The following is a 56,793-nucleotide window of genomic DNA, read 5'->3' as shown; positions in this document are numbered from 1 at the left end:
TGCCCAATGCCCAATGCCCAATGCCCAATGCCCAATGCCCAATGCCCAATGCCCACTTCACTCTTGGCCTGAACAATCAAATAGATGTAAACCTAACCGTTGAGAAAGTTCTTCACACACCTTTACCCCCCGCACACTGTTACCACGCACATCCAACAGGGGCGAAAAAACTCCAATGCCCATCTTATTTGGTACAACGGCAATAATCCCACCACAAATACCACTTTTCGCTGGAATCCCAATTTTATAAGCCCACTCACCTGCAAAGTTGTACATGCCGCAGGTATACATCACACTCAAAATATCTTTGATGTAACGCTTATCCACCGCCCGTTCTTTTGTAATCGGGTTAATACCTCTGTTAGCAAGAGTAGCCGCCATCACCGCTAAGTCTTGGCAATTCACCATCACAGCACACTGCTGGAAATAAAGATCCAGCGACTCTTCAATGTTCCGGTCAATCATGCCAAAGTTGAGCATCAGATGCGCCATTGCGCGGTTGCGATGCCCTGTACTGCGTTCTGAGGTAAAAACGGAAATGTCAACGAATACGTCGCGGCCAATATATCGCCGAAACATATCCAGCATTCGGTTAAGGCGTTCAGTTGGCCCGGAACCTTTAATTAAGCTGGTGGTGGCGATCGCACCTGCATTTACCATTGGATTATAAGGTCGCTTCGATTGCTCATCCAAAACAATCGCGTTGAATGCATCCCCCGTCGGTTCCACGCCAACTCTAGTTAAAACGTAATCCAGTCCATGATCTTCTAAGGCAAGTCCATAAGCAAACACCTTGGAAATTGACTGAATGGTAAAGAGTTGTTCCCAGTCCCCAACTTTGTAAACCTGACCATCTACTGTCACAATGCAAATGCTGAACAAGTCCGGGTTTACCTTTGCCAGTTCGGGAATATATTTCGCTACTGCACCCTCCCGCACTGACTTGTACTGCGAATGCAACTCATTGAGAAAAGCTTTTAATGGCGATGGATTTATTTCTAAATCTCCTTGATGTGCTTGGTCTGTCATCAGGCTGATAGCATTTCCCAAAATACCTACTATATATAGTAAGGGTCTACAGCCGCACATCCCTACAGTTGCAAAAATTTTTGAACAGGCAGCAAGCTGTAAAAAATCATCCTTGAGCAACTACTTAGGGCTAAAAACACCCACCGTGCTTGTTAATACACTTATACTTGTATCTCTAAGCGATCGCGAAGGTTTACTAATTTTTTGATCATTAATCACAAAAAATATTAAGTTGAGTATCGCCCTTTATTTTATACTCAGCAATACTTGGATTAGAAGTTACATTTATCACTAATTTTCGTCTAGTCATCGAGAATAAAAGTCATGATTAATCTAAGTAGAAAAAACTTGGAAAAAAGATATAAATCTTAAACGAATTTGGATAATTATCTCAGATGTAATTCATATCACGACTTATTCATAGGGAAATCTAAATATTTAATTAAATAAGTGATTTTAAGCATTTATGCCGATGTTATTTAATAAAAGTTATATTATGTCTTTAGAGGAAATGCCAAAATAGATGTTATCTAGAATACATGGGTAGTCAAGAACTTTTAGAACTGATGTCAATAGGGTATCGTCACTTTGGAGTGCAATCAGCATAAAGTTTTTTTCAGAAATTTAGGACTTGCCGAAAAAAGCGTTACATAGCCAAAGTCCCCATTTGAGAAAGGTTTCGCCCTTAAAATTGGAATTGGAATTTGATCTGGTTGCCTAAAATTACGCTAAAACCCTGATCCCCAACCCAAAAGGTTCATGTTAATGTGTTGCAGTTATGAATAACAAAGTGAAAGCGGAACGGGTTCGAGTTTTTCAGGAGGGAAATCACTTTCACAAGTGAAAAATTCCGCGAATCATAAAACTTAAGTTCTACAGTCGCTTTAAAAACGGACGCATGAATCAAAGACATTTGTGGACTATTGTTGCCCTGTTTATGACTGTTTTGGGGATACCCACAGTCGGTTGCACTCAAACCATCAAGGGAAATGCGCTAGCATCCCAAAAATCACCCGCCCCTGACGTAGTGAAGGTGGGAGAGTATCAGTCAACAGCAGGGAAACAAACCTTGGATGCTGTGATTACAGAAATTCATCCTCACAACATCGGAGGACGTAAGGCAGCAACCCTTTTTATCAAAAATATTCCCGTTCTCACATTTTTAAGTTCTGTATCAAATACGAATCTTGAAAGTAAAAAAGTTGGTGTAATTGGAGATGCTGGGGGCGTACAATCGTACGCCCTTATTGCTAGCAATTCACTAAAGGGAGTGAGTACTGGGAACGTAACGGGTGTGAGTGACCAGATTAGCTCTGTTGACAATGACCCGGTTCAGATAGCTGGTGTAATCGCAGCTAAAATAAACCAGTTGAATCGGGAAAATGTGGATGGGAGTAAGATTACCGTAAGTTGGAAAGCAGGGGAAAAATCCACTGCCAATCAAGCGCCAAACAAAAGCGCCCCCCTCCAGCAAGATGGCGATCGCTATATAATCAAAATTAATGACGAAGAATTGGTCGAAATCAACGAAGGTACGCGATTAGCCGGTACCACCAACAATCTCGCTCAAGATGCATTGCAAGTAACCAATCGCCTGCGGAGACTTTTAGGCAATGCATCTCCCTTAAAAGAAATTGCGAATTTACCAGTGCGTCTGCCAGTATCAATGCCAAAGCTGCCCCAAGAGCTTTCCATTGGCCCAGTGCGAATCTCCTTCAGAGGCATAGCTTCCTATTATGGCTATGATGGTTGTGGTAATAGTACTGCTAGCGGTCAGAGGTTCAATCCCGAAGGAATGACTGCCGCCCATCGCAGCTTACCCTTTGGTACAAAAGTTCGTGTAACCAACACCCACAATGGTCGTTCTGTAGTGGTGCGAATTAATGACCGGGGTCCATACGTTCGCGGTCGAGTCATAGACCTGTCTGCTGGCGCGGCTCGGATTTTGGGAATGATGGGCAGTGGCGTGGCACCAGTACATATTGAAGTCTTAGGGAAATAATTATTAGGGAGTAGGAAGTTGGGAGTTAGGAGTTAGGAGAGAGGCGATTAATCGCGTCTGTACAGGAGTTATGAGTTAGGAGTTATCCATCTCCCTCATCTCCCCCATCTCCCACTCCCCACTCCCCATAACAATTCCCCTAGCTCAATCTTCTCTTCCCTCTATTTCAGATATAAACTAACGGGGGAGGGATCGATAAGAACTAGGGGTATTTTTGTGCGCCTGCTGACAACAGTCGCAGCTTTACGCTGCTATTTAACTAAACGCTGCTCAGAAAACAAGCTGATTGCAGTTAGTGACGATCTGAGACTAGATGAGATGACTGGCTGGTATCAGACGGCAGTCGGTCTTGTGCCAACGATGGGAAATTTGCATCAAGGTCATTTAAGCTTGATTCAACGGGCGCGACAAGAAAATTCTACGCTGATTGTGAGTATTTTCGTCAATCCCCTGCAATTTGCTCCCAATGAAGATTATCAACGCTACCCCCGCACCTTAGAGCTAGATCAACAACTTTGCGAACAAGCTGGGGTAGATGCCATTTTTGCACCGACTCCTGAAGAAATGGCAGTTTCGCAAAAAAGTATAGAAGAATCAAAGGCTACACAAGTTATCCCCCCATCTGCTATGATCACAGGCTTGTGTGGCCGTTCTCGGCTAGGTCACTTTCAGGGTGTTGCGACGATTGTTACCAAACTTTTCAACTTGGTACAGCCTGACCGTGCCTACTTTGGTCAAAAGGATGGTCAGCAAGTGGCAATTATTAAACGCTTAGTAGCTGACTTAAATTTGCCAGTAGAAATTGTTGCTTGTCCAATAGTACGGGAAGCGTCGGGTCTTGCCTTCAGTTCTCGTAATCAATATTTGACGGTGACGGCAAAAGAGCAAGCATCGGTATTATATCGCGGCTTACGACGGGCTGAAGCTGCGTTTCGATCTGGCGATCGCAATAGCAGCAAGTTGATCGCAATAGTACAGCAAGAAGTGGCAATGGTCAGCACGGTTTTAGTGGAATATATTGAATTGGTTGAACCGACTACGTTGATGTCTTTAGAAAAAATTGAGGAGGAAGGAATGTTGGCGATCGCAGCTCGTCTTGGTGCTACACGTTTGATTGACAATATTATATTGCGCGATCGCCAACCGATCATCGCCATTGATGGCCCAGCCGGTGCGGGAAAATCTACAGTGGCGCGTCAAGTGGCAGCAAGTCTGAACTTAGTGTATTTAGATACAGGAGCGATGTACCGGGCTGTGACTTGGTTAGTATTGCAAAAGGGGATTGCTATTGATGATGAGTGTGCGATCGCCGAATTAACTAACCAGTGTAAAATTGAACTTACTCCTACCCAAGATTTACAATCGAGCGTGCGGGTTTGGATTGACGGTATCGATGTTACGCAGGCAATTCGCACGATCGAGGTAACATCTCTAGTATCAGCGATCGCGGCACAAAGCGCTGTACGTCAAGCACTGGTTAAACAACAGCAAAACTGGGGTAAAAGAGGTGGATTAGTAGCTGAAGGCAGGGATATCGGTACTCATGTCTTCCCCGATGCCGAAGTGAAAATTTTCTTAACCGCTTCTGTAACTGAACGCGCCCGTCGCCGTCAGCAAGACTTTAATAAACAAGGTCAACCCCAAGTAAGTTTAGAGCAGCTGGAACGGGATATTGCCGAACGTGATTGGAAAGATAGTACACGCAAAGTTTCTCCTTTGCAAAAAGCAGCGGATGCGATCGAAGTGCAAACCGATGGTTTGGATGTGTCTGAAGTGACCGCACAAATTGTTAACTATTACCGAGAGCGTTTATCTCAGTGGTAATCATCACAATTTGCTGTTAGTTTTTTAGTTTCAAAGGGTGGTGGGTGATTATTCACTTACCATCCTCAAAACTGCATTTAAAAATAAAATAGATAATTTTAGTATTGGCTATCTTTATTGACAATCAATCATTCTACTATAAATATTAGATTATTTAAATATTAAATAATCTTGCTTTCGACTGATTTTTCACATGGCAATTAATCCTACTAAAGGTAGAAGTATGAAAGCTTTAATTGTTAAATGCTAATTAATTATCAGTCTTTGGCTCTGAAATATTAGCCATTTTTATTTATAGTCATCAATTCATAGCGATTTGATTTATCATTTAAGTACTTTTTTCCATCTTCACTTGATCTTCACTTTAGTAGTAGAATGACGATGCTAAGTTTTATCCTCCATAATTGAGGACATAAAACTGCCAGAAACAAAAGCTGTTAATTTCCTAAGCTTCTGCAATAGTTTAAGACTGGAAACCGATCAAGAGAGGATTTCACACAATGGTATTTGTACAAGAACCACTCCCCTTTGATAAGAATGCTCTAGAGCAATATGGGATGAAAGCTGAGACTTTCGAGTATCACTATGGCAAACATCACAAAGCTTATGTAGACAACCTTAACAAGCTGACTGAAGGTACGGAACTTGCAGATAAGTCTCTGGAAGAGGTGATCAAAATTTCCTTCAAAGACTCTTCTAAGGCGGGAATCTTTAACAACGCTGCTCAAGTTTGGAACCACACCTTCTTTTGGAATTCCTTGAAGCCAGCAGGTGGCGGTACACCCACTGGTGAACTTGCAGCCAAGATTGATAAAGACTTCGGTAGCTTTGACAAATTCAAGGAAGAATTCTCTAACGCTGCCACAACTCAATTCGGTAGCGGATGGTCTTGGCTGATTGATGATGGTGGTACGCTGAAGGTGATTAAGACACCAAATGCAGAAAATCCGCTAGCTCATGGACAGAAGGCACTCCTAACCTTGGATGTTTGGGAACACGCCTACTACATTGACTACAAAAATGCGCGTCCAGCGTTCATCAAGAACTTCCTAGAACATTTGGCGAACTGGGACTTTGCTGCTAAAAACTTGGCTAAAGCTTAATCACTTGCCAGTTTTGAAGTGGCTTGGGATGCCTTTTAACAAGCTACTTCTCTACCAGAGGCTTTGCGTAGCTTGCTTCTCCGTAGGAGTATGCGTCTATGTGGCTTCTACTAGATATGTAAAGTAGAAACAATCAGTTAATTGACCAATCTTGTAAGCAGTCACGACTATCGTGACTGTTTTTGGTTGACCCTTCAGAGGATGATGGGGATAATGCTATTGGTTTTGTGTCACGAATCGTAAAAGAGCATTGCGATCGCAACTGGGACATACTCTATTTGTCCCAAGTTATATCTTAAAATTTTTAAAACTGGACTTAGGAGTAAAAACAATGGTGCAAGCTGTACAACAAGAACTGACACTAGAACAGGTAAATAAAGCTATTGAGGCAATCCTCAATGTTTTGGATGTTCCCGAACCCGGAAATGATTTACACACCAAGGCTTTATCTGCCTTTAAAAATGGCGATTACCAAACTGTAAAGCGGTTAGCCTCGACCAATTTATCTGATTGTTATCTTAAGGCACTGGGTTATTTAGGTGGGGCTTTGAAGCTAACGCCAAACACTGACACAATTCTAGCAGAGTCGGCACGCGCGGCGGCTGATTTTGCACGAGAGAGAACATTACGTAAACTTGGGGATGCGTTGGCGAAAGCCTTGTCGTAGACATCGCATCTGCACTCAACTAATAATTTTTTGTATACATATAATCCAAAAAAAACCGCTATAGGATTACTATAGCGGCGAATAAATTAAAATTTTAGTCTGGAGTTAATCTCAGATCGAAAACTTAAGGGAACCATTCTAAAACAGCTTCTTCTTTGGTGTTAGTATTTCGGGATGGTGTCTCCCGATTGAATTTCATCTGAATTGACCGGCTTTGCTCACCATCAGCAGCTACAGCCAAAATCGGATACTCAATTAAACCATCTTGGAAGGACATCTGGAAGCGGAATGTCCCATCTGGATTTAGCTTAATTGCACGGCCGCCAATAGTTACAGTAGCATCGGGTTCGGTTGCACCGTAGACTATCAATTCAGCATCGGCAATTAACCAGAACTGGCGCGGACGCACTGGTACGGCGGAAGCCGAGAAGCCAACACCTGACATTCCTGCACCGGAAGCGGTTAAACCAGATACCGTGGGAGCTGCCCACAGACCGACACCAGATGGGAAAATATAGGAGCTAATGGTTTGTTCAGGACTCGCTAAAGCTTGCTGGGAGCCGAAGATAGAACCAGCAACCCGTTGTGCTTCGGTAGATTCCGCTAAACCAAATATTTCGTCGTAGATGGGGTTGCCATTGCCATTCACAACAGCATTACTAGCATTACCATTGGTGGTAGCTGCGGTTGCGATCTTCTTGGCAGGGGGAACTAGTTCGTATTGAGTCTTGCCACGCAAATCTTCTTCAAAATTTACAGTGACGAAGACATCCTCAATCCAATCAGAAGGATAGACGGGAGGAATGTGTACTCTAGCAGAACGAGCGAGTACCAACCAGCGGCCATCAGCAGCACGATAGCCGATATCGATCACATAATCGCGATCGCTTACTGGAACTGGTATATACCATTCTCTAGCTAGTTCATCAGCCGGATATTCTTGAATGCTGTGGGGGCTTTGGTATTCGATATTGATATCGCTGACATCATAAATCCGTAGTGCGAGTTGTTGTCCCCCTTGTCGGCGCAGTTCTTCTTTATGTTCATTGGGAATATCCCAGTAAGTGTAAGCCCACTGAGGATCGCGCGGTAAGAGTACAATCCGGCTCTCACCATACCCAGATGGCAAATCTGCGAGTCCTTCATCAACATCAGCCAAAGATCCACCAGTACGATCTTCCTGACCTAATTCAAACTTTGCAGCTTCCACGGTTTCCTGTGCCTCCAATGAACGAGATGGACTAAGTGAAAGTTTGGTGCGCTGGACTTCTTGTATTGATGCCAGCAGTTGTGATTTACGCATTCGGCTATAGCGAGAGATGCTATATTCACTAGCAACTTTGCGTAGTTGGCGTAAGGTCATCTCCTCTAGTGGCGGGCGTTCTTTTGCCATTAATTTGGCCTCCAGTAGTTTAAGTGGTAAATGATTTCCCCTGGTTAAAGAATGCTATATAAAATCTCATCCACTCCAGATGAATTTCTTATTCCTGACTCCTGGTTTTGGCCAGTTTTTAAGTTTTTTAGTCTGTTTTTAAATTGAGGTAACTTCCTTTCAATTCCTGGTTATGCCAAAATCAGCATTTCTTTGGGATCGGAGAAGTTCTATTTCTTAAGTCAATATTAACCACTAAGCATATCTAGGGATCAAGGGGTAATAGGTAGGGTTTTTGCCTGTTTCACGAATTTATCAGCCTTTCTGGGATCAAAATGTCATGTTTTCATAACATTAGCAGCTAGTTTCATGAGAGCGATCGCCATAATGTTAAATTTTCATTACATTTGTCGCTGTGGGTTAGCTAAAACCCACAATCCACAGCGACAAATGTATTTTAGTTTCTCGGTAGTAAGTAATATTTAGTTCATCATCACGGTACGCCAATTTTGCGGTAGATTAACTACTAACCAATCCCTAGCTATCTAATTGGTATGAAAGAGCTTGAAACTCAAGTAGCGATAGGTTTAGACTAAGCGAATCGCACCACTGATCTCGACAAGAGCCCAACTATACAAAGATTGAACTTTTTCTGGAGAAATATCAATGATCATTTCAATGTATCAAGCTTCAGTACCAGTGTTTATTCACACACTAAATAACCTTGTAGGTATTCTTGAAAAAGCTGCTACATATACAGAAACCAAAAAAATAGATCAGCATGTGTTGCTCAATAGTCGTCTATTCCCAGATATGTTTCCATTGTCAAGACAAGTACAAATTGCCTCTGACATAGCAAAGAGAGGTGCCGCACAATTAGCAGGGGCAGAAGCACCCAAGTTTGAGGACAATGAAACTACATTGCCTGAACTTATTGACCGCGTTCAGAAAACTATCTCTTATTTAGACACATTTAAACCCGAACAAATAGATGGTTCGGAAGATAAAACAATTACCATTACGCAGGGTGACAAGAGCCTATCTTTTGAAGGAATGCCATTTCTCCTATATTTTGTTTTGCCAAACGTTTATTTCCATATCACAACAACCTATGACATTCTCAGACACTGCGGTGTAGAGCTTGGCAAAAAAGACTTCTTAGGCAAGCGTTAACGCTCCACAATATAAGAGCGAACTGATTTCCATTCTCCGTATCGAGTGAGCGTATAGCGGCTAAATCCTTGCATCGCCCGATAATTCCTATTATTAGTGTAGCGATCGTAGTTAAGTTTTTGAGTAGAGAAATCGGAACTCCGACCTCTGAACTTGGTGTTCAGGACTCGAAACCCAAACCAGAAGCGCTATAGTTCAGCCTCCCAACTCCAAATGACTAATGACTAATGACTAATCAACTCCACTGCATCTCGTCCATCGCAATTTTGTAAGTAAACTTTGACAATTTCTTCTTTAGCAGTAGGCAACTGCTTGCCAATAAAATCTGGGTGAATTGGTAATTCTCGATGACCCCTATCTACCAATACAGCTAAACGAATCACCTCTGGTCTACCGTAATCGTTGACGGCATTCAAAGCAGCACGAATCGTCCGTCCTTTGAAAATCACATCATCCACGAGTACAACCGTTTTCCCTGTTAGGTCAAAAGCAATTTCGCTTTTCGTTGGAGTCCGCAATCCAATTTTGTCGAGGTCATCTCGATAAAATGTAATGTCCAAAGCGCCGACTGACACTGCTACACCTTCCAGCGTCTCAATTTGACGCGCCAACAATTCGGCTAATAAAACACCCCTGGTATAAATCCCAATAAGCACCAGTTGAGACAAATCACGCGTCCTTTCCACAATTTGAGAGGCAAGGCGAGTCAAGGTACGACGGATTTCTTCCGATGAGAGAATTTCAACTACTTTGGCAGACATAGGGAGTGATAAGTTAGGAGTGATGAGTTAAGAATTAGAAGTTTTTATTTTTAACTCCTGTACAGACGCGATTAATCGCGTCTTTATATTTATCATTATCTGTTTGGAAGTATTAAGAATATAGCGATCGCTATCCCTAACCATAGCAAAAAACAATATCGAGTCAGTTGCAAAGCATTCTGAATAGAAGTTGCAGTAATCGGATAAATAGCATCTCCTAGGAGTGGTTTGTACTTAGCTACGCCGCGATACCAATTTGTACCCCCCATCTGCACACCCAAAAAAGCAGCATAGGCGCACTCACTCCAGCCAGAATTGGGACTAGGATCGTTAATTGCATCCCGACGACAAATTCGCCAAAGGTGCATCGGTTTACCCGATAACAGCGCCAGAGTCACAACTGTTAACCGACAAGGTAGCCAAGTTAAACAATCTTCCAACCGCGCACAGAACCATCCCAAATAAGTATAGGGTGCTTCCCGATAGCCCACCATTGAATCAAGGGTACTACTGGCTTTGTATGCTAAAGCCAAGGGAGTTGGCCCCACAAATGGCATAAAAACACCAACAATTGCATAAAAAAGCGGAGCCATTACCCCATCAGTGGCATTTTCTGCGACTGTTTCTAAAACGGCTCGTGAAATTTCTGCTTGTGAGAGGTTTTGGGTATCTCGACCAACGTAATTACTTAAGATGTTACGAGCCTCACCCAAATTTCCTACTGTTAAAGGTTGTAAAACAGCCACCGCTGCTACTCGCAAACTTCTGCCAGCAAAACAACTAGCCAAAAGAATGCTATCTATTGCAATTCCCAACAACGGATGAATCCATCGGGCACTTTGAATCATCAAAAAGCCAACAAGACCGCTACCAATTATTAGGATAATCCCTAATACTATTCCAGCTAGGCGTTGTGTTAGAGAATTTTGACACAAGTGGAGAGAAAATTTGGTCAGATGAGAAATTACCCACCCCATAACTTGCACTGGATGGGGCCAATCCCAAGGATCGCCAATTAAGTAATCTAAAAGTGCAGCGATTATTAAGATATAGATGCTATTAATCATAAGTCACCAGTCAAGGGTCAAAAGTCAATGGTCAATAGTCCAAATATTGACTCTTGACTAAACCACAAAACTAGCCTCTTCCCCAAGGGAAGCTTGCCAGCTACGAGCATCGTAATAAAGGTCTGCCAGAGTAATACTGTACAAAGCTTCTTTGAGCTTTTGGTTGAGTCTCTGCCAGAGGCTAAATGTTACCCAATCTTCAGCTTGTGTCGGTGCTGGAGTGTGATGGGGTAAATGGCTAGTGTCGCCAACTGCTTCTAAAATTTGTCCTATAGATATTTGTGCAGGCTCTCTGGCCAATTGGTATCCGCCGATGCTACCACGAATTGATTTCACTAAAGACGCACGACGCATTTCTATTAGTAGTTTTTCGAGGTAAGGAGCTGGGATATCTTGGCGTTTGGCGATCGCTTTTACAGATACAGGGCCATATTTGGGCTGTAAACTTAAATCTAGCAACGCCTTCACGCTATAGTGTCCTCTGGTCGTTAGTTTCATTTTGGCAAGCTTTGTTGTTTGTCTGTTGTCCTCTTGACTTTGTAAATAACCAATCACCAATGACTAAGGATCAGTTTTCCTTATCATTCTGTGACTCAGTTATCATCCTCAGTAACTAGACAACCTTTTGAGCGTTAGTTTAGAAAACTTAAAACTTGTATAGTCTAGCAGTGATTCACAAAGTATATATATAGTTATCAGCATTGCCAGCATTCTCTAAAATAGATTGTCTTAGAAATATTGTTAATCAGATAACAATTGTGCCAATGAGTGTAATATACTTGGCTAGGTTGAGATAAAAACTAAAGGATTATGTTCCTATTAGCTCAACCTCAGCTAAAATAAAATCGATTCAAACAGTTCAAACATTCGTTTTCGACCTAAGTTGATGCCTAAACTGAAAAAAATTGAACCCCTACTCGGTGATGAACTGCTCAAAAAAGTCAAAGAGCTAGAGAGTGAGAGCAAGGAAGACAAAGCCAAAAAGTGCGGCTACTATACCATTACCAAAAACGGTATAGAGCGCGTCAATATGATGAAGTTCTTAAATGCCCTAATTGATGCCGAAGGCATTCAGTTGGACAGTACACCCAGTTCAAATGGGCGTGGTGGACGTAGTGCCAGCTATAGAATTAGTGTGCAATCGAATAATAACTTACTTATAGGTTCAGCTTACACAAAACAGATGAATCTTAAGCCAGGAGATGAGTTTCTGATCACTTTAGGCAAAAAGCACATTCGTCTGAGACAGGTAGATCCAGAAGATCGGGAAGATGATGAAGCCATAGAAGCCACGGCTTAATAAATGGTCTTTAGTCAATTGTCATTTGTCCTTTGTGAAAACCAATAACTAGAAATGGTCATTAGTCAATTGTCATTTGTCCTTTGTGAAAACCAATGACTAATGACCAATACTTCTCTACCAGAGGCTGCACTTCGGCAAGACTCAGTGACCACGCCAACGGCAAGGCTCAGTACAAGTGACCAATGACCAATGACCAATGACCAATGACCAATACTTCTCTACCAGAGGCTGCACCAACGACTACGCTCAGTACAAGTGACTAATGACTAATGATTATATCTGTGGTGGGTAAGACTGGTAAATAGTGGCGAAGTGCCTTGCGTGTAACTGCTAAATTGCAGGTGAATGCAATTTGCTCTTTTTCTAGTAAACCCAAAATGCGATCGGGTTTGTCTCGTGCTACCACTGGTAATTGATGCAAACCTCGAAGATTCATCCGGTCTAAAGCCTCAGATAATAGTTCATCCTGCCATGCGTAGAGGATTTCAGTAGTACAAATATCTATCAGGGTTTGACTCGATAAATTATCTGGAATTTCAGTTAGGGAATTTGGGTAAGTTTGCCAAAGAGCAAGGGCACGGTTAATATCTTCCAGAGAAAGTATACCAACTAATTGCTCTGCTTGATCAATTACTAAAGCACTGTGAACGCGATCGCGGGTCATTTCCACAGCTGCATCTAACACCCCAAGGGTTGCAGGTAGCTTTTTTGGACAGGGGTACATAGCATCCTCTACCAAAATTTGCTGCACAATTTCCGCTTGTTCATCTTTCAATTCCGAAAGACCAATTTGTTGTAGATTAGAGTTAGAGTTAAAAGTTGGTTTAATCCTTTCCACTAGCCAAACACTCAAACCCACAGCTGCCATCAAGGGTAAAACAATCCGATAGTCGCGGGTTAATTCAAACAGCATTAAAATAGCGGTTAACGGCGCTCTGACACTAGCAGCCAGCACTGCTGCCATTCCTACCATTGCGTAAGCTGGAGGAGCCGCCATCTGATCGCAAATTGCCGGGAATACCACAGCCAAAATTTTGGCGTAAACTGATCCAAAGGAAGCGCCTAAAAACATTGCTGGTGCAAACAAACCGCCAATGAAACCACTACCCGCACTAATTGCAGTCATCAATAATTTCACCACCAACAGCACCACCAACAGGTAGAGGGGAAACTCCACATCCTGAAGCATTTCTTCCACTGTTTCATAACCGACGCCCAGAATTTGCGGGAAGTGCAAAGCAACTGCGCCAATGATCACACCGCCAATAATTGGATGAATCGACTGAGGAATTCGTCCCAAAAAGGCAAAACCTGGAACCTGACCAGCAAAGCAGGCTTTTGCTAAACGAATTGATTCTGTATAAGTTAGAGAAACTAGGCTAGCCCCTAAACCCAATCCAAGATAAAGGGGTAATTCCAAAGGACTGCGGACTTGGTAAGCAGGTAAATCAAAAGCGGGTTGTGCCCCCAAACCAATTTGGGCAATTAATGCTGCTACCACCGCCGCTAGCAGCACCACACTCACCGCAGAAGTAGCGAAAGATGTAGCTCCCATCACCACCTCTAGGGCAAAAAATACTCCAGCGATGGGAGCATTAAATCCAGCAGCAAGTCCAGCCGCCGCGCCAGCACCCAAGAGCAAACGTTGTCGTTCTTGAGATACATTCAGGACTACAGACAACAACATCCCAAAATTCGCGCCAATTTCTACACTCGGACCCTCTGGCCCCAAAGAAGCACCGCTCCCCAAAGAAACAGCTGCGGCCAGCATCCTCGTAACTGGTCGTAGTGGTCGCCTAATTTCTGTTCCTTGGGAGGCGGCAATCAAAGATGAAAGTCCCGGGCCAAAATCTTGAGTGCGCCAGCGCATCAAGCCAACGATTAAGCCACCAAGGGTGGGAACGCAAGCTAAAGTCCAAGCACCCCAGACGCCGATTTGACCCATTAAATTTTCCAGCATCAGCTGGTGAATCATCTGGATTAAATAGTGAAAAGTGACTACACCCATACCAGTACCACCGCCAATGAGCATGGCTAAAAACAGCACAACTGTTTCTGGGGATGGTTGAAAACGATTAATTAAGTGAGCTAAAGGAGCGGAAGGTGTAGGAAAGTCAGGTTGTTCCGTTACCTTCCTCAGTTGAGTGGGAGGCAAGAGAGTCATTCAGAGGCGGGGTAAATGTAAGAAAAAATTTAAATTTTTATCTGTTACTTATCATTGTGAGCCATTATTTAGCAACCGGACAAGTAGACTTTATTTGCTTGATTTATAAAGCTTTAGTAAAAAATGTCATTGTGCAAAATTTTTGTGGGAACAATGGTTAAATAGGGAGACAATTATTATTTAAGGGTCAACGAGGGCTAATGGAGTGCGAGTGGGCGCGATCGCTATTTTTTTCTAGAGACAACAGAGTTTTTTGGGGGCTGGGTGGACGCACCCGTAAACATTAACTAGCCCTGCATCCTTGCCTAAATCTAGCTATACTCGTGTTGCGACCATTGAGCGAGCCTTGGTAGTAATACAATATATGTATGATTTATGCTTGATGTCAGACCATGCTTGGAAGTCTGCTAAGTATTGATCCCAATTCAATATAGCTATTGATTATAGAGCGAGTAAATGGACTAGGCGGACGAGGTAAATGAATATACACACCTTTGATAATCATTATGTTACTTGCCCAATTTGCCAAAGAAATGGTACGCCCAAACCAATTAAAACGCGGATGGGCTTATTTTGCTGTCCCTATTGTCAGGAACGGCTAGTAGTTTGCCAAAGCGGTCATTATGTCCGCGATCCGTTTACTTGGAGACAATTGATGATTTCTTCGGCGCTACGTCGTCAAAGCCGACCGTTAGCGAGGATTATCAGAGATTTTGTCTTGCTGAAACGTCCGATGATCGCTCTGGCTGTAGGAAGTGCTATTTTCTTTAGTGCGATCGCCTTAACTCAGGAAAGCACAAACTGCGATCGCCAAATCTTTCCCACAACAGAGAAAGTTAATGAACCAGGAAACAAATTTCAGTAAATGGATTACTTTGGTATAAATCAAATTTTACTTTGATTTTGGTAATATTATAAGTAAATACTCCTATAAAACCGTGTCTTATTGCCCCAAATAGGACACGGTTTTACATTACAGCTATTTTCAGCTAAATAGACCACGCGGTAGGGGCACAGCAATGCTGTGCCCGTACGATATATATGGTTGAAATACATGAAAACTGCTGTATGTCCCCATAAAGACCCGTCCTAAGCTGTTGGAGATAAAAGTTGCATATTACCTGGAAGTAAAACTCTTGTGGGGTGGGCATCTTGCCTGCCCTAGTTATGCAAATTAAAAGTACATTAGCTTAGAACACCAATTCACTAATCCTGGAAGAACCTCTCCCCCAACCCCTCTCCGTTTCGGAGAGGGGAGTTTGACGGGAGCAACGCTAGTAGGAAAGGGGGTTGGGGGGTTAGGCGTCGAATTCACGTTAAACCAATATAACGATATCTACTCAATGCTGACACAAATGGAATCTTTGTGTTAAAACTTGGCAGACCAATTTGATACATGGTGTTGGAGTGGGTGAATCAGATTTTGGGAATAATCCTCATAGTGTTTGAAAACATCGTTTTAGTTAGGTTCGCACTATGAGAGCGCGATTTCTCGGAAAACAGCAGATTTATTGCTGTTTATCTATTGCATTTTGCTGCATTTTGTGTATATGTTGGGGATTAATTCCAGCCCACGCAACCTCCGCAGGATCTATTGATACTCTGCGACAACAGCAGCAACAAATGAATCAGCAGCATCAGGGTGTAGTTAACGATCGCGATCGCTTAACAAATCTCCAACAAGAAGCCGAAAAACACCTCACTGGTTTAAAGCAAAATCTGCAAACTACAGATAGCTATCTTCAAGAGAGCGAATCACGATTACAACTGGCCACCCAACGCCAGAAGCAGTTAGAAACTGATTTAGCTGTAGCGGAGCGTGACTATCAGGAGCGGCAAATAGCAACAGTAGCACGATTGCGTTATCTTCAGCGATCGCCTGCATCTGTGGGATGGGCAGTTTTGCTCGAAAGTCAAAATATTAGCGACTTTATCAGCCGCCGTTATCAGTTGAAGTTAGTCTATCAGGCAGACCAGCAAATTTTGGTAAAACTCAACGCCCAAGCAAACCTGATCCATAAACAAAAAACGGAAGTAGAACAGCAAAAAAACGAAGTTGCCTTGATGCGTGAGCAACTGCTGGCAGAAAAAGCCGATTATCAAACTCAGGCGCAATCACAATCAGAATTAATTCAACGCCTGAATAGCGATCGCCTGGCCTTGGAAGCCGCGCAAAATCAGCTAGAGAGAGATTCCAAAAATTTGGAAGTCTTGATTCAACAAAAGGTAGCAGAAGCCAGAGCAACAGAAGCGGCGCAAGCAAAAACCAACAGCCGGACAAGTTTGATCATTCGCGGAACTGGTGTCATGACATATCCTAGCGATGCTCCTACTAGCAGTCCCTTCGGCTGGCGGATACACCCAATCCTCGGCTATCGTCGCTTTCATGCCGGGTTGGATTTTGCTGCTAGCTATGGTAGCACAATTCGGGCAGCCGATTCGGGAACAGTAATTTTTGCTGGGTGGTATGGTGGTTATGGCAGAGCGTTAATTATCGATCACGGCAATGGCATGACGACATTGTACGGACATACCAGCGAGTTGTATGTTACCGAAGGACAAGCAGTTGAACGCGGACAAGCGATCGCTGCTGTTGGTTCTACAGGTTTCTCAACTGGTCCCCATCTCCACTTTGAAGTTCGTCGAGATGGCACACCCGTAGACCCAGCTAATTATCTTTAACCCAGAAACCAAGTTTTTCTAGGTTGCAAATTTTATCACAGATATGCTATAATATGGAAGATTAAGGGCGCGTAGCTCAGTGGATAGAGCAACAGATTCCGGTTCTGTGGGTCGGGGGTTCAAATCCCTCCGCGCTCGTTACCTTTACAAGATTAACCACAAAATCGAGAGGTCATTTTCTCTCACGGGATAAAACCAATCTACCCTATGAGACAGAATTGCAACTGATAGGTGGAATAGAGAAAAATTATAGGTTATACTTTGTAATATAATTTTTGCTTATAACTCATTTATAAAACCTGTCTCTGATAATTCCTAAAAACTTGCTAGAAAATTTTTAATATAATTTATACCAAACTTGACTTGTTTAAAATTTTGTGCATCATGTTGATTTTACAGTGGTGCTGTCTCTGCGTTAGAGTGCTATCACGTATATTTATAGGTATGTACTTTCGTGTGCAAAAAGTTGCATACTTTACATACTTCAGTATATTTTCATCCAAATTTTTATGCTTGCTAGGGAATCCAAAGGAAACAGGACTCCAAGTCTTGATTGTTAAAAAATAGGTATATAAAGTGACTTAGCTTTTAAAACTATTTAATCAAGGGACTCAAGGGGAACTTGTTAAGCAAGTCAACAAAATTAATTACAGCCATTGCGACCGGAGCGAAGCAATCGCAAGGGCTAGGATTGCTTCATTTCACTTCACTACATTCGCAACCACATTGCGTAATTAATTATATTTACCAAATTAAGCACAAGTATTAAATAATACTAAAGATTTACTATCAAATTTTTTGATATGAGTTAGAGTTAGTATGATTTTTTAAATAATAAACAAAGCTACATCTAAATTATGAATCACCAAACAAAACCAATCCAAAAGATTATTTTTGGTAGTCCTGGTATCGGTAAAAGTTACCAGATTCGTTCAATTGCAATAAATGATTTAATAAATACATTTTGATTCCCTGAGTAATACGTTAGAAAATACAATAAAGACTGTATTTCATCCCGAATATACTTATTCTGATTTTGTGGGAAAGCTATTGCCACAAAGTCAAGGTAATTCTATTATGTACAAATTTTATTCGGGACACTTCATCCGTGCTTTAGGGCTAGCATACAGGGATTTAATAGATGGTAAAGGTCAAAATTATCTTTTAGTTATAGATGAACTTAATAGAGGAAATGCTGCTAAAAGTATAAACTTTTTAGTAACTTTTGATATAATAACAACGGTATTATGATATAAGTTGAATAATTGCCAAACTATACCTATGATTGCTAACCAAAACTTTACCTATGATTGCTAACCAAAACTTTTATGTCTTAAAAGAAGCTATCTTAACAAATGAGCAAGGGAACTTAACATTAGGAGAAACAGCTAAGGCAAAAGTTTACCGAGTATTAACTAATGATGCAGGGCAGATTTTACTAGACCCCATAGATTTAGAAAATATTCCTGAAAATCAAAGATGGTTGTGGCAAAATCCAGAAGCGCTAGCTATGGTGCTACAGGGTATACAAGAAGCAGCGAGGGGAGAAGTTCATGATTTAGGTTCATTTGCTCAATACGCAGACTTGGAGATTGATGATTAATGCAATTTCGTCTGCAATATTCAACTGAAGCCAGAGATGTATTGAAAAATTTAGAGCAAACTGACCCGAAAAAGTACCGAAAAGTCTCTAAAACATTAGCTTTGATAGAAACTAATCTCCGTCATCCTGGTTTGCAAACCCACAAATATGATGATTTATTTGGTTCCAATGGCGAAGAAGTATTTGAAGCATACGTAGAAAATAAAACACCTGCTGCGTTTAGAGTTTTTTGGTACTACGGCACTGGTCAAGGAGTGATAACAATTTTAGCAATTACCCCTCATCCCTAGTTAAATTGTTAAATGGACAAATAATTAGTTAATGTACATTTGGGCTTTTGTCTTCGCAGTTCCTAACAAGTAAGCATTTTTTGATAGAGTGATGCTTTGCCGATCGCTCCTGATCTCTATGTCCCAGGTATCGCTTCCCCAATCGCTCCATTCATACCTACCTCTCACCGCTCTTGCGCCCATGCAGGATGTGACAAACCTCTGGTTTATGAAGGTGATTGCCCACTACGGCAGTCCTGACTACTTCTTCACGGAGTATTTCCGCGTCAATGATACCTCACGGCTCAATCGTAGCATTCTGACAGCAATCACCGAAAACGACACGGGTCGCCCCGTTTTTGCTCAAATGATTGGCGAAAGCATTCCAGACTTAGTAAGAACAGCAAAGGAACTCTGCAACTATAATATCGCTGGAGTTGACTTGAACATGGGCTGTCCAGCACCTAGAATATATCGCAAAAATGTTGGGGGTGGATTGCTACTCTCACCAGAAAAAGTGGATCGGATTTTGGGAGAACTGCGTTCTGCTGTCAACGATCGACCTTTGACCGTGAAGATGCGCGTAGGATTTGAAAATACAGATAACTTTTACGAAATTCTAGATATAATCAATCGCCACAGCATTGATTTACTGAGTTTGCATGGTCGCACGGTGAAAGATATGTACCACGGGGCAGTAAAATATGATTTGATTGCGAAAGCGGTAAGACGAGTCGATTGTCCAGTGCTTGCCAATGGCAATATCGACTCGGCGACAACTGCTGTTGAAGTGCTTTCTCAAACGGGTGCGGCGGGTGTGATGGTGGGACGCTGGGCGATTGGGAATCCTTGGCTTTTTAATCAAATTCGCCAAGCTTTGCGCTTTGAGACGATCACGCCCGTTCCTTTAGTAGAGGTACGCAACTATATTGATCGTTTATGGCAAACCCCCGCAGCAGCAACTATGCCAGAGCGAGCCCGCGTAGGCTACCTCAAAATGTTCCTCAACTATATTGCCCTAAATGTTGATGCTGAAGGTGATTTCCTGCGGCTGATGCGACACACACAGACTGAGGTAGAACTGTTTAACCTCTGCGATCGCGTTTTCCTTGCTGATCAAAAGAAAACTTTAGCTCTAACACCCTCCTTCAGCATATAACTGTAGACAACAAATCTGATTCTGCCGCAGAAATTTAAGACTGATTACTAACTTTGGCTACTTTCATTATTTTTTCAATTGTTCTAAATAAACGGCAACGTATATCATAATGCTGTTACCTTTTTGTTAAGAATAGTTACAACTTCTTAACACAAGGAAATATTTATTATGGAAGTCTCACTTGAGAAAAATGCCCCACATCAGGTTGTGATCGTTGGTGGTGGCTTTGGTGGACTGTATACAGCAAAAGCTCTGAAGAGTGCAAATGTAAATGTTACTCTGATTGATAAACGTAACTTTCACCTATTTCAGCCGCTTTTATATCAAGTTGCCACAGGTACGCTATCACCTGCTGATATTTCCGCACCATTGCGATCTCTATTCAGCAAAAGCAAGAATACAAAAGTGTTGTTGGGAGAAGTAAATGATATTGATCCAAAAGCGCAACAAGTTATTCTGGGTGATGAAGTAGTACCTTATGATACATTGATTGTCGCCACAGGTGCTAACCATTCCTATTTTGGTAAGGATAACTGGAAAGAATTTGCTCCTGGCTTGAAAACTGTTGAAGATGCCATAGAAATGCGTCGCCAGATATTTTCGGCATTTGAAGCAGCAGAAAAAGAAACTGATCCAGAAAAACGCCGGGCTTTGTTGACTTTTGTGATTGTGGGGGGTGGACCTACCGGTGTAGAATTATCGGGGGCGATCGCGGAATTGACATACCAAACTCTCAAAGAAGATTTCCGCAGCATCAACATCTCAGAAGCGAAAATTTTACTATTGCAAGGGGGCGATCGCATCCTCCCACACATTGCGCCAGAGTTATCGAAAGTAGCAGCAGTATCTTTGCAAAAGTTGGGTGTAGCTGTCTACACTAACACCAGAGTGACAAATATTGAAAATAACATCGTTACTTTCAAGCAAGGCGATGAATTGACAGAAATTGCCTCAAAAACTATATTGTGGGCAGCAGGTGTTCAAGGTTCGCCTATGGGGAAAGCCCTAGCAGAAAGTACAGGTGTAGAGTGCGATCGCGACGGACGTGTGATTGTAGAACCAGACTTGACTATCAAGGGTTATAAAAACATTTTTGTAGTGGGAGATTTAAGCAACTTTTCCCATCAAAATAGTAAACCCTTACCTGGTGTTGCACCTGTAGCCAAACAACAAGGAGAGTATGTAGCTAAACTCATTAAACGCAGGCTTCAAGGTAATACTTTGCCACAATTTCGTTACAATGACGTGGGTACTTTGGCGATGATTGGGCAAAATTTAGCTGTTGTAGATTTAGGCTTACTCAAACTCCAAGGTTTCATTGCTTGGCTCTTTTGGCTAATAATTCACATCTACTTCTTAATCGAGTTTGACACTAAAATAGTAGTAGCAATTCAGTGGGCGTGGAATTATATCACTCGTAATCGTCGCTCTAGATTGATTACAGGTCGAGAAGCTTTTGTAGAAGCAAAAACTGTTAACAATAGGGTGCAACAGCCTTCTAATCCTGCAACGGCTGAATGCAAAAGTTGAACCGAAAAAAACATTCAGATTTGAAAATAATCCAAAGTTCACCAAACTGAAAGGTTATTGGCGGGAGTTGACCATCAAGCAAGGTAAATACTGTTTAGCTGCTGCCAATAATCTCCCAAATGTCTTGCTATCCATCAGTTCGCTTTGTTGCGAGTCTGCCGAAAGGTAGAGTCGAAGAGATGCGCCAGAGTCTTAAATCTGTTACTAATTACAACAATAATGTTGCACTAAGTGGGTAGATGCGATGGAAAAGTGATTTATACAATTAAATAGATCACCATAGGGGAGCAAGAGATGGCAAACGATCGATTGAAGATGCAAGATCCACGTCAGCAATATCCCGGGCCGCCCTTCCCCCGTCAGCCGCAGCCGGCACCCGGACTTGCTCAACAGATGAATCCTCAGCCGGATCACGGCGAGGAGAGCTATACAGGATCTGGAAAGCTTACAAACAGAAAGGCGTTGATCACCGGAGGAGATTCTGGTATCGGGCGTGCCGTAGCGATCGCGTTTGCGCGTGAAGGGGCGGATGTGGCAATCTCCTATCTTCCCAGTGAAGAGCCGGATGCACGAGAGGTTATAGAACTGATCGAACAAACGGGACGTAAAGCCGTCGCTCTTGGGGGTGACATAAAGGATGAGAATTTTTGCCGAAAACTCGTGGCGGACGCAGTAGAAGCGCTAGGCGGTTTAGATATTCTTGTCAACAATGCTGGCGCACAAGAGACTCAGCCCTCTCTTGGCGATATCAGCACCGAGCAGTTCGATAAGGTGCTTAAAACCAACCTATACGCGCTCTTTTGGATTACACAGTCGGCAGTCCCACACCTGAAACCGGGTGCAGCCATCATTAATACAACTTCTATTCAGGCGTATGAACCTTCAGAGAACATCATTGACTATGCGCTCACCAAAGCAGGCATTGTTGCTTTCACCAAAGCAGTTTCCAAACAAATGATTGAAAAAGGTGTGCGCGTCAATGCTGTAGCGCCCGGTCCTTTCTGGACACCGCTACAGCCTAGTGGCGGTCAGACTCAAGAAAAGATTGAGAAATTTGGCTCTACGGTTCCGATCGGACGACCCGGACAGCCGGTAGAGATCGCTCCAATATACGTTCTCCTTGCTTCACAGGAGGCAAGCTACATCACAGGAGAAGTTTATGGCATAACGGGTGGTGTCGGTATTGCGTAATGGAGTATGTCGTGGACTATAGAGACAAGGTTTGCTGACACACTGTGCTGTTTGCGAAAAGACATATACTAAATGACAAAAAACTTCGCTAAACTTATCTATAATTACGTATTTTAGATAAGTTTATGTGGAAAGTTTCAGAATTTGGAGGATTAATCGGCGTTTCTTCATCTACTCTAAGGCGTTGGGAGACAGAAGGAAAACTAACGCCGGAAAGGACGCTAGGCAATCAAAGGCTTTACACAGAATCGCACTTAGCGCTAGCTCGAAACCTCAAGTCCGGTAAATTTCCAACAAGAATAATTATCTACTGCCGTGTTTCATCACATGGACAAAAAGATGATTTGAAAGCCCAAGTTGAATCTATGGATAGGTTTTGTGTTGCCAACGGTGTAGTCGTGACTGACAGAATCGAAGAAATAGGTGGTGGACTTAACTTTAAACGTAAAAAGTTTCTCCAAATTATTCAATGGGCAATTCAGGGAGAAATCAAATGCGTGTACGTAGCGCACAAAGACAGACTGTGCCGATTTGGTTTTGACTTGGTACAACAAATTATTGTCTGGGGAGGGGGAACAGTCGTGGTGGCCAATAGCGAGGCATTGTCACCCCACGAAGAACTGGTTCAAGATTTGTTGTCAATCGTACATTGCTTTTCTAGTCGCTTGTATGGATTACGCAAATACAAGGAAAAAGTAAAGTTAATTGCTCAAGGTGTTGATCCTTGCTTAAAGTAGCGTATAGTTATTCAAGCAAGTAAGTTTGTAGAAGTTTAGCTATGTTTGCCATCAAGCGAGAGTTCAAACTAAATAACGTGGAAACCTCCTTGATGCATGGGCTAGCTGGTTTTAAGCGTTGGGTTTACAACTTCGGATTAGAACTGCTAACTGCATCTTGGAGTTTTGAGGATGTAAGAGCTTCTGACTCTAAACGGATTGATGCCATCAAAAAAGTATTTACTTCTTACACAATGTGCATACCTGAATATGCGTGGATGAAATTATATCCATCGACGGTGTATCAGCAAAGAACTTGGGGATAAACTCTCACAGAAATAGCACAGTTAGAGCAAGCTATCCATGACTGCAATTACAATGTTAGAAGTTAAGTTATTGAAGAGGTGAGTTATGACAAAAGAATATATGGATTCTTTAGAGGCAATTGTTGATCAATTAACATTAGCCGCAGTTCTAGAAATGTTAGAACGAATCAGTCATAAAAAAGCAGAAAATCTCAGAAGTCATTGGAAAGATGAGATTTCTGCAAAGCTTTGGGATAAAGCTGCTAGACAGATAGAACAGATAAATATTGATATCTAATTAATAATTAAAATTTTGGTTGTGTTGCAAAGCCGTAGCGATCGCGTGAAAGTTACTAACTGTAAGTCACACATTGTCTTGCTGATTTTCTGGCGAGTAAGGAACACCTAACGCTTGGGGCGGTATAGATTTACCGGCTAATCCTAGTAATGCAAATAAAGCGATCGCGTATGGTAACATAACTAAAAATTGATAAGGAATATTTGCACCAAAAGCTTGAATTCGTAACTGTAAAGCTTCTGTAGCACCAAATAAAAAACAAGCCAAAGTACTACCTAAAGGATGCCACCTACCAAAAATTAAGGCTGCGATCGCCATAAATCCTTTACCTGCACTCATCCCTTCGGTAAAAAATTTTATTTGCACCAAAGTCAGATCAGCCCCTCCTAAACTGGCAAGACAACCACTGACTACTACAGCCAAATATCGCACCCTTGATACTGAAAGCCCAGCCGTCGCAGCCGCTTGGGGATATTCCCCCACTGCCCGCAAAGTCAGCCCAAAGCTAGTATGAAAGAAAATATAGATAGTGACAGCAATTAGAGTTATCAGTAAATATACAAGAACATCTTGCTGGAACAACAGAGAGCCAAGTATAGGTATGTTTGCAAGACCAGGAATGACCATAGGCTCAATTCCTGGTAATCTTTGAGTACTACTGCCATTAAATACTAACCGCGCTAAAAACGATGTCAACCCCGCAGCTACTAGATTAATCGCTAACCCTGATACTAACTGATTAACATATAAAGTGACACACATAAAAGCGTGAAGTAAACCAACTAATCCCCCAGCAATCAACGCACAGAGAACACCAAGCCAAGGGTTGCCAGTATAAAAGGTAGCGGCAGCACTGGAAAAAGCACCAGTTATTAACATCCCTTCGAGGGCAATATTTAGCACTCCTGAGCGTTCCGAGTACATTCCACCAAGGGCAGCAAATGCTAGGGGTACTGCTAAGTTTAAGCTAGCAATTAAGTAATCAGAGAGGAAGTTAAGGTTATTCATAGTTTTTTTTTAACGCAGAGGGACGCTAAGGGAAGCGCAGAGTATCGCAGAGAAACTTTCGCGTTAAACTTCAGCGTTATTTTGCGTTTTTATTCGTCTTTCTATGGCGAGGCTGATGGCAATGAATAACACAGTTAATCCTTGAATTGCATAAATTATAGTCACTGGCACACCCGCACTACGTTGCATGACATTTGCACCACTACGCAAGGCGGCAAAAAATAAAGAAGTCAACACTACACCGCTAATACTACCGCGACTTAAAAAAGCGATCGCCACAGCATCAAACCCATAACCAGATGATACCTGTTCAAATAAGCGGTATTTCAACCCCATCACCTCAGATGCACCCGCTAACCCGGCTAAACCACCTGCTAACGCCATTACTAGCATGATCGTATTTTTCACCGAAATCCGCGCATAATGGGCTGCTGTGGGGTTAAAACCAACGGCGGCAATTTGGTATCCTAGAGGCGATCGCGCTAATAATACCCACAAGAGGACTGCCGCCATTAACGCCAGGATTATACCCCCATGGGCTAAACTTTGGGGTAAAATAATCGGCAACTGTGCTTCTTTAGCAATTAATGGCGAATAAGGACTAGGTGCGGTTGGTGCTTTTAAGGGGTTTTGCACTAAGTAGCTAACTAAATTCACCGCAATATAATTCAGTAATAGAGTAGTGATGACTTCATTGACTCCCCGCACAGCTTTGAGATAACCAGGAATCCAACCCCAAACAGCACCAAACCCAAACCCAGCCACAAGTGCTAAGGGAATGTGAATTACAGATGGTAATCCTTGCACATATAACCCGATTAAAGTGCTACCCAACGCACCGAGGTAAATTTGTCCTTCGCCACCGATATTAAATTGACCAGCCCGTAATGCTACTAATACCCCTAAACTGGTGAATAATAGGGGTGTCATTTTGGTGAGGGTGTTGCCAAACCCAAAGTAAGTAGTTAGGGATTCTTGAAATAAAGCTGTGTAGGCAGTGATCGGATTTGCCCCAGCGAGTAATATGAGCATGGCACCGACGATGAAAGCAGAGGCGATGGCAATGAGCGGTGATCGGATTGGTAGTAGGAGTTGAAAGCGTTTATTTGTGATCATGATGCAATGATTGCTACCTCGTAAGTCGGCTTTTGGTAATGACAAGCAAACGTCAATCTCGGTGTCTCCCCGTGCCACCTCATCTAAAACAACTTATGAAATGTAGACCGTGAATGCACTTTTGCGAAACTCCCACCACTCTCTTGTGATCTCTATGTTTGCTGCCAAAATCAGATTTCTGGTTGATCTGGCTGTAAGGTAGCCCAAAATACTAGTTTCGATGTAGACAGTTTCACTCATCCGAAATAGACTAGGAGCCTTCCTAATAAGACTTGATTTTAGATGAATTTCTGTGATACTCTGCCTTCATCCATAAACTACAGTTACTTGATAAGTTAACCGTATTTTCTGGCTACACAGTGTGCATCAAACGGAAATCACGCCTTATGCCAAAAGATTGGTATGAATGGCACGACCTCTACGACACTGAGCCAAAATTGCAGCAGCGTCTAGAAATCGTGCAAGAATATATTGCTTATAGCTTGAATGCCTCACCAGATGGCGCTATCCGAATAGTGAGTGTTTGCGCGGGTGATGGGCGAGATTTACTAGGAACTTTAAAAAATCACCCCCGTGTGAAGGATGTTTCTGCACGACTGGTTGAAATAAATTCAAATTTAGTTGAACGTGGACGGGCAACTATAGAGTCTTTGGGTTTAGCCAAGCAAATTGAGTTTATCAATGATGATGCAACTCTTGCCACTAACTATGTAGGAGCAGTACCAGCAGATATCGTGATTGTGTGTGGTGTCTTTGGCAATCTGGCACAGGAAGCTGAACTCAATCGCTTACTAGATAACCTGAGTTTTCTGAGTAAACCAGGTGCTTTTGTCATCTGGACTCGCGGGCACTCTAACGGTATTCCCTTGTCTGACAATGTGCGGAAAATTTTAAGTGCATCTGGATTTGAGGAAGTGAACTTCAAGCTTACGGACACGGGAGATATGGGTGTAGGACTTCATCGTTACCTTGGTGAAAACTTGGCTGCACCCAAAGAACAACAGTTATTTGTGTTTTCTGGCGTTCCTAGTAAAGCGAGGTAAAAAATGTCTATTCAAAACACAGTGTCAACTTGGGAAGAAGTTTTAGAGACTGCTAGAAAAAATACCCCTGCGCGTAGGGTGAAGAGGACAGGACAATCTCCTTCGACTGCACCAATACCCAGCAGCTTAGATAAACTTCCCCCAAACACAGAACCGCCAGTCTTGCTTTATCGAGATACTAATTCCTGGTGTCCTTTCTGCGAGAGAGTTTGGTTTGCTCTGGAAGAAAAGGAAATTCCCTTTGCAACGGAGTTTATTGATTTAAGTAATAAACCCAAATGGTACACTGACATAGTTCCCACAACCCTTGTCCCAGCAGCAAAAATTGAGGGTAACTTAGTATATGAATCCAAAGATATTCTCTTGGCTTTAGAAGAAAGGTTTCCTCATCCTGCATTATTGCCGGAAAATCCAAAGGAAAACGCTGTTGCTAGACAGTTGGTTGAAGAGACTGAGACTAACGGTTTTAGAGAGATTGCTTACAAATTCCTGAGAGAAGCACCTCTAGATGCTGATGAGTTGGCAAACTCACAAGCAGCATTTGAGGCGAAGTTAGATGAACTTGAGCAAGCTTTGGCTAAATATCCCGGCGCTTACTTTGTCAGTACATTTAGCTTAGTTGACATTTTGTATAGTCCCCATCTGGATAGATTGGCGGCTAATTTACCTGTATATCGGGGATATCACCTCAAAGGAAATCCTCGCTTTCCTCGAATTAATTCTTGGTTTGACGCACTTAATCAGCATCCTGCTTATCACAGAGTGAAGTCGGATAATATCACCAACAATTTACTGTTGCGTCGCCGATGGGGTGTAGAACCGATTGGAAATCCTTTACCTCTGGATGTGGCAGATAGTGAGAAAATTCAATATCGCGCCGAAGCAGCTGAGAGATTGAGCGATAATCGGGAAGTTGCGATCGCAGATATTATCAAAAACTCTGGAGTCCAAGCAATAGCCGCAGATGGTGATCTTACCACAATTAAGGACGCGGTTGATTTTCACCTGCGACAACTGGCTGATTATCTCATTCATGGCAATGGTGCAACTTTACCGGGTGGTCGGACGGGTGGTAAAAATAGCAGTGTTGATTCGATCTTCGCTGCTGTGGGGGCGATCGCTTTCGCATATTTGAGAAATCGCATCTGCGCCCCCCGTGATATGAGTGCTGGTGCAGCAACCGCGTTTCGGGCTGCGATCGATAAATTGTTGACATCTGTTTATTAATTTTGTGGGCGTTGCTGAATGTATGAATGAATTTGCCGGGCTACGCCCCGCTAACGCTAACATGCAACAGACGCAGCGAAAAGTCTGAGCGCTTCTGAATTCATACGTGTCAACTTAAGCCCTGGCGAATAGAATTCGCGGCTACACAAACGAAGTCCACCTCCGTGGACTAAGGTCAAATCAAGGTTTCTTAACCCACGGAGGCGGTCACTGAGCTTGCGTTGCCCTGAGCTTTGTGGTTCGCGTAGCGTCTCGTAGAGAAGGGTCAAAGTGTGGGTAAAGCCTCGTGTAGATGCGGTTTCTAACCGCCCTTTTAACGTTGAGTTGACTTTATTGAGGAAAGGAAATTGCTAACAGTGCATAGTGAAAATGAACTAAAATTAACTGCTGATGTAGTGGTAATTGGTGGTGGCCCTGCCGCAGCCTGGGCAGCCTGGGCAGCCGCATCCCAAGGTGCCAAAGTGATCATTGTTGATAAAGGTTTTCTGGGTACGAGTGGTGCTGCTGCTGCTAGTGGGAATGGCATCATGGCCCCTTCTCCAGAGAATTGGGACAAAGTTTTATGGGAGCGTTATCGCGCAGGAAAAAACCTCGCTAACTTACGTTGGATCGAGCGTGTTATCGAAAAAACTTGGCTAAGTTTGCCCCTAGTAGAAAGTTGGGGCTATCATTTCCCTAAAGAAGATGGGGAATCTGTGCGTCAGAGTTATTATGGCCCTGAATATATGCGGGTACTTCGCAAAAATCTTTTGCGTGTTGGTGTGCAGATTCTTGATCAAAGTCCGGCTCTAGAGCTTTTATTGGCTAACGACGGCTCAGTAGCTGGAGCAAAAGGTGTGCAGAGGCAGCATCATCGTACCTATATCGTTCGGGCTGGTGCAGTAGTCTTAGCGAATGGCGGTTGTGCATTCTTGAGTAAAGCATTAGGTTGCAATACCAATACAGGTGATGGACTGCTGATGGCAGTGGAAGCTGGTGGGGAACTTTCTAGTATGGAAGCTTCTAATCACTATGCCATTTCAACGGCTTTCAATGCCACTGTAACTAGGGGTGTTCCTTTCGGTTGGGCTAGTTATACTGATGAAGCAGGCAATGATCTTGGTGGCTATATCAATGGTCGTCGCGATCCATTTTTCCTCCCTAATGCCCTGATGAAAGGCCCCGTTTATGCTCGTTTGGATCGAGCCACACCGGAAGTTAAAGCAGTGATTGAAAAGTCTCATTTCATCAGTTTTCTACCTTATACAAAAGCTGGTATTGACCCCTATACAGAACGAGTGCCTGTGACACTTGTTTTAGAGGGTACAGTCCGTGGTACAGGTGGGATTCGGATTGTGAATGATAGTTGCGCTACAAAGGTTCCTGGCCTCTACGCTGCTGGTGATGCTGCATCGCGGGAGTTTTTAGCCGGTTTAGCTTCTGGGGGTGGTGGACCCAATGCTGCCTGGGCAATCTCCACAGGGCAATGGGCTGGAGTTGGGGCAGCCGACTTTGCCAAGAGTCTGGGCGCTCATGCAAATGAACGGGTTGCGCGTCCTGCTGGTCAAGTGGGATTGCGTTCGCCATCTTCACCCACTTCTGAATTCGATAGTGAGGCGATCGTACATGGTGTACAAGCCCAGATGTTGCCGTTAGAGAAGAATTACTTGCGTTCTGAGCAGGGACTTTTGGATTCTCTCGCCAAATTAGAAACGCTGTGGCAGCAAGTCCAAGGGAACCCGAAACAAGATACAGTGCGCGATGTGGAATTTTCTCGTCGAGCGGCTGCTCTGACGGCTGTAGCACGATGGGCATATTTTAGCGCGTTACATCGCACGGAAACGCGCAGCGAACATATTCGCATGGACTATCCCGAAACCGATCCAAATCAGCGTTATTACCAAGCGACAGGCGGCTTAGATAAGCTCTGGGTGAGGCGTGATTGGATTACGGATGCGATCGCTACACCACCAGTACAAACCACTCAAACCACACCTACTGTATCAAAGTCGTAACCGGAGCAGGATCATGATTGAGCTTGTCAGCCATAAACTCTGTATCAATTGCAATTTGTGCGTCCAAGTTTGTCCGACCAATGTCTTTGACTCCGTACCTAACCAACCACCTGCGATCGCCCGCAAGGAAGACTGTCAAACTTGTTTCATGTGTGAGGCTTATTGCCCTGCGGATGCACTCTATGTTGCACCTGAATCTCATACCGAGATTGAAGTCAATGAGGATGATTTAATTGAAAGTGACATCATGGGTGAATATCGTCGCCTCTTGGGTTGGGGATATGGTAGAAAAAACAATAGTGAATTGGATACGGCTCATAAACTGCGCCAATTACCGCGTCCTTATCAAAGTTAATTTGGACTCTCTAAAGCACTTTTTGTCGTAGTTCTGGAAATACTTTGGAGACTTTATTCAAAAGATAATCGCCATAAGTTCCGTCAAATTCGTGAACACTGGCTTTATCCGAGCGATCGCTTTGATCATCATTCACTACTATGTCGTTCAGTTCAATAGGTTTGACTTCAATGTTGAAATTGGGATCAAAGAAGAATGGAAATGATAGGCGATTACTTGTTGATAGGTTCTGAACGCGGTGGGGTGTTGAGCGATATAGTCCTTGTGTCATGCGATCGAGCATATCCCCAATGTTGCATACAAATGAACCAGGTATAGGAGGTGCATCTATCCAACCAGACTTTGATTTGACTTGTAATCCGCCGACGTTATCTTGCTTGAGTATAGTTAATACTCCGTAATCTGTATGTTCGCCAACACCCCATTCAGATTGAGATGATGAATTAGGAGGGTAATTGAAAATCCGAAATAATATCAATGGGTCTTTTGTATAACGGTCTGCAAAATATGATTCTTTTAATCCCAAACTAAGAGCAATACCAGCCATTAGGATATGTCCGAGTTTGGTCATTGAGTCTATATAATCCAGTACTGTTTCCCTAAAATGGGGAATGTTAGATGGAAAAAGATTGCGACCGTGCATTGGTGTACTAGCTTTCACAAGTGGATGGTTTTCTTCTAGTTCTGCACCGAAGTAAATACCTTCTTTTAAGTCCGGTCTACCTGATGTTAACTCGTTCCCAACTAGGAAATATCCTCGCCATGCTCTACCACCAAGAGCCATACGAATTTTGAGTTTAGTTTCTACATCCTGCGCGAAAAACTGTTGGCTGAGATGTTCTAGTTGCTTTTGTAGTTGTTGATCAACTCCATGTCCAACGATGTAGAAAAAACCGTAATCTTGGAGAGCTTGTCTAATTTGGTTTGCAATTACATCAGAATAGTTGCTAGTTTGAGAAACTAATGTACTAATATCAATGACGGGAACTTGTGAAAACTCTTTATCCACAACTTGTAAGATTGTCATACTCCGGTTCTCCTAGTCGTGCGTAGACTAATAACTAAACTACACAATAAATTATATCGATAACCATAATGTTGGGTATGGCGATCGCTAACCTCAGTCAAGTATTTAGACAAAGCATTTTGAGTATAAATTTGTAAATTTTATTTAACTCCGTTAATTTGATATAAATACCGTAGTATTATCTAAATAATTCTCATTCTTTCTGCAAACAATAATTTACTGAACAAGGAGTAATTTATTGTCTAATATCAAGTACGTAAAAATCTATCCAGAAATATGCGGTACAATCAGCTAGGTAATAGTGACCTAAAAGTTTCTGAAATTTGCCTTGGTACAATGACCTATGGGCAGCAAAATACTATAGAAGAAGCCCATCAGCAACTAGATTATGCGATTAAACAGGGAATTAACTTTATCGATGCGGCTGAGATGTATCCAGTACCAACCAGTGCTGAAACCTATGGCCTAACTGAAACTTACATTGGAGAATGGTTAAAACATCAGCAGCGAGATCAACTAATAGTTGCTACTAAAATTGCGGGGCCTGGTCGCGGCTTTAAATGGGTACGTGGTGGAGCTAAAGCCATTGATCGGGATAATATCAAACAAGCTGTAGATGATAGCCTGAAAAGATTGCAGACAGATTATATTGATTTATATCAAATCCATTGGCCAGATCGTTATGTACCACGTTTTGGGCAAACAGTTTTCGACCCTAATCAAGTAGAGGAAACAGTTTCCATTACTGAACAACTAGAAGTTTTTGCTGATGTCATCAATGCAGGCAAAATTCGTTATATCGGCTTAAGTAATGAAACTCCTTGGGGGATTGCACAATTTAGTCACGCAGCTAAACAATTAGGATTACCTAAAGTCGTCTCGATTCAAAATGCCTACAATTTACTTAATCGAGTTTTTGATGGCGCTCTTGCAGAAGCAGTTTATTACGAAAACCTTCCTTTACTAGCTTATAGTCCTTTGGGATTTGGCTATTTAACTGGTAAATACCTCAACGGTAAACCAGAGAAAGCAAGAGTTACCTTGTTTGAAAACTTTGGTCAGCGATATTTAAAACCAAATGTTAGCAAAGCAGTAGCAGCTTATGTAGAAATTGCCAAACGCCATCAACTAAGTCCTGCACAATTAGCGATCGCATTCGTGCGGAGTCGTTGGTTTGTCGCTAGTACGATTATTGGTGCTACTACACTAGAACAACTCAAAGAGAATATAGAAAGCATCAATGTAGTTCTTGATAAAGATATCTTGGCTGAATTGGATTCAGTTCATACTCAATATCCGAATCCAGCACCATAGGAGTGCTGTTAGCGGATAGCTAGGGTTTAGCCCGTGTTGAGAAGCTGCGAGATCCCGGACGTCTTCAAGAAGTCCGGGATCTGAACAAAATTCATCATAGCAACTTAAAATTATGGCGCTCGCAACAGCATCAGTAGACCAAAATACTATTCGTCGCCGTGGTACTGGTTTAAGAGCTTATAATCCTGACAAGGTATTCAAGGGTTATACACTTTTTACACCACTTACAAGTAACGGAGAAGTATATCTTCTGAATCTAGAAGGAGAAGTAGTACATCAATGGAATTTGCCATATCCACCGGGTTTATATGGCTATCTTTTACCCAATGGCAACCTTTTTTATAATGGTAAAACGCTAGATATTCCGCCACATTTTCCTTTGTGGGCTGCCTTTAAAAGTGGGGTTGTCTTAGAAGTAGATCCCAAGGGAAATATTATTTGGCAGTACAAACATCCAGATCATCATCACGATGGACGCAGACTACGCAACGGCAACACAATTTTATTAGCTATTGAAAAAATACCTCAGTCTTTGATTCCCCGGATCAAAGGCGGTGTGCCAGGAACAGAAGCAGACGGTAATATCTATGCTGATGTACTTTATGAAGTTACTCCTGGGGGTGAGATTGTTTGGACTTGGCACACCCACGAACACTTAGATCCAGATATTTTTACTATTACTCCTCAAGATCAACGACACGAATGGACTCATGGTAATACTGTAGGCGAACTCGCTGACGGCAATATTATAGTCAGCTTTCGTAATATCTCTACCGTCGTAATTATTGATCGCAAAACAGGAGAGATTATCTGGACACTCGGAGATGACGTATTAGCACAGCAGCACTTTCCTAACGAATTAGCTAACGGCAATATCCTAATTTTTGATAATGGCGCACATCGTCGTCACACTGCCCTCAATTTCTCTCGTGTGATTGAAGTAAGCCGTCAAACTAAAGAAATAGTTTGGGAGTACGCTGACAACCCACCCCAAAATTTCTTTAGTTCGTATATATCAGGCGCACAGCGTCTAGCGAATGGCAACACTTTAATTACAGAAGGTGCTTTCGGTCGCATATTCGAGGTGACACCTACAAAAGAAATTGTTTGGGAATATGTTAATCCCCACTTTGCAGTTCGGAATCTTGGTGAGAAATCAGCAGTAGCTAGTGGGGAGCAAAATTCAGTCTTCCGTGCCTTTCGTTATGCACCTGAAGAAGTGCCTTGGCTCTAGTTTAATTTGAGATTTTGGACTTCGACTACGCTCAGTCGAACGATTTTGGATTGAATTAAATTAATTGCCAAAGCTCATAAACCAATCCTATTTATACAGGAAGATCAACATGGCTGAAATCAAGATATATAGTGCGGTTGTTTGCCCTTATGCTCACCGTTCGCGCTTGGTATTGCAAGAAAAAGGCATTGACTTTGATTTGATTGAGATTGATTTGCAGAACAAGCCGGCGGGATTTACAGATATTTCTCCTTATGGAAAAGTGCCTGCGATCGCACATAATCATCACCGAGTTTGGGAATCGGCAGTAATTAACGAATATCTTAACGAGGTATTTCCAAATCCGCCGCTTTTACCCAGTAGTCCCATCGCTAAAGCCCAGGCTCGTATCTGGATTGATTTTGCTAATACTCGATTCGTTCCGGCTTTTTCTGCTCTCTTGCGTAGTCCCGATATTCAACAACAAGAAGCAGCTAAACAAGAACTATATAAACATCTGGAATTTATCGAGAATGAAGCTTTTGGGAAGTTATCAGAAGATGGCCCCTACTGGTTTGGTGAATCCATTAGTCTGGTTGATTTCACCTTTTACCCTTGGTTTGAGCGTTGGCCTGCACTCAAGCACTATCGAGGCTTGGCGATACCAGAACAATTTACTCGTCTACGTCAGTGGAAAAAGGCTTTAAAACAACGTGATTCTGTGGTGGCGATCGCTAATAGCAAGGAGTTCTACATAGAGCGATATGCTAGATTTGCTACTCCTGTTGCTGCCTAGCATTGCTTTTTGGTAGTCATATCATCTCCGGTTAATCAAGCTGAATAAAAAATGTTTGTAGTCAGGACTTTAGTCTTGGTTTTGGGGACTGAAGTCCCCACTACAAACTGTGCCATCCCAAATTTGGACACACAGACTACAGGTGTTTCCCATAAACTCATAGGACTTACGCAAAGACTCTCTAAAACTCTTATAATAAACTGGATAAATAAAGGACAAGGAAGAAAGAATTAATAACTAATAACTAAATCCTGATGGCAAACACTATTTTAATTCCCGATTCTCTAGTTCCTAATCCTGTACCAAAACCAATAATCATTCGACTAGAAAACACTTTCAAGATTTATGGGAGTGGCGAAACAGAAATCCGAGCGCTGAATGATGTCAACCTAATTGTGGAACAGGGCGAATATTGTGCAATCATGGGGCCATCAGGTTCTGGTAAATCCACAGCCATGAATATTATCGGTTGTCTAGATCGTCCCACAGGCGGACATTATTACTTAGATAATCTTGATGTAGCGCAGATGGACGATCGCTCGTTAGCACACATCCGTAATAAAAAGCTGGGGTTTGTTTTCCAACAATTCCACCTATTGCCCCAACTAACAGCATTAGAAAATGTGATGCTGCCGATGGTGTATGCTGATGTCAATCCAAAAGAAAGAAGCGATCGCGCCACAGTTGCATTGACGCGCGTCGGTTTAGCAAATCGCCTCAACAACAAACCAACTCAACTATCTGGTGGACAACAACAACGAGTAGCAATCGCGCGAGCGATCGTTAATCGTCCGGTAGTACTCCTAGCCGATGAACCCACAGGCGCACTTGATTCGCACACAACCGAAGAAGTCTTAGATATTTTTGGCGAACTCAATGCCAGTGGAATTACCGTTGTCATGGTAACTCATGAGCCAGAAGTTGCCCGTAAAACCCAGCGCATCGTTTGGTTCCGTGATGGTGAAGTAGTACACTCCAACCTCACCCCAGCCGACTTAAATCAGCTTGCTGTGTAGCCGCGACTTCTAGTCATTGGGGTAAAGAGAGGTTATCTATGTGGATTTAGTCCGCGTTCGCGTAGCGTCTCGTTGGCGCAGCCTCTCGTAGAGAAGAGAAGGCGGACTTTGTTTGTGTAGCCGCGACTTCTAGTCGCTAGGGCTAATTACAAACTTGGCGTTTTCCCAGTTTCTGCTTGCGTTGCGATCGGCTTGACATCGGTGTAACCCAGTTCACCAGCTATTGTCCGAAACACCGACATTTGCTCCTCAAAATCTACTCCTTCAATTTGAGAAAGCAAATCATTAATTGGCTTACTTGCCTGGTAGGTAGCTGGTAAATCAACCACCGTATCCCCCATAGCTACTGCCCAAGCATACCAAACTAACAACTGGTTGTTTTCTTTGATCGCCCCATAGGCACGAGAATATTCTGTATCTTTGCGGTTAACTATATCCCGCATAATATCTAATTGCTGCTCATCGGATAATTCAAAATAATCTCCTAGCAGAATTGGTGCTAATTCTGGTTCAGCCGCAGCCGGAGCAGCTGGAGTCACAGAGTCACCCATTTTTTGATAAACCAAATAGAACCAGGCTAGTTTGGCATCGGTGTCTAAAGCATTAAACGCGTCTACCAATTGTTGAGTTTCATTGCTCTGGGCTTGAGAAATGGTTTTATCGTAACTTGCAGTCATAATTTTGTTTCCAAGAAAATTTAATCCGCCAAACTAAGTCCTACCAGAGTTTGAGAATCACATTCTACTACCGATAGAAAGAGTTAAATTAATCAGAAATTCCAGCTTTAATCTATCTTTTAATAGAGGTAAAAGTCTCTCCCCAGGAAGCAAGAAAGTAGCACCTTAACTTGCTATAATCGCACCAGCAATAAAAAATTTACCTAAGGTTTTAATTATGCCTGATGAAGTAAAGCCCAATTTAAATGAAGCTACCACCCATGAAGCCCAATTAGCTGCCGAAAACATAGCTAGTGGTGAAGAGGAAGCGCCAAAGGTAGATTTTGATGCTGATTATGCAGCTGCACAGCAATTCAGCGTCAGTGAAGTTGATCGGACAGGTAAAGGTGCAGCAGCAGCCGAAGCAGCCACTGCACCTGAATATAAAACCTCTAAACCAGAAGAAACAAAAACCCAATCGCAGTCAACTGGTAATCCTAATGATTTTCTAGAGTTAGCAAACGAAGTTGGGAATTCTCCAACTCAGGGTGTAACTAATGTCAGTGATGATCTAGTAGAACAAGCTTTAGAAAAAGGTGAACGCAAAAATTAAGTTTTTCTGATATCTTGCTATTTTGTAGGCTAGGCAATGTCACAAATATTAAAGTTGAAGTTATCGGTATTGGTAGACATTGCCCATCCTAATGTTTGGGTGAATTGTCAATAGTTAAAATTTTAACTATTAACTATTAATTAACTCCGATTCATCACTTCTAGTAATTCGCTAGGTTGCTGAATTAAATAATCTGGATTTTGCTTGGCTAGTGCTTCCGGTGAGTTAAAGCCCCAAGTCACTGCAATCACTTGGATATTTGCTTTCTTTGATGCTTCTATATCTCTGGTTTCATCTCCGACATAAATAACTTCTTGAGGTTGGAGTTGATTTTGCCTCAATACGTTATTAATGATCGTTGTTTTGCCAAAAATTGTAATTCCTGAGTAGATAAAATCAAATAGATGATTTAAATCATTGATTGTGAGGAATTGCGTCACATTTTCTTTAGAATTAGAAGTGATAATGCCCAGCTTATATCCTTTAGCTTGGAGTTCCATTAATGCTTCTTTAATTCCCGGAATTGGCTTTAATTCTGGGATTTTGTTTTTTAACTCTCCTTTAACTTTTTTGACTAGAAAAGGGATCTTAAATAGAGAAACTCCTGAGTATTTAATAATTTCCCTAGATGTGAGGTTTTTAAGTAGGGTTAATTGTTCTGGGCTGATGTGCCTATAACCAAAGTCTACAGCTAGACGATTAGCAATACTTACAAGGGCATCTACTGTATCAGCAATTGTGCCATCAAAATCAAAAATAATTACTTTCGGGGTCATTCTTTCGCCTGGATGCGTCAAGATTAGCTAGGGCGTTGCGTCGTAACATTTCTGGCTTAATCCGCCGCAAGGCAGATGCTGGAAATCGTTTATCCCACTCCTGATCTGAGATTTGGGCTAATTCTAGCAGTTGGGGAGCAATATTCCCAGGATAAGGCTGAAACTCGCCAATATCAGTTGTGCTGGCAAAACGTTGATTCCAAGGACAAACATCTTGGCAAATATCACAACCCGCAACCCAGCCTTGCAAATGGGGTGTGATTGTCTCTGGCAATTCCTCGGCGCGATTTTCAATGGTATGATAAGCAATGCAACGATTAGCATCCACCACAAAAGGCTGAGTAATTGCACTTGTAGGACAAGCCTGAAGACAACGAGTACAGCTACCGCAGTGTTCTGTATGTGGGCGATCGCTCTCTAATTCCAAATTGGTCAACACTTCTCCTAAAAATACCCAAGATCCATATTCTCGTGTAATCACATTACCATTTTTAGCAATCCAACCAATTCCGGCTTGTTGTGCTAACACTTTATCTTGCACCGGGCCAGTGTCTGCATAATAACGAGCTAGTACGCCTTGATCAAGTGATTTTAGCCATATAGCTAGCTGCTTGAGTTTTTTATGCATCACCTTATGATAATCTCTTCCCCAACCATAACGGGAAATTTTGGCGTATTCTTCGCCTTCGGGACGTTGATCTGCTGTGTAGTAATTTAGCACCACACAAACTAGCGATCGCGCTTCTGGCATCACTAAGCGGATATCCTGACGCTTTGGATTAGCCATCCATTCCATATTGGCGTGATAACCCAGTTCAATCCATGCTTGTAACCTCTGGGCTTCTGTGGCATTTACCCTATCTACACCAGCAATTCCAACTTTGTGAAAGCCCAACTCCCTGGCTTTTTCTTTCACTACACTGCTGCTTGTTACAGAATACTCATTCATTTTTTTATTTGGATTTTGCCTAACCAAAGGCACATTGATTATACATTACATAGTCAATCCCTTTAATTAAGATTTGTTGCTTCCATAGATATAAACTTTATTTAACCAGAGGATTTCTGATCAATGAAGCGCTTGTGCGATCGCTGTGAATCAAATCACCAATGGTAGGGATGAAAACCTTCTTTCCTGAACTTGGTTGTGAGGATAGCACCTTACCGAAAAATTGGGTCTAAAGCTTCCCCCTCAAAGGGCAGGGCTGATTCATTCCACAAGAGCAAGGAGTTTGTCAATATCATGAGAGATAAATCTTTGGGCAATTGTGATGGAAGCATAACCATTTCGGCGAAGCAGATTCAGTGCAATCGCTCGCATAATTGAGAGATTTGCAGGAGCCTTACCCATACGTATAGTTGAATTATCTTCATTCAAAACTACATCCTTAACCCAATGGAGGCGATTTTCGATACCCCAATGTCCGCGAATACCATGAGCAAATTCTTTCGCTGTGGCAACTATACTATTGATATAACAGACAACCTGGCGATATGCTTTACCCGTGCGGGTTCCGACTCTTTCAACCCGGATTAAAGACTTAATACCCGTCCACTGGGAATTGATCGCAGTCAAATCATCAAAAACTTCCACGGTACGTGTTGTAAAGCGATTTCTAGTTTTTTCAGTTTCGATATGACGACTGACTGGCTTTCTGAGTGCAGCAATGCGTTTAATATGACGATGTAACGTTGGCTGGTTATCTTTAACAGCGATAAGCCTAACGGCATGGCTTCGCTTACCGCATAGTCGTTGTCACTACTTATAATTAGCTTGCAAGTTTTTTTTGACAATGCAACGAATCGAAGCTAAATACCGCACCTTTTATATCCAATGTTGTAATTAAATTTTGTACGATTGCAATTTCACTTTCTTTCTTGTTGTCAAATTTATCCATACCTAAAACTAGCCCTCTTTTACTAGTAAATACGGATACAATACTGACAAAATTTTGACTAGATGAATCATAGTCTTGGACTGTACCTTTAATACTTTTACCATCGATGCCACACCATTCTGATTCTTCTATTTCAACGTATTGGTTAGCCCACTGATTAAATATTGCAGCAAGTTTATCGAAGTCTACTCCCATAACTACACGTCGGATCGTTGAGTAAGAAGGAACACCATGTTTTTGTATTCTAAATGTCTCTATCAATACCTGACGATGCCGTTTGACGAAATCCCCCCATGCACGATACCCAACATATCCATTCATTGTGCCCATTATTACAAACAGTAATACCAACCACAGTGGATGTCTTCGACCATCTAGAGTCCTAAAATCTTCCACTTGCCGCAATTGCTCAATCAGATTCGCACCCATGATCTTTTATCCCCTCAACACTTGCTATTTTACCTGTTTTAGGGAATGAAACAGCCCTGCCTTAAAGGGGGAGATTTTCTGAGATATATGCTACAGTCTTATCGTAGTCTCAAAAGATAAGATGCTAGTCTACGAAGCAAAATTAGAAGGAACACAGAATCAGTTAAGACAACTCGATAGCGGGATTCGGACTGGTATTTTTGTGCGTAATTCTATAATTCGTGCTTGGTTAGATGGTCTAGTTAAAAGTCGTAATGATGCCTACAAACACTGCAAAACTTTAGTAGATAATGCTGAATTCCCTTTTTGCAAGTTGCTAAATTCTCAAGCTCGGCAAGCTCATGCTGAAAGAGCCTGGGCAAGCATTGAGAGATTTTATCAAAATTTTGTCACGTACATCAGGAAACACAGTAGGAGTCTCTCTAATTGGGGCAGTATTTGGAGCCTTAATCGCTAGTATGTCTGCGGGTGCAGATGTCTCTGTTGACCCTCCTGAGGCGATCGTTGCGGGGTTTCAAGGAACTTTTCGCTTTGCAGCCTTAATACTATGTGGGGCAGCAGTTGCATCCGTTTTGAGGATCAGTAAGAGGCAGGGGAGCAGAGGAGTAGGGGAGCAGGGGGAGCAGGGGGAGGAGGGGAACAGAGGAGTAGGGGGGACAAGGGGGACAAGGGGAATAATCAATGCCCAATAGTTCTCTACCAGAGGCTGCGCCAACGCCTTCTGTACGAGACGCTGTTCGCGTTCGCTCAGTACAAGTGCCCAATTACAAAGGAGTTAGATAATCTATGACAGGTAAATTAGAGGGGAAAGTAGCAATTATCACTGGCGCTTCAGCTGGAATTGGAGAAGCAACTGCGATCGCCTTGGCTTCAGTTGGAGCAACAGTAGTACTCGCGGCTAGGCGTGGCGATCGCATTCAGGCATTAGCAGAACGCATCGAAGCTAGTGGTGGCAAGGCATTGTCCATTGTCACCGATGTAACTGATGAAATCCAGGTAAATAACTTGGTGGCAAAGGCAAATGCAGAATTGGGAAGAGTCGATATCCTTGTGAATAATGCCGGGATTGCCTTACTCGGCACCATTGAAGCTGGGAATAGCTCAGACTGGCGGCGATCGTTTGACCTCAATGTATTAGGACTGCTATATGCTACTCATGCTGTTTTGCCTTTGTTGAAGGCGCAAAAATCCGGGCATATAGTCAATATCTCCTCAGTGGCTGGCCGGACAGCGCGGGCGGGCATTGGTGTTTATAATGCTACTAAATGGGGTGTCAATGCCCTCTCCGAAGCATTGCGCCAAGAAGTCTATAAGGACAATATCCGCGTCACTATTATCGAACCAGGTTTGGTGGATACGGAAATTGACAACCAAATTACCGATCCCGTTGCCAAACAACGGATCGAAGAACGACGCAAGTCAATTCAACCTCTACAAAGCGAAGACATTGCTGCTGCGATCGTTTACGCTCTGACTCAACCGCCGCACGTTAATGTCAATGAAATTCTCATCCGACCAACGGGGCAAGAACTTTAAAATAATTCGTAATGACGCTCTCTACCAGACGCTAAAAGCGTAGCTTGCAACTCTTACAAAGTACGCGGACTCGCTTTGCGTGACGCTAACGTAATTCGTAATTAAGTTTTGTAACGGGAATTTAGACTCCGCCACAAAAGTTGTTGCTTGATAGTTGCGGGAGACTTACAGCTATTTTCAGGTAAATAGACCACGCGGTAGGGGCACAGCATTGCTGTGCCCCTACGACAGATATGGTTCAAATACATGAAAACTGGTGTAAACCCACGGAACTTGTTAAAGTTCAAGTGAAATTACTGAAGATTTACAGAAAAGAAAATAATTTATATTATGTCACTCAGTCGCAGCGACCTCGAAGCCGGAAATGACCAAACCAGACTATTAGAAGCATCACACTCTGGAATAAAGTTAACTCTGCTGAGTGAAGATGAGTTACAGCGATCGCTCGATCAAACACTACAACAACAACCACCAAATTCTGATATCTGGATATTTGCCTACGGTTCGCTAATTTGGAATCCCTTAATCACATACGTCGAGCGCCGTGCTGGGATCATTTATGATTGGCATCGGTGCTTCTGTACATGGATGATCCTGGGTCGTGGGACTCCAGAGAATCCCGGATTACTTTTAGGACTTGATCGGGGCGGTAGTTGTCGTGGTATTATTTATCGCATTGCTGCTGCCGATGTCGCATCGGAATTATTGCTGCTTTGGCGACGAGAGATGTTGCCTAGTATCTACGTTGCTCGTTGGGTAAGGGCGTTTGATGGTACGCAGGAATTCCTAGCGATCGCCTTTGTTGCCAATCGCCAACATCCCAGGTACGCTGATCAGATATCATTAACAACCACTGTTAATAGTATTGCCACCGCATCGGGAAAATTGGGTTCCTGCGCTGATTATCTCATGAAAACTGTCGATGGATTAATCGCAGAAGGCATAAAAGATAGACAATTACTCTTGTTACGCAAACAAGTGCTGGCAAAACAACAAGCGAATTTAATTAGTGGCGGCTCTACTTTACCGCCTATTTACGGGCAACAGCCATGATGTGAGCGCTCATCCCCAATATAGAGGGTTCGGTTTCTAACCAACGAATCGCTTCTAAAAGGCGATCGCGGCGAGCTAGCTCATTCCAGTGTTCCTGAAAGTTTTGTAGTAACCAGCCTGAACCTTCAATCGCTAAAGTCTTTTCAAAATGTAAACCCGCTTCTTCAATCTCTGCTCTGAGTTCTTCTGGATGATGAAAGAAGGTTTTTGTAAAGTACTTAGGATGGTTATTTGGGTTGCGGTGTTGACCATCAATCAGATCCTGTTTAACAATCTCTGCAAACTCTGGATCATCTAAATGTCCCCGAAATAATCCATCTAAGGTTGAAGCAAAGCGAGAAACTCCCACCGCGAAAGCAAAACCTCCAGTTTTTAAGATGCGATGAGCTTCACGCAAAGCAATAATACGATCTGTGCGCTCAGTCAGATGATACAAAGGCCCAAGTAAGAGAACAGCATCAACACTATTATCCGCCCGATTCAGTTGACGAGCATCTCCAACTGCCAAACTAGCTAAAGGAGATTCCGGTTGAGCTTGAGACAAATGTTGCGCTTGGTCTATGTGCAAAGTAACCGCATCAATGAGATGGACTTCATAGCCCTGTTGAGCCAGCCAAAAAGAATAGACGCCAGCACCACCGCCAACATCGAAAATCACTGCGGGTGGAGGTGGTAGGTAGCGGCTAATAAGTTCTTGGCTTCGGGCTAATTCCAGCAGACCTGCACCTTTTGATAATCGCTTTTCTTCCCGACCACTCGCGTAATGGATTAATGCTTCATCTGCAAGCAGATTGCTTAATTCAGATAAATCTGACATCGGAAATCTCAACTTCAATCAAATCATTATCTTTAAGATTATATAGTTCACGAAGCTTAACATCGCAAGCTATTTCAATAATTGTTTTCGGATGATCTCCAATCTCAGTATTGTTTTTGTCTGTTCTTAAGATAAAAGCATCTCTTCCAAATATCTGACAGGGAACAATGCTAACAGAAACAGTCCCTTCATATTCTTCCTTTTCCAGACGAATTACATTTTTCGGGAGATGGTAAGGTTGATCTAGCTGAATATTTAAAGTTCCAGGGAAAAATTTCATTCCCGTTTTTCTCAAGTAATATTCCTGGAGTTTCTCAATCCAGTAAGAAAAGTTTCCTAAACCACTGACAACTTTACCTTTCAAGATTTTCATATATCTTTATTTTTGTCTAATTTAGCTTCTAGCTTACAGCCGTATTGACAACTGAGATGGAAGTGATACTGATACCGCGCACAAAAATATCTACACAGGTTTCAATATAGTCCTCACAGCTATAGCTGCCTTGATTGAATTTTGCACTGCGGCATAGCATTCCAGCTAACAGCATTCCTGTAAACATATCGACTGCTGGAAATGGATCAAAGTCTGTTCTGACGGTGCCTCGTCTCTGACTCGATTGCAGGTAAGCTACCAGTTTTTCTCCTAAGGGCTTGGCAGCTTCTTGAATCACTTGTTTGGCTTCCTGTGGATGACGTTTAGCTTCTCCAATGAAGGTACGAATTAAATCTTCCTGTGCCTCTAGCATAGTATTATAAAGATGGGCATAATGTCTTAAATCAATTTTTAGATCCTGCGTCCACGCTTCGGGGTGTGCAAGGGCTTCTGTCTGGAGTGCAAAGGCATTTTCGATAACTGCTAAGAGAAGTTGTTCTTTGCTAGCAAAGTGGCGAAATAAAGTCACCTCATTCACACCAGCAACACGAGCTATTTCACGGGTAGTTGCTCCTTGAACACCTAAACTGGCAAATACCTGCGAGGCGGCTTCTATCAAACGTGTACGGGTGAGAGTTGATGAACGGATGGTTTTATTCATTTATGCTGGCAAGTGCTTACTTACATCATAGGTTATGTAGAAAAAGTGGCCATAACTTGGGGAAAATAATCTTGATACCAGCATTTTTAAAGTTATTGAAAATCTTTACTCTCTGAAATTTATTATGGTGCGGTAGCTAATGTTTTACTCATTTGAATAACTGGGACAACTAACCCACTTCCTAAATAATGAGGTGTTCTTTGGATGGCAGTAAATCCCAGTCGTAAATAAAACCCTTCAGCATAAAGGCTAGCAGTTGTAATTACCTTATCTATACCTTGCTCAGTTGCCTGATCACAAAAATATTGAACTAAAGCACGGCCAATTCCTTTACCTTGATATTTAGGATGGACATACAGTTCCATGAGTTCATCAACAATAAAACTAGCAAAACCTATAATAAAATCTCCCTCGATCGCAACCCAGAAACTTTCTACTTTCATACTCTTCAAGATATTTGCACCATCAGGTTTGTCGCGGTAATTACGCCAAGCTAAAAGTTCTTTTTGGGTGTATAAAGTTGCAGGCAGAGCTTTGATAGCAGCAATATGAATTGCACTCAGCACCCACGCATCTGTTTCTTGGGCAGATCGAAAAGATATTTCGTTAGCGCTCATAGGTTCAGGGCTAGTATTCAGATTATATACCTGTTTACTTTTTGGTATGTTAGGGATTTCCAAGAAATAAATTACTACTACTTGTGGGGTGGGCATCTTGCCCGCCTTTCGTTGCTGGGCGGGCGAGACGCCCACCCCACAATAAATAATTGGATATTTTTTTATTTGTCAGTCCCTTATGAAAAATTTTAGTTGCGTAGGTGTAGCCTGCACTTCGGCCCTTCTCTACGAGACGCTGCGCGAACGGCGCAAGCTCAGGGCAGGCAAGCTCAGTGACCATCGTAGACATCGCAACATATCAACTAGACAAATTCTCAATTGCTTTACTAGTATTAGCAGTTTGCAATTGAGTCACAACTCGCTGGACAATCTGCCGTCTGATTTCCTGAACATTTTGACTCGCAGCTGTAACGCAAGCAAGTACAGGCGCAGGGGCAGTTTGGGGAGAACCACTGTTAAAGGGTGGTTGGGGATTATATTCAATCCCTAGTTGAATTGCTTGGGCTATGGCATCCCCAAATAACTCAGCAGCTAGAGCCAGCCCAAAATCAATGCCAGCTGTCACACCAGAGCCTGTAATTCGATTGCGATCAATGACAACCCTTTCGGCAACTGTCTCAACTCCCAACATCTCAAGTAAATCTAACGATAGCCAGTGAGTAGTGGCGCGATAGCCCTGAAGTAAACCGGCCGCCGCCAGCAGCAGAGAACCAGTGCAGACAGCTGTAACGTAGCGGGCTTGTTTCCCTTGAATTTTGAGAAACTCAAGAAACTTTTCATCTTCCATTTTGCCATTGATGCCTGGTCCTCCTGGTACAAATAATATATCTAAGGCTGGGGCTTGAGTAAAGGTTGTGTCCGGTAGAAAGGTAAGGCCGCGTTAGCGAAGCTTACCGAAGGTATCGCTCCGAATTGGTTCGAGTGTTTGGGCTAGCAGATATAACTGCACGTTCGGCAATTTGGCAAAAACTTCGTAAGGCCCGGTGAAATCTAACTGTGTCACATTTGGGAACAATACTATCCCAATCGATAGAGAACAAACTTGTTCTTTTACACTCATTATTTATGTCCTTGTTAAAAATACAGAAGATGCCGATGCTTACAGCAGTTTTCATGTATTTGAACCACATCTGTCGTCGGGGCACAGAAAAAGCTCATAGGTGTCAACTTAACGTGAAAGTTAGTCTAGAACCAGCTTTTAGAGATTGTCTCGTTAAGAGTCTCTGACTGGAAATGCTCGTCCTTGAGGCGGAGCCTCAAGACTTGCGGCTCTGCCGCAACGAGCAGCATTTTTAGCCTCTGGCTGGAAACGAGGTTTTAAAAGGGTTTTGGCTTAAGTTGACACCAGTAAGCATTGCTGTGCCCTAGCGCGTGGTCTATTTACCTGAAAATAGCTGTAAGATAGCTTAGGCAAAATTATAATGTATCTAGTTATACTATTTACCGAAAATCTTGCTCCAATCTGCTCAATAGGATAACTCCCAAAATAAAAACACCTGTAAATCTATCGACAAAACGTAGAATAAGTTCTAAACTACGGTAAGTCCATCGGCAAAGTGTATATTGCAGATCAAGCAATAAAATAACCAACTTCAAAAGAAAAATTTTGAAGTAATCAAGCAATATCGTTTGATATTTAGCTAATTTTGCGGTGTTTACTTGAATATATTCTCAAAGCTTGCTCCCTGAGAGTATTTACCAAGCTGAAAGACATGAAAAAGTCAAAAGGAGTGAATGTGATCAACGCCATACAGATTAACGAAAATTTGACAACCACAGGACAAGTCATACCAAAACAGCTTGAGCAAGCTATCCAAGAAGGTTTTAAGTCCGTTCTAAATCTGCGATCGCCTGATGAATTAGGATTTTCTCAGGATGAGGAAAAAGTAGCACAAGCATTGGGGCTGTATTATACAAATGTTCCAATGAAGGTAGATTTAAAAAATTTGAATGAAGACCTGATTACCAAAATCCTCACGATACTAGAACAAATCCCGAAACCAGCAGTTGTGCATTGTGCAGCCGGGATGCGATCAACTGGAATTGCGCTGTTGAGTATCGCTATCCAGGAAGGATTAACACCAGAGGAAACCTTAGCAAGAGCGAGGAATCTGGGTTTTGGATTCTTTGAACATGTTGGGGTTAGTCCCCGGTTGAAGCAATTGTTTGTGGACTACGTTAACAAACACGCAAAAGTAGCTGTACATAATCGCTGAAAGCTGAAAAGAATAATTTTTAGGTAGGCGGTAATACCCTGCGGTCAGCTAAAGCTACATGAATTCCCCTAGAGTGCGTGTAGTTTTGTTTCGCTCGACTCAACATGACAATTTCAGCTGCGATCGCATTGACTATTTCAGATTTGACGATGTGCAATTCCTCAAAATACTTAAAGCCACCGCCTCCGCCACCTTAATACCATCGATACCAGCCGAGAGAATTCCCCCTGCATATCCCGCTCCTTCACCAGCCGGATAAAGACCGATTGTATTCAAACTCTGATAATCCTCTTGGCGTTTAATCCGAATCGGTGATGACGTGCGGGTTTCCACCCCAGTCAACACAGCATCATCCATCGCAAATCCTTTAATTTGTTTGTCAAAAGCCGGAAGTGCTTCACGGATGGCAGCGATCGCATAATCTGGTAAACTCTGGCTCAAATCAGTCAAATGTACCCCAGGTGTATAAGACGGCTTAACAGTGCCTAACGCTGTAGAGGGGCGATGCTTGAGAAAGTCACCCACCAACTGCCCTGGAGCTTCATAAGTCCCACCGCCCAACTCAAAAGCTCGTTCTTCTAAGTGCCGTTGCAAGTCAATTCCCGCCAAGGCATTTCCCGGATAATCTTCGGGGGTGATGCCAACAACGATCGCACTATTAGCATTGCGCTCATTGCGAGAGTATTGACTCATCCCATTGGTGACAAGTCGCCCCGGCTCTGATGCGGCTGCAACCACCAAGCCCCCCGGACACATACAGAAACTATAGACGGAGCGACCATTTTGGCAGTGGTGAACCAGTTTGTAATCGGCAGCACCTAAAAGCTTATGACCCGCCTGATTGCCGAAACGACATTGATCAATCAGCGACTGGGGATGTTCCACCCGAAAGCCGATGGAAAAAGGTTTAGCCTCAATGTAAACCCCGCGTTCAAATAGCATTTGGAAGGTATCGCGGGCGCTATGACCGACTGCCAGAATCACATGATCGGTGGCGATATATTCCCCAGTGGCGAGGGTGACTCCCCGCACCTGTCCATTTTCGATGTTAATATCTTCCACCCGACTTTCAAAGCGAATTTCGCCGCCGAGGGATTCGATTTGGCTGCGGATACTTTGGACGATTCCGACCAGTTTGAAGGTGCCGATATGCGGTTTATTAATGTAGAGAATCTCTGGTGAGGCTCCCGCATTGACGAGTTCGGTTAACACCTTGCGTCCATAATGCTGAGGATCTTTGACCTGACTGTAGAGTTTGCCATCAGAGAATGTACCCGCCCCGCCTTCGCCAAACTGGGCATTGGATTCTGGATTGAAGTCTGATTTTTTCTTCCAAAAGCCAAAAGTATCAACGGTGCGATCGCGGACTTTTTTGCCACGTTCTAAAATGATTGGACGGAATCCCATTTGCGCGAGCATCAAACCCGCAAACAAGCCGCAAGGCCCTGTACCAATGATGATGGGGCGAATCGCCAAATTGCTGCTAGCTTGTGCCACTGGGCGATAACTCATGTCTGGCGTAGCAATCAGATGGGGATCTTTTTTCAGGCGCTTGAGTAGATGAGTCTCCTGAGTCGTTTCGACATCCAGAATATAAACAAGGCTGATCTCTCCTTTCTTACGGGCATCGTAGCTACGCTTGAAGATAGAATAGCTGATCAATTCTTCGGCGGTGATTTGCAGCTTTTTGAGGATGGCAGTCTTGATCTGATCTTCAGGATGATCAAGCGGGAGCTTTACTTCTGTTAGTCGTAACATAGCGAGGAGAAATTCATACTTTCTATCAAAATCTTAATCAAAATCACTGTGGCGCGTTAGCGTAACTCGCCGTAGGGGACTTCCAAAAAATAAATTATCCCAATTTCTGGAATCAACACGACTATTCTTCCCCCATGCTAGAAAGCTCCCTGCTCCCCTGCCTTAATGCGATGGAATATTTTTTTAGTTGGAAGTCCCTAGGCATCGCTAATTTCCTTCGGGGCTTAAACAAACGTGAGTTTGATAAACCTTTCCCTGCCTTGAACTAAAGTTCACGTCTGTCGCTTTTCGATTCCGCTACGATGTACACACAAGTCCTAAAAATTTAGCTTGATAAAGCTTTCCTTACAGCACATTTCATCTGAATCAAGTAGACAAGGGCGGGCAGGATGCCATTGGTGTCAAGTTAAGAAAAATAGAAACTTGTCAAGTGGGTCAAACTTAATGATTAAACTCAACACAAGGGTGTTGAGAATAGCCATGAGTCAGCCACGCAAAAAACAAGGAAATCCAGATTTTTGCAAACCCCACAACTACAACTCATTCCTTGGTTGGTTGAGCATCAGCGTTCTATGGGCTTGGTCAAAGCCATTGGTCAACGGCATCGACGCAACGCCTCAAGGTTCCTTGACATCTGGGCTGAAGCTTTAACTTGACACCAATGGTAAGACACCCACCCCACAAGAAATTATTGGATGTTTTTTGATTTGTCAGTCCCTAACTTTTGCTAAGTAAGGCTTTGCATAAGTTCGTAGCTTTTTTAAGCGCAGAGGGACGCAAAGTTTGAGCGCTAGATTCGTTATGAATTAATAAAATTTTGTACTAAGGGATGTGTTTTGTTGAGAGGGGAGGAAGACGGCGTTTATTATATCGTCCTTGCAGGTTCTTGGTGAGCAACACACAGGCAAATATGGCGGTTGACAGCAGCACTACACTAGCTCCAGAGGCAATGTCCAGGTAGTAGCTGAGGTAAATACCTACAAAGGAAATCGCCGATCCTAAAATCCCGGAAAGAATCATCACATAACCAAAGCGATCGCTTATTAATCGGGCAATTGATGCTGGAATCACTACTGCTGAAATAATTAGTGTTACCCCCAAAACGTTCAGTGTCGCCACTAGTAAAGTCGCCAACATCAAAGCAAATAAAGTATCCATTGCAAAAATGGGTACTCCATGAACCTGAGCTACTTCCCGATCAAAACACCAAAATAGCAACGGGCGATAAAACAAGAAAACTAGACTGATTAAGACAATCGTCACACTAGTAACTACCCACAAATCATTAGGGGAAACGCCCAACACATTGCCAAACAAAGCGGCTTCAAAGTTTTGGCTAAACTGGCGATAGCTACTGATCACAGCGACTCCTAAAGCAAAGCTAGCAGTTGTCACAATTCCAATAGCTGCATCAGAGTAGATTTTGCGTCCTGTTAAATATTGAATCAGCAGGGCGGCTGCAAAACCCCAAATCCCAGAGCCAATATAGAAATTCAAGCCCAGTACATAACTCAGCACGGCTCCCCCCAAAATCGCATGCGATAAACCGTGGGCAATGTAACTCATCCTGCGAGTTGTAATATAAACTCCCATAATGCCGCATAATAGCCCCGCCATCATGCCTACTAAAATGGCACGACTAAAAAATTCGTAGCGAAACGGAGCTAGTAATAAATCCATATTTTGATCCAAGTAGCACAGTTATGTTACACGCAATACTTGTGGCAAGTTGTCTTGCATTTGATGACGTAGGGAAGTACCGCCGCTAGCGATCAAGATTCGGTCTTGTTCGTAAAAAACGACCATTTCTCCCCCAAAAGTCTGTTCAAGATTTGCCGGAGTGAAGACATCGATAGGTTGACCTTGACAAATTAAACCCTGGTTGAAACACATCACCCAAGGTAAATGAGTAGCTACCGAGTTGAGGTCATGGGTGGAGAGGATAATTGTCAAGCCTTGCTGATTCAAATCAGCCAATAGGTGTAATAGTTCGTGTTGAACGTGCAAGTCGGAACTACTGGTGGGTTCATCTAAAAGAACTATTTCTGGTTCTCCGACTAAAGCACGGGCAATGAAAACCCTTTGCTGTTGTCCCCCAGATAGATTACCAATAGGTTGATGGGCAACATGGGCAACTCCAACACGTTCTAGGAGTTCGCGGGCAATTTGGCGATCGCGCTGCGAAGACCAAGGCAACATCTTCTGCTTTTGGTAACGCCCCATCATCACCACTTCCAAAGCCGTAACTGGAAAAGTCCAATCCACCGTTTCCACCTGCGGCACATAGCCCACCAAAGGCGGTGGTACTCCTGGCTTTAAGCGCTTTCCTCGAAACCAAATCTCTCCACGCCAAGGAGGAACTAGCCCTAAAATCGCTCTGATTAAAGTGCTTTTACCACTACCAGAAGGCCCGACCAAGCCAGTAAGTTGACCAGGGTAAAGCGTCAAATTAACATCCTTAAACACTGGCTGGGTTTGATAACCACAGGTTAAATTTCTAACTTCAAGTATTGGTTGCATATACTTATTCTATTGATCCTATTTGGTTGCTGTTGGCCCAACAACATTTCCAGTGTTCAAATTCTTCACCAAATTAACATTTCCTCCCATATTAGAGGCGATAATCCGCATATTGTTAGCCATCATCCCAATATAAGTATGCTCAGGATTAGTGTTTTCCATTGCATTGGCTGAACCCTTCCCTGGTAACTCATCATCGGCAGTGTTAGCTGTTTTTACCTTCGCTTCGCGGGCAATTTGTTCTTCTACCTTGCTGGGATAGACTTCAGAACCAAAAATTGCTGGGACGCCTACTTTCCGAATTTGGTCAATTAGTTTTGATACATCTTTCGCGGATGGTTCTTTGAAATCTGATGGTTGAATCGCCCCAATTACTTGAAAACCATACTCTCTAGCCCAATACGCCCAAGAATCGTGGTAAGTCAAAAGTTTACGGTTTTTGGCGGGAATACTGGCGACGATTTCCCGTGTTGCTTTATCTAGAGCATCCAGACGTTGTAAATAATTTTTCAGGTTAGTTGCGTAGTAGTCTTTGCCAGCAGGATCTAAGGTGGTTAACTGTTCGGCGGCTAGTTTGGCGTAAGCCTCAGCATACTTGGGGTTTACCCACAGATGAGGATTGGGATCACCCTTTTCTTTAGGAAAGCTGAAGTCGAAAAGCCATTGCTCTTTGGTAATAGTTTTACTACCTAGTTCAAAGATTTTAGTTTCTTTGGGTTTTGAGGCGTTTGCTAGTTTTTCTGTGGGGGATTCCAAATGCAGCCCGTTGGCGATGATTAGATTAGCTTTGGAGAGCAAATCAGCATCGCTGGGACGAGGTTCAAAGGTATGGGAGTCAGTTCCTTCGGGAATAATACCCTTAACTTCTAAGCGATCGCCTGCAATATTACTCACAATATTCGTTAAAGGAGCGACTGTCGTCACAACTAAAGGCTTACTTTGTGTCTTTTGCTCTCCTACTTGAACTGGAGTAGTTTTTACTTCCGGGTTGGAAAACACTGTTTTATCGGGAGACGGACTGCAAGCTACTACGATGAAGCTAAGTACAAATAGCAATCCGGTGAGGTTCTTCATTACACTCAAGGCTTCTAAATTAAAGGATCAACCTTTGATTAGACCTTTTCCTGTTATTAATATCAATGCCCCCTCCGGGTATTTTCGGTTAATTTTTAGATTTTTTTTACCTAATATCCTACTTAACCGCAACTGGATAAAATAAATCCAGAGTGAGCATGTTTTGCAAATAAATCCCTATCCGTATACAGTTATCGTGAAGTCTACGGGTAATTACGGGAACGCCAACCTCCCGAAGAGATTGGCGACGCCTGGGCATTTATTTGATCAGATTTGCTGATTATTTAGATTGTTAATGCTCGCTTTTCTAATGGTAGTTCAAAGCGATCGCCTGGTTTCGGCTCAAGCACCCGCGTCGAAAGATTGTTTTTTTCTAATAGCGAACGAAATTCTTCAGCACTTCCTTTACTCTGAAGGAGTTTCGTGATCAATCCTTCAAACACTACATCTCCTCCAGCTGCTGTAGGTAATATTACTTGAGGTTGTAGCCACTTTACCACTTCCAAAGCGCTATTTCCTCCTTTAATAAAAGACCCAAGCAAAGGCAGCGTTAAGTCAACAAATGGTGTAATCACCACATCAACTGGTGCAGCCTGCTTAAGTTGCGTTGAATGATACCCATGAGGCTCGTAGTATACAGTTAAACCACTGTCCAACTCTTTCAGGAGATAACTATTTTCTACCAGAGTCAGGCCAACGCGTGAACCGGGGAAAGCCTTGATTTCAACTTGATTATTGAAAGTGAAAGTTTCACCATGAGCCAGAGTTGTTACTTGGCTGTAACCTAACTGCTGTACTACTTTGGCTGCATTGGGAGAAGCTACAACTTTGATGCTGCGATCAAGTAATTTAAGTGTTGGTGGGTGAGTATGGTCTTCCAAACCTTGAGACAGCAGGATCAGATCAATATTATCTGGTATTGGACGATTTTGCGATCGCAAACCTTTAAATAGCCAATCCAAATTGCTGAAAATCAAAGAACCAACCAGCCAAGGGTCAATTAATATTCGTTTACCGCCGATTTCCAGTAACCAACTATTGCTGTCTAACCAAGTTAAGAACATAAACTTATGTGAAGATAACGCCTACCATCATTATCAAGGGTATACAGCTAGAGTTGCCACAGCTTTGGAACAGGTTGTATTAAAATATGCGATCGCATATACCATTAATGAGTAGTTTAGTCTCATTACTCCCGGTTCCCTCATTTTTTTTGGAGTTCGAGAAATTGCCGAAAAACAGAAAATCTAGGTGTAGTAATGGTTTTAGGATTTTTACGCTTCTGGAGTTTTTCAAAAAATCAAGTACCGTCGCTAAATGAAATTTTTGGTTATGATCCAGAGAAATATAATCCTTAAATTTCGCTAATTGTAAATGACTTCTGTTCGGTATGGGAAAATCGTTTCAATCCCTAGTAGGGATTATGAGCGTGGTTTAGGAGCAGGTCGCTGTGTAGCGGGATGAGGTATTGGGTTGTTATTAATTTTAAAAAACTTTTTAACTGTTGCTAAGTTTTCAAAATATTGATCTATATTTCTATTAAAACACTGTCTTGCGGTAGTTTTTATTCCTTTTAAATATCGAGATTTCATGCTTGCATGAAAAAGTGTTTCGTATGCACTAAATGATAAACCCCTATCATTATGGTTGTTGTAACTAATATCGTAAACATAATCCAAGATCCGCTCATGTTCTGTATTTGGTTGGTTTTGATTAAAGTAAAGTTGATAAATGTCCTCTTGCTTATAACTAGCGTAAGCTTTTACATAATGAATCGCAGAGTAGAAGCATATTGTAACAGCCCAGTCATTATCTCCTCACTGGGCTGCATTGGTAGCTGCTTTTTCGTTAAGCTGGGCTTGTTGAGTATAAATTTCAGTAGAAGGTTTTGCCACACTAGAAATCAAATATGTTTTCGTTGAAGTCTTCTACTAATTCTGTGTAGAAATACCATCTTTCTTTTGTGGCATCTCTTAAATTCATACAAGTTTCAACAATCAAAGACTGGGCTACTTTCCATAGTGATTCTGAAGATTCACAATTGTTTTTTATTTGAAATGTCACTCTGTGAATATCTTCTGCATTGAAAGTATGTCGTATTCCCTCTACTCCTTCTAGTTCAGAAACTCTTTGTGTGACAGATTCAATTGCTTCAATTAGTTTACTTGATTTTAAACGTGTGGTTTCATTAGCGATTCTTTGCTTCGAGATTCCATGCAACAATGTTACAAATCTTTCAGGTTGGGGACTAAGTGAAGTAAGTGAAGGTATTGTTTTTAATTTTACAGACCCTACCATTCTGCTACCTCTTCCAAGACACTAGAGAGCGTTGATTGCTGTACTGGTTATATGTATACCTTAATTTACCTTAATTCCTCTAAAAAGTCATCCATAAAAGTTACTTGTTGGAATTTTTTTGAAAGTGGAATTTTTATTTTATCCTAATCTCGGTCAAGCAAATTCTGACTAATCGGTGTCAAATCGTCGTAGTCACATACCGACATGGGATTAAAAGCGCTTACAGTAGAGCATTCAATTTCAGATTAGCTCGCTCAAGAGCGATCGCACCAACTCAGCAACTCGCCAAAGCAAAACCCCGTGTTGCAAAATGCGCTACGGGGTGCTATTGGGATTATGGGGTATTGTATTGATGGATTGGATATGACGGTCTTATTGAGGTGGTCTAAAGTTATGTTGACAATGTGGACACGTAACATCATCAAAATTATTTCCGATTGCCAATCCTAATAAGCCAAGCACCGCTCCACCGATAATTGCAACTGGTAAGGTTCCTGCTATAGCTGTACCTAATAAAGCAATTCCTATTCCTTCTCCGATGGCAGCCCCAACTCCAGCGCCAACGGCTGTTCCAGTAGTAGCACCTACCCATCTTCCAGATGCATCCCGTTGAGTATCAAAAAGATGATTACAATTTGGACATTCAATTATAGCCATAATATTAACCTGATATTTCTTTTTAGCATCACCTCTATAACAGTTAAACAGCATCAGTAAGATTGTTTAATTGTATACAAAGTTTTTATGAAGCTTACTGGTAAAGATTTTTGGATAACTCGTTGAATTTATTCTTAGTTTTTGGTGTTTGTTATTGTGGCCATTGTTTTTGTAGTTGTTTGGGATTTGTTATTTGCGGGTGAGATGTCGGCAAATGGAAGTTAAACGACATCTACCTTAAACCAGAACACAAAAGGACTTGAGGCGTTTTCAGCGATCGCACTTCGCCACCAATGCAAAACCTCGTAGCTATAAGAAGCGCTACGGGGTTACAAAGACAATTTTGGGATTGGGTTCGATTGATTGGATATGACGGGCTGTAGGGCGTTGGGATAGATAAAGCAAAAACTTTAACACGCAAGTTTAAGGCTTACATAACGATTTACAGCTATTTTCAGGTATAGCAATCGAAGTATAGGTTAGGACGCTAAACGAACAGCCGTATCAACTCTCT

At 42.5% G+C, this 56,793-nt stretch carries 57 protein-coding genes, 1 tRNA gene and 1 pseudogene; 32 read left to right on the top strand and 27 right to left on the bottom strand.

Annotated features, from left to right (window positions below):
* Positions 1 to 57: 57 nt before the first annotated feature.
* Entirely contained in the window at positions 58 to 1,029 is a 972-nt protein-coding gene (gene glsA / locus HWQ38_RS24445) for a glutaminase A (protein WP_292798754.1), read from the bottom strand.
* Between the two features lie 898 nt (positions 1,030 to 1,927).
* Here glsA and HWQ38_RS24440 point away from each other — a divergent pair.
* The 4 genes from HWQ38_RS24440 to HWQ38_RS24425 all read left to right on the top strand — a co-directional run bounded on the left by HWQ38_RS24440 (position 1,928) and on the right by HWQ38_RS24425 (position 6,625).
* Positions 1,928 to 3,031 carry a septal ring lytic transglycosylase RlpA family protein gene (locus tag HWQ38_RS24440; protein ID WP_292798752.1) on the top strand — a complete coding sequence of 368 codons (1,104 nt, stop codon included), beginning with the start codon at positions 1,928 to 1,930 and terminating at the stop codon, positions 3,029 to 3,031.
* Between the two features lie 216 nt (positions 3,032 to 3,247).
* The gene (locus tag HWQ38_RS24435; protein WP_292798750.1) at positions 3,248 to 4,855 is read left to right on the top strand and encodes a bifunctional pantoate--beta-alanine ligase/(d)CMP kinase; all 1,608 of its coding nucleotides are present in this window, start codon (positions 3,248 to 3,250) and stop codon (positions 4,853 to 4,855) included.
* Between the two features lie 500 nt (positions 4,856 to 5,355).
* Positions 5,356 to 5,958 carry a superoxide dismutase gene (locus HWQ38_RS24430; RefSeq protein WP_292798748.1) on the top strand — a complete coding sequence of 201 codons (603 nt, stop codon included), beginning with the start codon at positions 5,356 to 5,358 and terminating at the stop codon, positions 5,956 to 5,958.
* A 331-nt stretch (positions 5,959 to 6,289) separates the two neighbouring features.
* Positions 6,290 to 6,625 (top strand): hypothetical protein, encoded by a 336-nt coding sequence (locus HWQ38_RS24425; protein ID WP_292798746.1) that lies wholly within the window; start codon positions 6,290 to 6,292, stop codon positions 6,623 to 6,625.
* Positions 6,626 to 6,749: 124 nt separating this feature from the next.
* Here HWQ38_RS24425 and HWQ38_RS24420 read toward each other — a convergent pair whose 3' ends face one another.
* Complete coding sequence (locus HWQ38_RS24420; RefSeq protein ID WP_292798744.1) at positions 6,750 to 8,018, bottom strand: DUF4912 domain-containing protein; 1,269 nt, start codon at positions 8,016 to 8,018, stop codon at positions 6,750 to 6,752.
* Positions 8,019 to 8,663: 645 nt separating this feature from the next.
* Here HWQ38_RS24420 and HWQ38_RS24415 point away from each other — a divergent pair.
* Positions 8,664 to 9,170, top strand: coding sequence for a DUF1993 family protein (locus HWQ38_RS24415; RefSeq protein WP_292798742.1), 507 nt, complete (start codon positions 8,664 to 8,666; stop codon positions 9,168 to 9,170).
* 224 nt (positions 9,171 to 9,394) lie between these two features.
* Here the strand turns inward: HWQ38_RS24415 and pyrR are convergent, their stop codons facing one another.
* From pyrR to HWQ38_RS24400, 3 genes are all read right to left on the bottom strand, one after another.
* A complete protein-coding gene (gene pyrR, locus HWQ38_RS24410; RefSeq protein ID WP_292798740.1) occupies positions 9,395 to 9,931 on the bottom strand; it encodes a bifunctional pyr operon transcriptional regulator/uracil phosphoribosyltransferase PyrR in 537 nt (178 codons plus the stop codon).
* A 95-nt stretch (positions 9,932 to 10,026) separates the two neighbouring features.
* Positions 10,027 to 10,998, bottom strand: a complete 972-nt coding sequence (cbiB, locus tag HWQ38_RS24405; protein ID WP_292798738.1) for an adenosylcobinamide-phosphate synthase CbiB — start codon at positions 10,996 to 10,998, stop codon at positions 10,027 to 10,029.
* Positions 10,999 to 11,055: 57 nt separating this feature from the next.
* On the bottom strand, positions 11,056 to 11,496 hold the full coding sequence (locus HWQ38_RS24400; RefSeq protein ID WP_292798736.1) for an Rrf2 family transcriptional regulator: 441 nt from the start codon (positions 11,494 to 11,496) through the stop codon (positions 11,056 to 11,058).
* Between the two features lie 388 nt (positions 11,497 to 11,884).
* Between HWQ38_RS24400 and HWQ38_RS24395 the strand changes: the two genes are divergently transcribed.
* Positions 11,885 to 12,298 carry an AbrB family transcriptional regulator gene (locus HWQ38_RS24395; RefSeq protein WP_292798734.1) on the top strand — a complete coding sequence of 138 codons (414 nt, stop codon included), beginning with the start codon at positions 11,885 to 11,887 and terminating at the stop codon, positions 12,296 to 12,298.
* Positions 12,299 to 12,560: 262 nt separating this feature from the next.
* Here HWQ38_RS24395 and HWQ38_RS24390 read toward each other — a convergent pair whose 3' ends face one another.
* Positions 12,561 to 14,465, bottom strand: a complete 1,905-nt coding sequence (locus HWQ38_RS24390) for a chloride channel protein (RefSeq protein WP_292798732.1) — start codon at positions 14,463 to 14,465, stop codon at positions 12,561 to 12,563.
* 478 nt (positions 14,466 to 14,943) lie between these two features.
* On the opposite strand from HWQ38_RS24390, the gene HWQ38_RS24385 reads away from it, so the two are divergent.
* The 12 genes from HWQ38_RS24385 to HWQ38_RS24330 all read left to right on the top strand — a co-directional run bounded on the left by HWQ38_RS24385 (position 14,944) and on the right by HWQ38_RS24330 (position 24,218).
* Positions 14,944 to 15,330 carry a hypothetical protein gene (locus HWQ38_RS24385; protein ID WP_292798730.1) on the top strand — a complete coding sequence of 129 codons (387 nt, stop codon included), beginning with the start codon at positions 14,944 to 14,946 and terminating at the stop codon, positions 15,328 to 15,330.
* Positions 15,331 to 15,941: 611 nt separating this feature from the next.
* Positions 15,942 to 17,147: a murein hydrolase activator EnvC gene (locus tag HWQ38_RS24380; protein ID WP_292798728.1), complete on the top strand. Its 1,206-nt coding sequence runs from the start codon at positions 15,942 to 15,944 to the stop codon at positions 17,145 to 17,147.
* A gap of 65 nt (positions 17,148 to 17,212) precedes the next feature.
* A tRNA-Arg gene (locus HWQ38_RS24375) sits at positions 17,213 to 17,285 on the top strand.
* Positions 17,286 to 18,185: 900 nt separating this feature from the next.
* Complete coding sequence (locus tag HWQ38_RS24370) at positions 18,186 to 18,398, top strand: hypothetical protein (protein ID WP_292798727.1); 213 nt, start codon at positions 18,186 to 18,188, stop codon at positions 18,396 to 18,398.
* Between the two features lie 55 nt (positions 18,399 to 18,453).
* Positions 18,454 to 18,750 carry a hypothetical protein gene (locus HWQ38_RS24365; RefSeq protein ID WP_292798725.1) on the top strand — a complete coding sequence of 99 codons (297 nt, stop codon included), beginning with the start codon at positions 18,454 to 18,456 and terminating at the stop codon, positions 18,748 to 18,750.
* Positions 18,750 to 19,040, top strand: coding sequence for a hypothetical protein (locus HWQ38_RS24360; RefSeq protein ID WP_292798723.1), 291 nt, complete (start codon positions 18,750 to 18,752; stop codon positions 19,038 to 19,040). Before HWQ38_RS24365 ends, HWQ38_RS24360 begins: the two co-directional genes overlap by 1 nt.
* A gap of 118 nt (positions 19,041 to 19,158) precedes the next feature.
* The gene (locus HWQ38_RS24355; RefSeq protein ID WP_292798721.1) at positions 19,159 to 20,178 is read left to right on the top strand and encodes a tRNA-dihydrouridine synthase family protein; all 1,020 of its coding nucleotides are present in this window, start codon (positions 19,159 to 19,161) and stop codon (positions 20,176 to 20,178) included.
* A gap of 168 nt (positions 20,179 to 20,346) precedes the next feature.
* A complete protein-coding gene (locus HWQ38_RS24350) occupies positions 20,347 to 21,708 on the top strand; it encodes an NAD(P)/FAD-dependent oxidoreductase (protein ID WP_292798719.1) in 1,362 nt (453 codons plus the stop codon).
* Between the two features lie 294 nt (positions 21,709 to 22,002).
* Complete coding sequence (locus HWQ38_RS24345) at positions 22,003 to 22,899, top strand: SDR family oxidoreductase (RefSeq protein WP_292798717.1); 897 nt, start codon at positions 22,003 to 22,005, stop codon at positions 22,897 to 22,899.
* 125 nt (positions 22,900 to 23,024) lie between these two features.
* Entirely contained in the window at positions 23,025 to 23,636 is a 612-nt protein-coding gene (locus HWQ38_RS24340; protein WP_292798715.1) for an IS607 family transposase, read from the top strand.
* Positions 23,637 to 23,677: 41 nt separating this feature from the next.
* On the top strand, positions 23,678 to 23,941 hold the full coding sequence (locus HWQ38_RS24335; protein ID WP_292798713.1) for a hypothetical protein: 264 nt from the start codon (positions 23,678 to 23,680) through the stop codon (positions 23,939 to 23,941).
* Positions 23,942 to 24,026: 85 nt separating this feature from the next.
* Positions 24,027 to 24,218, top strand: a complete 192-nt coding sequence (locus tag HWQ38_RS24330; RefSeq protein WP_292798712.1) for a hypothetical protein — start codon at positions 24,027 to 24,029, stop codon at positions 24,216 to 24,218.
* Positions 24,219 to 24,284: 66 nt separating this feature from the next.
* Here HWQ38_RS24330 and HWQ38_RS24325 read toward each other — a convergent pair whose 3' ends face one another.
* Together HWQ38_RS24325 and HWQ38_RS24320 are read right to left on the bottom strand one after the other, a co-directional pair.
* Complete coding sequence (locus HWQ38_RS24325; protein ID WP_292798710.1) at positions 24,285 to 25,226, bottom strand: ABC transporter permease; 942 nt, start codon at positions 25,224 to 25,226, stop codon at positions 24,285 to 24,287.
* A gap of 63 nt (positions 25,227 to 25,289) precedes the next feature.
* Positions 25,290 to 26,342 (bottom strand): ABC transporter permease, encoded by a 1,053-nt coding sequence (locus tag HWQ38_RS24320; protein ID WP_292798708.1) that lies wholly within the window; start codon positions 26,340 to 26,342, stop codon positions 25,290 to 25,292.
* Positions 26,343 to 26,728: 386 nt separating this feature from the next.
* Here HWQ38_RS24320 and HWQ38_RS24315 point away from each other — a divergent pair, with 386 nt between their 5' ends.
* From HWQ38_RS24315 to HWQ38_RS24300, 4 genes are all read left to right on the top strand, one after another.
* Positions 26,729 to 27,385, top strand: a complete 657-nt coding sequence (locus HWQ38_RS24315; protein ID WP_292798706.1) for a class I SAM-dependent methyltransferase family protein — start codon at positions 26,729 to 26,731, stop codon at positions 27,383 to 27,385.
* A 3-nt stretch (positions 27,386 to 27,388) separates the two neighbouring features.
* The gene (locus tag HWQ38_RS24310; protein WP_292798704.1) at positions 27,389 to 28,612 is read left to right on the top strand and encodes a glutathione S-transferase family protein; all 1,224 of its coding nucleotides are present in this window, start codon (positions 27,389 to 27,391) and stop codon (positions 28,610 to 28,612) included.
* Between the two features lie 356 nt (positions 28,613 to 28,968).
* Positions 28,969 to 30,606 carry an FAD-binding protein gene (locus tag HWQ38_RS24305; RefSeq protein ID WP_292798702.1) on the top strand — a complete coding sequence of 546 codons (1,638 nt, stop codon included), beginning with the start codon at positions 28,969 to 28,971 and terminating at the stop codon, positions 30,604 to 30,606.
* Between the two features lie 13 nt (positions 30,607 to 30,619).
* On the top strand, positions 30,620 to 30,961 hold the full coding sequence (locus HWQ38_RS24300) for a 4Fe-4S binding protein (RefSeq protein WP_292798700.1): 342 nt from the start codon (positions 30,620 to 30,622) through the stop codon (positions 30,959 to 30,961).
* A 10-nt stretch (positions 30,962 to 30,971) separates the two neighbouring features.
* Here HWQ38_RS24300 and HWQ38_RS24295 read toward each other — a convergent pair whose 3' ends face one another.
* The gene (locus HWQ38_RS24295; protein WP_292798698.1) at positions 30,972 to 31,988 is read right to left on the bottom strand and encodes a 2-oxoglutarate and iron-dependent oxygenase domain-containing protein; all 1,017 of its coding nucleotides are present in this window, start codon (positions 31,986 to 31,988) and stop codon (positions 30,972 to 30,974) included.
* A 276-nt stretch (positions 31,989 to 32,264) separates the two neighbouring features.
* Between HWQ38_RS24295 and HWQ38_RS24290 the strand changes: the two genes are divergently transcribed.
* The 4 genes from HWQ38_RS24290 (at position 32,265) to HWQ38_RS24275 (ending at position 36,327) form a co-directional block, all read left to right on the top strand.
* On the top strand, positions 32,265 to 33,302 hold the full coding sequence (locus tag HWQ38_RS24290; protein WP_292798695.1) for an NADP(H)-dependent aldo-keto reductase: 1,038 nt from the start codon (positions 32,265 to 32,267) through the stop codon (positions 33,300 to 33,302).
* A gap of 112 nt (positions 33,303 to 33,414) precedes the next feature.
* The gene (locus HWQ38_RS24285; RefSeq protein WP_292798693.1) at positions 33,415 to 34,536 is read left to right on the top strand and encodes an aryl-sulfate sulfotransferase; all 1,122 of its coding nucleotides are present in this window, start codon (positions 33,415 to 33,417) and stop codon (positions 34,534 to 34,536) included.
* Between the two features lie 109 nt (positions 34,537 to 34,645).
* Positions 34,646 to 35,311: a glutathione S-transferase family protein gene (locus tag HWQ38_RS24280; RefSeq protein WP_292798691.1), complete on the top strand. Its 666-nt coding sequence runs from the start codon at positions 34,646 to 34,648 to the stop codon at positions 35,309 to 35,311.
* 254 nt (positions 35,312 to 35,565) lie between these two features.
* Positions 35,566 to 36,327 (top strand): ABC transporter ATP-binding protein, encoded by a 762-nt coding sequence (locus HWQ38_RS24275; protein WP_292798689.1) that lies wholly within the window; start codon positions 35,566 to 35,568, stop codon positions 36,325 to 36,327.
* Positions 36,328 to 36,473: 146 nt separating this feature from the next.
* Here the strand turns inward: HWQ38_RS24275 and HWQ38_RS24270 are convergent, their stop codons facing one another.
* Positions 36,474 to 37,004, bottom strand: coding sequence for an orange carotenoid protein N-terminal domain-containing protein (locus HWQ38_RS24270; protein ID WP_292798687.1), 531 nt, complete (start codon positions 37,002 to 37,004; stop codon positions 36,474 to 36,476).
* A 217-nt stretch (positions 37,005 to 37,221) separates the two neighbouring features.
* On the opposite strand from HWQ38_RS24270, the gene HWQ38_RS24265 reads away from it, so the two are divergent.
* Positions 37,222 to 37,596, top strand: coding sequence for a hypothetical protein (locus HWQ38_RS24265; RefSeq protein ID WP_292798685.1), 375 nt, complete (start codon positions 37,222 to 37,224; stop codon positions 37,594 to 37,596).
* Positions 37,597 to 37,736: 140 nt separating this feature from the next.
* Here HWQ38_RS24265 and HWQ38_RS24260 read toward each other — a convergent pair whose 3' ends face one another.
* From HWQ38_RS24260 to HWQ38_RS24245, 4 genes are all read right to left on the bottom strand, one after another.
* Positions 37,737 to 38,372 (bottom strand): HAD-IA family hydrolase, encoded by a 636-nt coding sequence (locus HWQ38_RS24260; protein ID WP_292798683.1) that lies wholly within the window; start codon positions 38,370 to 38,372, stop codon positions 37,737 to 37,739.
* Complete coding sequence (gene queG / locus HWQ38_RS24255; protein WP_292798681.1) at positions 38,347 to 39,321, bottom strand: tRNA epoxyqueuosine(34) reductase QueG; 975 nt, start codon at positions 39,319 to 39,321, stop codon at positions 38,347 to 38,349. Before queG ends, HWQ38_RS24260 begins: the two co-directional genes overlap by 26 nt.
* Positions 39,322 to 39,582: 261 nt before the next feature.
* Positions 39,583 to 40,089, bottom strand: a complete 507-nt coding sequence (locus HWQ38_RS24250) for an ISAs1 family transposase (protein ID WP_292798758.1) — start codon at positions 40,087 to 40,089, stop codon at positions 39,583 to 39,585.
* A gap of 52 nt (positions 40,090 to 40,141) precedes the next feature.
* Entirely contained in the window at positions 40,142 to 40,699 is a 558-nt protein-coding gene (locus HWQ38_RS24245; RefSeq protein WP_292798679.1) for an ISAs1 family transposase, read from the bottom strand.
* A 121-nt stretch (positions 40,700 to 40,820) separates the two neighbouring features.
* Between HWQ38_RS24245 and HWQ38_RS24240 the strand changes: the two genes are divergently transcribed.
* The 3 genes from HWQ38_RS24240 to HWQ38_RS24230 all read left to right on the top strand — a co-directional run bounded on the left by HWQ38_RS24240 (position 40,821) and on the right by HWQ38_RS24230 (position 43,288).
* Positions 40,821 to 41,156 (top strand): hypothetical protein, encoded by a 336-nt coding sequence (locus tag HWQ38_RS24240; protein WP_292798677.1) that lies wholly within the window; start codon positions 40,821 to 40,823, stop codon positions 41,154 to 41,156.
* A 329-nt stretch (positions 41,157 to 41,485) separates the two neighbouring features.
* Positions 41,486 to 42,235 carry an SDR family NAD(P)-dependent oxidoreductase gene (locus HWQ38_RS24235; protein WP_292798675.1) on the top strand — a complete coding sequence of 250 codons (750 nt, stop codon included), beginning with the start codon at positions 41,486 to 41,488 and terminating at the stop codon, positions 42,233 to 42,235.
* Positions 42,236 to 42,565: 330 nt separating this feature from the next.
* Entirely contained in the window at positions 42,566 to 43,288 is a 723-nt protein-coding gene (locus tag HWQ38_RS24230) for a gamma-glutamylcyclotransferase (protein WP_292798673.1), read from the top strand.
* Here HWQ38_RS24230 and HWQ38_RS24225 read toward each other — a convergent pair.
* From HWQ38_RS24225 to HWQ38_RS24200, 6 genes and pseudogenes are all read right to left on the bottom strand, one after another.
* Entirely contained in the window at positions 43,266 to 44,105 is an 840-nt protein-coding gene (locus HWQ38_RS24225) for a class I SAM-dependent methyltransferase (protein WP_292798671.1), read from the bottom strand. The two genes, HWQ38_RS24230 and HWQ38_RS24225, sit on opposite strands and share 23 nt — an antisense overlap.
* Positions 44,089 to 44,478, bottom strand: coding sequence for a DUF120 domain-containing protein (locus tag HWQ38_RS24220; RefSeq protein ID WP_292798669.1), 390 nt, complete (start codon positions 44,476 to 44,478; stop codon positions 44,089 to 44,091). Before HWQ38_RS24220 ends, HWQ38_RS24225 begins: the two co-directional genes overlap by 17 nt.
* A gap of 28 nt (positions 44,479 to 44,506) precedes the next feature.
* Positions 44,507 to 45,139 (bottom strand): TetR/AcrR family transcriptional regulator, encoded by a 633-nt coding sequence (locus HWQ38_RS24215; protein WP_292798667.1) that lies wholly within the window; start codon positions 45,137 to 45,139, stop codon positions 44,507 to 44,509.
* Between the two features lie 122 nt (positions 45,140 to 45,261).
* Positions 45,262 to 45,852 carry a GNAT family N-acetyltransferase gene (locus tag HWQ38_RS24210; protein WP_292798665.1) on the bottom strand — a complete coding sequence of 197 codons (591 nt, stop codon included), beginning with the start codon at positions 45,850 to 45,852 and terminating at the stop codon, positions 45,262 to 45,264.
* A 202-nt stretch (positions 45,853 to 46,054) separates the two neighbouring features.
* A pseudogene (locus HWQ38_RS24205) lies at positions 46,055 to 46,624 on the bottom strand (DJ-1/PfpI family protein); the annotation flags it as partial.
* Between the two features lie 12 nt (positions 46,625 to 46,636).
* Entirely contained in the window at positions 46,637 to 46,816 is a 180-nt protein-coding gene (locus HWQ38_RS24200) for a hypothetical protein (protein WP_292798663.1), read from the bottom strand.
* Positions 46,817 to 47,492: 676 nt separating this feature from the next.
* Here HWQ38_RS24200 and HWQ38_RS24195 point away from each other — a divergent pair.
* Positions 47,493 to 47,972 (top strand): sulfur transferase domain-containing protein, encoded by a 480-nt coding sequence (locus tag HWQ38_RS24195; protein ID WP_292798756.1) that lies wholly within the window; start codon positions 47,493 to 47,495, stop codon positions 47,970 to 47,972.
* 132 nt (positions 47,973 to 48,104) lie between these two features.
* Here HWQ38_RS24195 and HWQ38_RS24190 read toward each other — a convergent pair whose 3' ends face one another.
* On the bottom strand, positions 48,105 to 49,730 hold the full coding sequence (locus HWQ38_RS24190) for an NAD(P)/FAD-dependent oxidoreductase (RefSeq protein WP_292798661.1): 1,626 nt from the start codon (positions 49,728 to 49,730) through the stop codon (positions 48,105 to 48,107).
* 480 nt (positions 49,731 to 50,210) lie between these two features.
* Here HWQ38_RS24190 and HWQ38_RS24185 point away from each other — a divergent pair, with 480 nt between their 5' ends.
* Positions 50,211 to 50,381 (top strand): hypothetical protein, encoded by a 171-nt coding sequence (locus HWQ38_RS24185; protein ID WP_292798659.1) that lies wholly within the window; start codon positions 50,211 to 50,213, stop codon positions 50,379 to 50,381.
* Between the two features lie 171 nt (positions 50,382 to 50,552).
* On the opposite strand, the gene HWQ38_RS24180 is transcribed toward HWQ38_RS24185, so the two are convergent.
* The 6 genes from HWQ38_RS24180 to HWQ38_RS24155 form a co-directional block, all read right to left on the bottom strand.
* Positions 50,553 to 51,410, bottom strand: a complete 858-nt coding sequence (locus tag HWQ38_RS24180) for a metal ABC transporter permease (RefSeq protein ID WP_292798657.1) — start codon at positions 51,408 to 51,410, stop codon at positions 50,553 to 50,555.
* A 21-nt stretch (positions 51,411 to 51,431) separates the two neighbouring features.
* Positions 51,432 to 52,250 carry a metal ABC transporter ATP-binding protein gene (locus tag HWQ38_RS24175; protein ID WP_292798655.1) on the bottom strand — a complete coding sequence of 273 codons (819 nt, stop codon included), beginning with the start codon at positions 52,248 to 52,250 and terminating at the stop codon, positions 51,432 to 51,434.
* 18 nt (positions 52,251 to 52,268) lie between these two features.
* Positions 52,269 to 53,324 (bottom strand): metal ABC transporter substrate-binding protein, encoded by a 1,056-nt coding sequence (locus HWQ38_RS24170; RefSeq protein WP_292798653.1) that lies wholly within the window; start codon positions 53,322 to 53,324, stop codon positions 52,269 to 52,271.
* Positions 53,325 to 53,608: 284 nt separating this feature from the next.
* The gene (locus HWQ38_RS24165) at positions 53,609 to 54,388 is read right to left on the bottom strand and encodes an MBL fold metallo-hydrolase (protein WP_292798651.1); all 780 of its coding nucleotides are present in this window, start codon (positions 54,386 to 54,388) and stop codon (positions 53,609 to 53,611) included.
* Between the two features lie 832 nt (positions 54,389 to 55,220).
* Positions 55,221 to 55,622, bottom strand: coding sequence for a hypothetical protein (locus HWQ38_RS24160; RefSeq protein ID WP_292798649.1), 402 nt, complete (start codon positions 55,620 to 55,622; stop codon positions 55,221 to 55,223).
* Between the two features lie 372 nt (positions 55,623 to 55,994).
* Positions 55,995 to 56,279 carry a hypothetical protein gene (locus HWQ38_RS24155; RefSeq protein WP_292798646.1) on the bottom strand — a complete coding sequence of 95 codons (285 nt, stop codon included), beginning with the start codon at positions 56,277 to 56,279 and terminating at the stop codon, positions 55,995 to 55,997.
* Positions 56,280 to 56,793 lie beyond the last annotated feature (514 nt).

This window comes from Nostoc sp. NMS7, assembly GCF_017115085.1.
Lineage (GTDB): Bacteria > Cyanobacteriota > Cyanobacteriia > Cyanobacteriales > Nostocaceae > Nostoc.
Note: the sequence above shows the minus strand (reverse complement) of the source record. Positions and strands in the feature narration are given on the sequence as shown.

Excerpts from the sequence above, each read along its gene's own strand:
- pyrR (WP_292798740.1), bottom strand. The coding sequence starts at position 9,931 with ATGTCTGCCAAAGTAGTTGAAATTCTCTCATCGGAAGAAATCCGTCGT.
- HWQ38_RS24220 (WP_292798669.1), bottom strand. The coding sequence starts at position 44,478 with ATGAAAATCTTGAAAGGTAAAGTTGTCAGTGGTTTAGGAAACTTTTCT.
- HWQ38_RS24215 (WP_292798667.1), bottom strand. The coding sequence starts at position 45,139 with ATGAATAAAACCATCCGTTCATCAACTCTCACCCGTACACGTTTGATA.
- HWQ38_RS24280 (WP_292798691.1), top strand. The coding sequence starts at position 34,646 with ATGGCTGAAATCAAGATATATAGTGCGGTTGTTTGCCCTTATGCTCAC.
- HWQ38_RS24290 (WP_292798695.1), top strand. The coding sequence starts at position 32,265 with ATGCGGTACAATCAGCTAGGTAATAGTGACCTAAAAGTTTCTGAAATT.
- HWQ38_RS24420 (WP_292798744.1), bottom strand. The coding sequence starts at position 8,018 with ATGGCAAAAGAACGCCCGCCACTAGAGGAGATGACCTTACGCCAACTA.
- HWQ38_RS24380 (WP_292798728.1), top strand. The coding sequence starts at position 15,942 with ATGAGAGCGCGATTTCTCGGAAAACAGCAGATTTATTGCTGTTTATCT.
- HWQ38_RS24245 (WP_292798679.1), bottom strand. The coding sequence starts at position 40,699 with ATGGGTGCGAATCTGATTGAGCAATTGCGGCAAGTGGAAGATTTTAGG.
- HWQ38_RS24315 (WP_292798706.1), top strand. The coding sequence starts at position 26,729 with ATGCCAAAAGATTGGTATGAATGGCACGACCTCTACGACACTGAGCCA.
- HWQ38_RS24345 (WP_292798717.1), top strand. The coding sequence starts at position 22,003 with ATGGCAAACGATCGATTGAAGATGCAAGATCCACGTCAGCAATATCCC.
- HWQ38_RS24270 (WP_292798687.1), bottom strand. The coding sequence starts at position 37,004 with ATGACTGCAAGTTACGATAAAACCATTTCTCAAGCCCAGAGCAATGAA.
- HWQ38_RS24310 (WP_292798704.1), top strand. The coding sequence starts at position 27,389 with ATGTCTATTCAAAACACAGTGTCAACTTGGGAAGAAGTTTTAGAGACT.
- HWQ38_RS24430 (WP_292798748.1), top strand. The coding sequence starts at position 5,356 with ATGGTATTTGTACAAGAACCACTCCCCTTTGATAAGAATGCTCTAGAG.
- HWQ38_RS24200 (WP_292798663.1), bottom strand. The coding sequence starts at position 46,816 with ATGAGTGTAAAAGAACAAGTTTGTTCTCTATCGATTGGGATAGTATTG.
- HWQ38_RS24425 (WP_292798746.1), top strand. The coding sequence starts at position 6,290 with ATGGTGCAAGCTGTACAACAAGAACTGACACTAGAACAGGTAAATAAA.
- glsA (WP_292798754.1), bottom strand. The coding sequence starts at position 1,029 with ATGACAGACCAAGCACATCAAGGAGATTTAGAAATAAATCCATCGCCA.
- HWQ38_RS24355 (WP_292798721.1), top strand. The coding sequence starts at position 19,159 with ATGTCCCAGGTATCGCTTCCCCAATCGCTCCATTCATACCTACCTCTC.
- HWQ38_RS24210 (WP_292798665.1), bottom strand. The coding sequence starts at position 45,852 with ATGCCCACCCCACAAGTAGTAGTAATTTATTTCTTGGAAATCCCTAAC.
- HWQ38_RS24275 (WP_292798689.1), top strand. The coding sequence starts at position 35,566 with ATGGCAAACACTATTTTAATTCCCGATTCTCTAGTTCCTAATCCTGTA.
- HWQ38_RS24390 (WP_292798732.1), bottom strand. The coding sequence starts at position 14,465 with ATGACTCTCTTGCCTCCCACTCAACTGAGGAAGGTAACGGAACAACCT.
- HWQ38_RS24360 (WP_292798723.1), top strand. The coding sequence starts at position 18,750 with ATGCAATTTCGTCTGCAATATTCAACTGAAGCCAGAGATGTATTGAAA.
- HWQ38_RS24265 (WP_292798685.1), top strand. The coding sequence starts at position 37,222 with ATGCCTGATGAAGTAAAGCCCAATTTAAATGAAGCTACCACCCATGAA.
- HWQ38_RS24325 (WP_292798710.1), bottom strand. The coding sequence starts at position 25,226 with ATGAATAACCTTAACTTCCTCTCTGATTACTTAATTGCTAGCTTAAAC.
- HWQ38_RS24385 (WP_292798730.1), top strand. The coding sequence starts at position 14,944 with ATGAATATACACACCTTTGATAATCATTATGTTACTTGCCCAATTTGC.
- HWQ38_RS24180 (WP_292798657.1), bottom strand. The coding sequence starts at position 51,410 with ATGGATTTATTACTAGCTCCGTTTCGCTACGAATTTTTTAGTCGTGCC.
- HWQ38_RS24155 (WP_292798646.1), bottom strand. The coding sequence starts at position 56,279 with ATGGCTATAATTGAATGTCCAAATTGTAATCATCTTTTTGATACTCAA.
- HWQ38_RS24190 (WP_292798661.1), bottom strand. The coding sequence starts at position 49,730 with ATGTTACGACTAACAGAAGTAAAGCTCCCGCTTGATCATCCTGAAGAT.
- HWQ38_RS24240 (WP_292798677.1), top strand. The coding sequence starts at position 40,821 with ATGCTAGTCTACGAAGCAAAATTAGAAGGAACACAGAATCAGTTAAGA.
- HWQ38_RS24365 (WP_292798725.1), top strand. The coding sequence starts at position 18,454 with ATGATTGCTAACCAAAACTTTTATGTCTTAAAAGAAGCTATCTTAACA.
- cbiB (WP_292798738.1), bottom strand. The coding sequence starts at position 10,998 with ATGATTAATAGCATCTATATCTTAATAATCGCTGCACTTTTAGATTAC.
- HWQ38_RS24170 (WP_292798653.1), bottom strand. The coding sequence starts at position 53,324 with ATGAAGAACCTCACCGGATTGCTATTTGTACTTAGCTTCATCGTAGTA.
- HWQ38_RS24175 (WP_292798655.1), bottom strand. The coding sequence starts at position 52,250 with ATGCAACCAATACTTGAAGTTAGAAATTTAACCTGTGGTTATCAAACC.
- HWQ38_RS24400 (WP_292798736.1), bottom strand. The coding sequence starts at position 11,496 with ATGAAACTAACGACCAGAGGACACTATAGCGTGAAGGCGTTGCTAGAT.
- HWQ38_RS24225 (WP_292798671.1), bottom strand. The coding sequence starts at position 44,105 with ATGTCAGATTTATCTGAATTAAGCAATCTGCTTGCAGATGAAGCATTA.
- HWQ38_RS24235 (WP_292798675.1), top strand. The coding sequence starts at position 41,486 with ATGACAGGTAAATTAGAGGGGAAAGTAGCAATTATCACTGGCGCTTCA.
- HWQ38_RS24330 (WP_292798712.1), top strand. The coding sequence starts at position 24,027 with ATGACAAAAGAATATATGGATTCTTTAGAGGCAATTGTTGATCAATTA.
- HWQ38_RS24160 (WP_292798649.1), bottom strand. The coding sequence starts at position 55,622 with ATGGTAGGGTCTGTAAAATTAAAAACAATACCTTCACTTACTTCACTT.
- HWQ38_RS24260 (WP_292798683.1), bottom strand. The coding sequence starts at position 38,372 with ATGACCCCGAAAGTAATTATTTTTGATTTTGATGGCACAATTGCTGAT.
- HWQ38_RS24340 (WP_292798715.1), top strand. The coding sequence starts at position 23,025 with ATGTGGAAAGTTTCAGAATTTGGAGGATTAATCGGCGTTTCTTCATCT.
- HWQ38_RS24335 (WP_292798713.1), top strand. The coding sequence starts at position 23,678 with ATGTTTGCCATCAAGCGAGAGTTCAAACTAAATAACGTGGAAACCTCC.
- HWQ38_RS24185 (WP_292798659.1), top strand. The coding sequence starts at position 50,211 with ATGAGTCAGCCACGCAAAAAACAAGGAAATCCAGATTTTTGCAAACCC.
- HWQ38_RS24320 (WP_292798708.1), bottom strand. The coding sequence starts at position 26,342 with ATGATCACAAATAAACGCTTTCAACTCCTACTACCAATCCGATCACCG.
- HWQ38_RS24415 (WP_292798742.1), top strand. The coding sequence starts at position 8,664 with ATGATCATTTCAATGTATCAAGCTTCAGTACCAGTGTTTATTCACACA.
- HWQ38_RS24395 (WP_292798734.1), top strand. The coding sequence starts at position 11,885 with ATGCCTAAACTGAAAAAAATTGAACCCCTACTCGGTGATGAACTGCTC.
- queG (WP_292798681.1), bottom strand. The coding sequence starts at position 39,321 with ATGAATGAGTATTCTGTAACAAGCAGCAGTGTAGTGAAAGAAAAAGCC.
- HWQ38_RS24440 (WP_292798752.1), top strand. The coding sequence starts at position 1,928 with ATGAATCAAAGACATTTGTGGACTATTGTTGCCCTGTTTATGACTGTT.
- HWQ38_RS24300 (WP_292798700.1), top strand. The coding sequence starts at position 30,620 with ATGATTGAGCTTGTCAGCCATAAACTCTGTATCAATTGCAATTTGTGC.
- HWQ38_RS24165 (WP_292798651.1), bottom strand. The coding sequence starts at position 54,388 with ATGTTCTTAACTTGGTTAGACAGCAATAGTTGGTTACTGGAAATCGGC.
- HWQ38_RS24230 (WP_292798673.1), top strand. The coding sequence starts at position 42,566 with ATGTCACTCAGTCGCAGCGACCTCGAAGCCGGAAATGACCAAACCAGA.
- HWQ38_RS24285 (WP_292798693.1), top strand. The coding sequence starts at position 33,415 with ATGGCGCTCGCAACAGCATCAGTAGACCAAAATACTATTCGTCGCCGT.
- HWQ38_RS24295 (WP_292798698.1), bottom strand. The coding sequence starts at position 31,988 with ATGACAATCTTACAAGTTGTGGATAAAGAGTTTTCACAAGTTCCCGTC.
- HWQ38_RS24350 (WP_292798719.1), top strand. The coding sequence starts at position 20,347 with ATGGAAGTCTCACTTGAGAAAAATGCCCCACATCAGGTTGTGATCGTT.